The organism is Nocardia sp. 852002-20019_SCH5090214 (assembly GCF_001665865.1).
Classification (GTDB): domain Bacteria; phylum Actinomycetota; class Actinomycetes; order Mycobacteriales; family Mycobacteriaceae; genus Nocardia; species Nocardia nova.
On sequence record NZ_LZMK01000154.1, the window covers coordinates 1 to 57671 of the forward strand.

Consider the following 57671-nt stretch of genomic DNA (forward strand, 5'->3'; position numbering starts at 1 on the left):
ACCGCCCAGCGCGATGCGCTTGCCGCCGTCGATGTAGTCCCCGGCCTCGCCGGTGCCGCAGACGCCCATCGCCTCGAGCCCCACCGACACCCGCCCGCCGGAACGGGCATCCAAATCGGCGAGTTGTTTGGCCACGATCACCGGCGGATAGAGCGGCAGCAGCAGCGTCGCCGTTCCGACCCGGACGCGTTCGGTCCATGCGACCATCAGCGACAGACGGGTGACGGCCTCACCGGTAGGACTCGGCGGCAGGATGTGGCCGCCCTGCCAGACGGATTCGATGGGCAGGCGTTCGGCAGCGGCCAGCCAGTCCCGATCCGGTTCCGGCATCGCGGCTGCCCCGAAGACGATGCGGTCGGCGGACATCCGACTCCTTCGGCGAGCAGTGCGCCGATGCCCGATCGGCACCGACCACACGAAGATAGCAAATGCTCACTTATCATGATAGTGGTTATAGGCAGCAACGACTCGCTCCTGGAGGCCGGATGAACGCGATACCGGGTATCCCGCCGATGGTCACCGAGGAGACCGAGCCCTTCTGGGTAGGGGCCGCCGCCGGCCGTTTGCTGGTCGAACATTGCCCCGCCTGCGGAGCCGATTCCTTCCCGCCCCGGGGCATCTGCCGACGATGCCGGCGCCGCGCACCCGAATTCGTCGAAATCACCGGTCCCGGAACGGTTTACAGCTTCACCGTGAACTATCAGCGCTGGCTGCCCGAGCTCGAGGTCCCCTATGCGATCGTGCTGGTGGAATTCCCCGGCCGCCCCGGCGTGCGGATCCCCGGACGGGTGCGCGGCTGCGCGCCGGACGAGGTGACGATCGGCATGCGGGTCGACGTCGGATTCGAGCCCGGCCCGGGCGGATACGCCGTCCCCAGCTTCCTCGCCCGCGACGACGGGACCGGGGTCACGCGATGAGTACGGACCTGTTCGAGCATCGCGCCGTGATCTCCGGCATCGGTCAATCCGCGATCGCCCGCCGGCTCGACCGCTCCGGCCTGCAGCTGACCCTCGACGCCATCCTCGCCGCCGTCGCCGACGCCGGGCTGACCGTCGACGATATCGACGGCCTCGCCATGTTCCCCGGCGGAGGTGTCGCCAATGTGCCCGGCTACGCCAACGGCAATCTCTACGAGGTCCAGGACGCGCTGCGCATCACGACCCGCTGGCGCCAGGGTCTCGTCGAAGGCATGGCACTGCCGTTCTACGGTCCGGCGCAGGCGATCGCCACAGGCCAGGCCCGCCACGTGGTGATCTGGCGGACCGTGAAGGAGGGCAGCGCCGCCCGCGCCGCCGGTGGGCGCCCGGCCTACGGATCCACCAAACCCGCAGCCGAAGGCCCGCAGGCATGGCTGCTGCCGATCGGGATGCTGTCCCCGGTGTGCCAGATCGCCCCGTTCGCTACCCGCTACATGTACGAATTCGGGCTCACCCGAGCGCAATTGGCGTGGATACCGGTCACCCAGCGCACAAGCGCCGCCCACAATCCCGACGCCGTCTACCGTTCGCCGCTCACCGTCGACGACTATCTGGCCGCGCGGATGATCTCCTCCCCGCTCTGTTTGTTCGACTGCGATGTGCCGGCCGACGGCGCGACCGCGATCGTGGTGTCGGCGGTCGAGACGGCCCGCGATCTACGCGCACCGGTCCGCATCGAGGCGATGGCCGGCGTGGTGGACGGGCGCCCGGCCTGGGACCAGTGGGAGGACATGGGCCGGGTGGGCTACGCGACCGCCGCGGACCTGTGGGCGCGTACCGCGCTGACTCCCGCCGATGTGGACACCGCCCAGCTCTACGACGGTTTCAGCATCGAGGCGGTGTGGTGGCTCGAGGCGATGGGCTTCTGCGGCACCGGCGAGGCCGGGGACTACATCGACGGCGGCAAGCGCATCGCGCTGGGCGGTGAGCTGCCGCTCAACACCTGGGGCGGTCAGCTCTCGGGCGGGCGATTGCACGCCGGATTCGGCCACACCGCCGAGGCGGTGCGGCAGCTGCGCGGCGAGGCGGGCGCGCGGCAGGTCGCCGGCGCCGAGGTCGCGGCGGTGACGAATGTCGGCGGAATCGAGTCCGGCGCAGCGCTTTTGACGCGCTGGTGAGGTAGCAGTACCGGTGACGGCGAAGGAGAGATGATCATGGTGGAGCGTCCGGGCCGCGTGGACGGCAAGGTGGCAATCGTGACGGGTGCGGGATCCACGCCCGGGCCCGGCATCGGCACCGGAAAGGCGACCGCGGTGGCACTGGCACGGGAGGGCGCCGCCGTGCTGCTGGTGGACCGGTATGCCGAGCGCGCCGAACAAACCCTGCGGATGATCGAGGAGGAGGGTGGCAAGGCCGCGGTCTTCGCGGCCGATCTGACCGAGGCCGCGGCGTGCGAGGCCATGGTGCGTACTGCCGTGGACTCCTTCGGCGGCCTGGACATCCTCGTCAACAATATCGGCCTGGCCGCGGTCGGCACGGTCGTCGACGTCTCCGAAGCGGACTGGGACCGATCCTTCGACATCAATCTGCGCACCGCGTTCCTCTCCTCGAAGTACGCGGTGCCGGCACTGGCCGAACGCGGCGGCGGATCGATCGTGAACATCTCCTCGATCTCGGCACTGCGCGGCGACGGCACGGTCGCCTACTCCGCGGCCAAGGGCGGCCTGCTCGCGATGACCGTCGATATGGCGTATTCGCACGGCCGCCAAGGTATTCGGGTGAACGCGATCGCGCCCGGGCACATCACGACGCCCATGGTGCTCTCGGTGTCGGCGCCGGGGCCGCGGGCCGAATTCATGAACACCATGCGGTCGGAGGCGGGTCTGCTGGGCACCCCCGGCGACGGCTGGGACGTGGCCTGGGCGGCGACCTTCCTGGCCAGCGACGAGGCCCGCTGGATCACCGGCATCACCCTGCCGGTGGAATCGGGCGTGCTGAGCGTGACGCCGCTGATGATGGCGCCGCACCTGCGCGGGGTCGCGGACCCGGACCGGCCCGAGCCGGGCGAATCGACGCCGCCCGCCCCCGAATCCGGCCACTGAGCCGCCGACGCCACCGGGGGCCGATCCCGATCGGGCGCGACAGACGGTTGTACATCACCCTCGCGATCTCTAGAGTAAGTAAGTGAACACTCTCATAGTTGAATAATCTTCCTGGTACAGAAGGAGTTCGGGATGGCTGACCCCGATGGCGCCGGAACCGCCCTGTGTGAGCGATATGCGGTCGCCGATGTCGACTCCCACATCATCGAACCGGCCGACCTGTGGACCTCGCGGATCTCGAAGAAGTGGGGCGATCTGGTTCCGCACGTCCGCTTCCACGAACGGCGGCAAGAGGATTACTGGTACATCGGCGACAAGAAACTCTACGGCGTAGGCGCTTTCGCACAAGCCAAATGGCCCGAGTTCCCGCCCTCACATCCGAAGAAGCTCTCCGAGGCCTTCCCCGCCGCACTCGACGCCAAGGCGCGGCTCGCCTATATGGACGAGGTCGGCATCTACTACCAGGTGATGTATCCGAATATTCTCGGCTTCCACAGCCACGTCTTCCTGAACCGGATGCCGCACGAGCTGGCCACCGAATGCGTTCGCGCGTACAACGACTGGCTGGTCGAGTGGTGTTCGGCGGATTCGCGCCGGCTGGTTCCGATGATGATGCTGCCGTTCTGGGATATCGACGAATCGGTCACCGAGATGAAGCGGGCCTACGAGATGGGCCACAAGGGTGTGCTTTTCGCCGCTCGCTACGACAAGGTCGGCCTGCCCCGCCTGGTGGACGACTACTGGGAGCCGCTGCTCGGCCAGGCCCAGGACATGGGACTGTCGATGAATTTCCACGTCGGCTTCCTCAACTCCCCCGACGATCTCAAGGGCGCGGTCGACCAATCGCAGAAGCTCGACTTCACCAAGGAGAGCGCGCTGGTGCTGCTCGGCAATGCGCAGAACATCGCCGAGGTGGTGGTCAGCGGCGTCTGCCATCGCTATCCGAAGCTGAATTTCGTCTCGGTGGAGAACGGCGCCGGCTGGCTGCCCTTCCTGGGCGAGAGTATGGACTGGCAGTGGCTCAACGTCGGTGCGCACCACGAATATCCGGATCGGCTGCTGCCGAGTGAATACATGCGCCGCCAGATCTACGGCATGTACTGGTTCGAAAACCGTTCGCTGCGACCGGTGATCGGCGAACTGGCCGACAATCTGATGTTCGAAACCGATTTCCCGCACGCCACCAGCCTCTCGCCGGGGCCGGCCTCGGAATCACCGAGCCCGCGCGACATCATCGATCGTTCACTGACCGGAATTCCGGAGCAGACGGTGGCGAAAGTCCTGCAGCACACCGCGACCCGGCTCTATCACCTCGATCCGCCGCAGCGGAACCGACCCTGACGACACGACATCGGAGGGCGGCGTGAGCGACCATCGCGGCTCGCGCCGCCGACCGGACGCGGGTGTCCCGCACACGACAGGAGGCGGCGTGACCGATCGGCTGATGTACCGGCGTGAGTTCTACATCGGAGGTAGGTGGGTACCACCTGCCGGCGACGAACGCTTCGCCGTGATCTCACCGTCCACCGAGGAAACCGTCGGCGAGGTGCCGGTGGCCCGCACGGCCGATATCGATCGGGCCGTCGCGGCCGCGCGCACCGCCTTCGACGAGGGCCCGTGGCGCCGGCTGTCGCCCGGCGAGCGCGCCGGCACGCTCGCTCGCGCCGCCGAACTGCTGCGCACACGCGAGGCCGATATCGCGGCCGTGACGGTCGACGAGATCGGCTGTCCGGTCAGCCAATCCAGACAGGCGCAGACCGGTATGGTCGCGGCGCTGTTCGACTATTACGCGGAGCTGATCCGCGACTTCGACTTCGAGCGCATCGTCACCGCCGGTGACCGGTCCGGCCTGGTCACCAGGGAACCGGTCGGCGTCGTCGCGGCCGTGGTGCCGTGGAATGCCCCGGTGACCCTGGCGGCGTGGAAGACCGCGCCGGCACTGGCCGCGGGGTGCACGGTGGTGATCAAACCGCCGCCGGAGTCGCCGCTGAGCAACTTCGTGCTGGCCGAGGCACTGGACGAGGCCGGAATACCCTCCGGCGCAGTCAATATCGTGCCCGGCGATCGAGAGGTCGGCGAGTATCTGGTCACCCATCCGGACACGGACAAGGTGGCCTTCACCGGGTCGACCGCCGCGGGTAAACGCATCATGAGCGTGTGCGGTGAACGGGTGAAGCGGGTGTCGCTCGAGCTGGGCGGCAAGTCCGCGGCGGTCGTCACCGACGACGCCGATCTCGCGAACGTCCTGCCCGCGATCGTCAAGGGCGCGATGCATATGTCCGGTCAGGTCTGCGGTGCGCACACCCGGGTCCTGGTGCCGCGCAGCCGTTACGCCGAGGCGGTCGACGCCGCGGCGGCGGCAGCGGCAGCCGTCCGGGTCGGCGATCCCCACGATCCGGCGACCCTGGTCGGTCCGCTGGTGGCGCAGCGGCAGCGCACCCGCGTCGAGCACTACATCGCTCTCGCCCGCGACGCCGGTGCGCGGATGGTCACCGGCGGCGGCCGCCCGGCCGGGCTGCCGCGCGGCTGGTACGTGGAACCGACGATTCTGGCCGGCGTCGACAATGCGATGCGGGTGGCGCGAGAGGAGATCTTCGGTCCTGTGCTGTGCCTGATCCCGCACGACGGCGACGACGACGCCGTGCGTATCGCCAACGATTCGCCCTACGGCCTCTCCGGCGGGGTGTGGTCGGCGGACGCCGAGCGCGGACTGGCGATCGCCAAGCGGCTGCGCACCGGCAGCATCGCGATCAACGGCACCTATCCGCCGTTTCCCCGGGTGCCGTTCGGCGGCTTCAAGGAATCCGGACTCGGTCGCGAACTGGGGCCGGACGGACTGCACAGTTTTCTCGAACCCAGAAGTATCGGACTGCCGGCCGCACTGCGCTCGGATGCCGGAAACTGAACGGCCGCAGCGTCGTTCGGCAGTTGTTGCGCGAAGGAAGTGGTATCCGATGCGAACCGGATCACGGATGTGCGGTGCGGCGTTCGACGGCGAGTCGTTCGTCCGCGCCACGGTCGAATCGGCCGGACCCTGCCCCGCACGCGCGGACTACATCGAAATCTGTTTCTCCACCACCGAGGGTCGCTGGAAGTGGTGCTTCCCGGAACCGGATCCGGCGGACTGCCCGGCGGAGCCGACCACCGACCTCGCCTTCACCCTGGACAACTACGGCGCCCAGGCACATCCGATCGTCGGCGGGCGCATTCAACCGGCGATCCTCAGCGCGGCGGCGCTACCCATGGTGCTCGCCGGGACCCCGGTGCACATCTCCCGGCGCCTCGTGGTCATGTGCCGCTGACCGGCGCGGCGGCACACCGTCGCTCAGCCGGACAGCACTACCTCCCGGGCGGCGAGAAACCACGATCGCTCGAACAGTTCATCGGGCCCGGTCGGGCCGTGCGCGCGGAACCAGTCGATGCGCGTGCGCAGGCCGGTGAGGTCGTCGAAGTAGACCTCGTTCACCGCGTCGTAGGCGGTGCGGGTCGCGGCCACCGGATGGTTCTGCACATAGGCGCGGCCGCGGGCCGAGTCGGGTATCGCCACTGTCGCGGCGCCCGGTCGCCGCACGGTGCCCGCATGTGCGGTCCAGCGTGCCGCGAATTCTTCCGGCGTCAGGTTCGCCGCCCGCACCGCGACCGCCATATGTTTCATTCGAGCGCCGCCGTCGTCCCATCGGTGTCGCAGCCAGTCGCCGCCGCGCAGAACCTGTTCGCGGGCAATCACTTCCGTCGCACGGGCCGGGAGCGTCACCGTCTCGGCCGCATCGTCGCGTCGGGATCGCCACCGGTCGTGGCGCCGCAGATGCCGGATATCGCGAAACCATTCGGCGACCACACCGTCGTGCCGGGCATCCGGCCCGGTCAGATCGGGAAGGACGGTGCAGACCGCCACCCGGACCGGTCGCAGTCCGCTGGGCGCGTCGGCCGCCGCGGCACACAGCAGCGGCCACTGCCGGGCGAAACCGTCGAAGGACAGCTGCGGGGAGCGGGTGGCGAAACGCAGACGTTTGATCACGGCAGCGCCCCGCTCGCCTCGGAAACCGCTCCCTCCGAATGGTGTTCGGCCCGCCATGCCGCAATCCCGGCGCGCCAGCGCTCGATACCGCGTTCCTTGATCGGGCCGTAGCCCTTGATCGTCGCGGCCGAGGCCGCCAACTTCACCTGCCGGTCGTAGGGCACGTCCGCGCCGGCATCGGTGATCTCGGTGACGAGCCGCGCGTACTCCACGATGACGGCGCGTTCGGCGCGCCGGTCGCGGTCCCATCCGAACGGGTCGAACGGTGTGCCACGCAGGCGTTTCATCCGTCGCAGTGCCCGGAAGGCGAGCGAATAGGTCCGGCCCGCCGGCAGCTTCCGCGCCATTCCCAGACGCCGCAGTATCGGCGGGTGCAGGTGGTAGGTCAGCGCGTAGCCGCCGTCGAGCCCGAGTTCGGCGGCCACCGCGTCGTAGTCCGCGGCCAGATGCAAACGCGCGACCTCGTATTCGTCCTTGTAGGTCAGCAGGGCGAACCACGACTCGGCGACCGCGCGGGTCAGTTTCCACTCCCGTGCGGCATCGTCGCGCGCGGCCGCGTAACCGACGAGTTCGAGGTACCGACGCGCACGGCCCACGCTCTGGTAATCGATCACCTGAGCGGTCCGGCGACGCAGCACCTCGCGGAGCTCGGACGGCAGATTACGCTGCGCCACAAGTCTTTCCGCCGATGCAGTGGCCGCCGCCGTCGGCTCGTACCCGCGCGCGGTGGATGCCACGCGCTCGCCCCTCAACGCCGCCGCGACGGCCGCGGGATCGTGCACCAGCCAGCGACCCCAGTCGAACGCGAGCCGGTTGTCCGCCGCCGCCCGGCTGCGCCCCGCCAGCGCCTGCGCCATATGGGCCGCCGTCACCGGCACGCCACCCAGCTGAAAGGCCGCCCCCAGCAACACGACGTTCGCGGGAAGGTGATCGGCGAAGACGCGCTCGGCGACGCGTCGCGCATCGATCACCGAGGTTCGCGGCGCGCCGATCCGATCGGCGATCGCGGCTTCCAATGCCGCCACATCGGGGGCCGCGGTATGGCTCTGCAACATCGCCGCGGTCGGGGTGACGGTCCGGTCGACCACCGCAACGGCCTGCCCCGCACGGGCTTTCGCGAGGTGTTCGGCCGTGGCGGCCTGCAGGATGTCGCCCGACAGGTACAGATCCGCGCCGCCGCCGCTCACCGCCGCCGCACTCAGTCCCGCGCGATCGGCCGCCAGATGCAGATGCGACACCACGGCCCCCGCCTTCTGCGAGAGCCCGGTCTGATCCATCCCGCCGACCACCCAGCCCGCCGCCTCGGCGGCCCGCACCAGGATCCGGTTGGCGGTGACGATTCCGGTGCCGCCGATCCCGGTGAAGTAGATGCTGTAGCGCTCGCCGACCGCCGGCGGCACCGGCTCCGGCAACGATCCCGCCGGAAGTCGCGGCCGCTCACGCGGTGCTCGTTTCCGCCGGCGCCCAGCGGCTTTCGGCTCGATGGTGACGAAGGACGGACAGTCGCCGTCCAGGCAGGTGTAGTCACGATTGCACGAGGAATCGTGGATACGCCGCTTGGTGCCGAATTCGGTGTCCACCGGCAGCACCGACAGGCAGTTGCTCTTCGTGCCGCAGTCGCCACAGCCCTCACAGACCGCCTCGTTGATGACGACCCGGCGGGGCGGCTCCGGCAGCAGACCGCGTTTCCGCAGCCGCCGCGCCTCGGCCGCACACCGCTGGTCGTAGATGATCACCGTCACGCCGGGCACCGTTCGCAGCCGCTGCTGCACCTCGGCCAGCCGATCGCGGCCCAGCACCTTCACGCCCGGCGCCCATCGCGCGCGGCGACCGTAGCGGCCGGGATCCTCGGCGCACACCACGATCTCGCGCACCCCCTCGGCCTGCAGTGCCTGGGTGAGGGCGGGCACGTCCCGCAGTCCGGTCACCTCCTGACCGCCGGTCATCGCGACCGCCGCGTTGTAGAGGATCTTGAAGGTGATGTCGGTTCCAGCGGCCACACTCGCGCGAACCGCGAGGATGCCGGAATGGGTCAGGGTGCCGTCACCGAGATTCTGGATCAGATGGGGCGCCGCGACGAACGGTGACAATCCGATCCACGGCACCCCCTCGGCGCCCATCGGCGTCGGCGGCAGCGTCGTCAGGTCGCGGTTACGGGCCTCGAAATACATGATGCCGTGACAGCCGACCCCGCCCCCGACCAGCGCGTCCTCCGGTACGACGGTGGACCGATTGTGCGGGCAGCCGCTGCAGTACGCGGGCGCGCGGGCCGGCGTCACCAGCAGCGGCAGATCGAGCCGAGGCGGCGTCGCCGGGCGCAGCGCCGGAAGAACACGGTCGAGAATGTCGCCCACGGCCTTCGGATCGAGCACACCGGATCCGGGCACCAGGGGCGCACCGTCGCGATCCCGCTTGCCCAGCACCGGAATTCGATGCCGGGCCTCGTGCAGCACCGCGCGCAGTTGGGTCTCGACGAACGGCCGCTTCTCCTCCACCACCAGCAACCGCCGCACCGAATCCGCGAACTCGACGACGGTCTCCTCGACCAGGGGGTAGGTCATGCCCAGCCGCAGGATGCGCACACCCGCCGCGGCGAGATCGGCAATGCGCACTCCGCGCTCCGACAACGCCTGCACCACATCGAAATACGTGGCGCCCGCGCACACGATCCCGAGTTCGGCAGTGTCCGGGCCGACCGTCCGGTCGAGGCCGTTGTGCCGGGCATAGGCGCGGGCCGCGCGCAGCCGATGCTCGTTGATCAGCTCTTCCTGGCCGGGCACCGCATGCGGGCCGATGGTCGCCTGCGGTCGATGCGACCAGGTCCGTCCCGCGATGGTGATGTGCGGTTCGGCCGGATGATGGCGCGCGAGATCCGTGTCGACCGTGCCGATTCCGTCGGCGACGGCGGTGACGATCTTCAGTCCGACCCAGCATCCGGCATAGCGCGACATCCGGAAGGCGTGGATACCAAGGTCGAGGATGTCCTGCTGATCACCCGGAAACAGCACCGGCATGCCGGCGTCGGCGAAGGTGTACTGGCTGTCGCAGGCCAGGGTGGACGATTTCGCGGCCGGATCGTCACCACAGAACACCACCGCCCCGCCGCCCGGACCGGCCCCCATCGCATTGGCGTGTTTGAGTACGTCACCCGAGCGATCCAGGCCCGGCCCCTTGCCGTACCAGGCGCCCACCACGCCGTCGACACCGTCGTAGGCGAGGGCGGCGCCCATCTGGCTGCCCCAGACCGTGGCCGCCGCCAGCTCCTCGTTCAGCCCGGACCGGTGCACGATGCGATATCGCTGCGGTTCGTGCTGTTCCAGTTCCAGATCGAAACCGCCCAGCGGCGACCCCGGGTATCCGGAAACCATGGTGGCGGTGGTCGTCCCGTCGCGAAGGTCCAGCTCGTGGCGCACGGCGAGCAGCCGCACCAGCGTCTGTACTCCCGAGAGCACCGGCGTCTGCGCCGTCACGGATAGACCCGGGGGTCGATGTAGGCGACGGCGCCGCCTTTGATCACCGTTCGCAGCTTCGAATGATCCTGCAACACAGTGATATCCACGGTCGGATCGCCGTCGACGACGATCAGATCGGCCAGCAGTCCGGACCGGATCTCACCGGTGTCCAGACGCGCCGCCGGACCCATGTTGCGGGTGGCGGTGTGGATCGCCTCGATCGGGGACATGTCGATCAACTCGACATAGCGCTGCAGTTCCGCCGCGTAGGTGCCGTGCCGGGTCCACTGATGCCCGAAGTCGCCCCCCGAGAGAATCGGAATACCGGCGGCCTTCAGCTTGTGCAATCCGTCTATCTGAGCGCGTAATTCGTCGCGATAGCCGGACGCGTCGACCCGGTCCCGAGTGATGCCCCATCGCTCTGCCCGGCCCGCGACCACGGCGTACAGATAGTGCAGGCCCGGACATACCCAGACGTCGTCGCGGCGCGCCTCCAGCGCGGTCAGCGCCTCGTCGTCGAGGAAACAGGCGTGATGGATGATGCGGACGCCGGTGCGCGCGGCCATCGCCACACTGGCCGCACCGCGGGCGTGCACCGTGACGAAGGCGCCGTAGCGGTCCGCGACTTCCACTGCGGCCGAGAGCATCTCGTCGTTCATATAGACGTCCTCGGACGGATGCTCGGGCACCACGCCGTCGCCGGAGATGAACAGTTTGAGCGACCGCACGCCACTGTCGCACTGCCGGGCGACGACCTCGCGGATATCGCGGACCCCGTCCACGACCTCCATCAGGCCGCCCTCTTCGCCGCCGAGGCCCCCGCGCTCGGCGATCATCGCCCCGCAGGGAATCAGGCGCGGCCCCGCGATCAGACCCCGCTCCACCGCATCGTGGATGAGCAGATCGTCCTGCGGCTGGGTGGCTCCGGCACCGATCAGCAGCGTGTAACCGCTGTGCAGATAGGTTTTCGCCACGGCGGCGACGTCGAGGATGTGCCGCGCCGGCGGTGCCGCCGCGACGGCCGCGTGGTCGAAGACGAAATCCAGCGGCCAGCTGATATGTGTGTGCGCGTCACCCAGACCTGGCAACACCGTGGCGTCGCGCAGATCCACCACCCGCACGGCTCCCGGATCGACCGCGATGTCCGCACCGATCGAGACCTCGGCGATCCGATCCCCCTCGATCAGCACCGATCCCGGGCGCGGGCGTTCGGCGAGATCACCACCGCAGGTCAGGATCCGCCCATTGGTCAGCAGCATTCGCTCCGTCATCAGCGACCTCCAGTACTGAGCGAGTACTTACTTTATCACCGTAGGACCGTCACGAGAGTCGAATTCTTACTTTCGAGAATCATCCATCCACCCGTCAGCGCGCGCAACGGAATCCCGCGATGGGTACTTGTCGATCCCCCACCGGCGGCGTCGCAGCTGTCACCATGGTCTGCGGGACCCCCGCCGTCCCCACCGAGTCGAATCAGAGGAGCGTGATCGCATGCCCGCCGAAACCCCGGCGACCGAATCCGTGGATGCCGTCGTCATCGGCATGGGGCCCGGCGGCGAGGCCGTGGCGACCGAATTGGCGCGCGCCGGACTCGCGGTGGTGGGCGTCGAAGGCCGGTTGCTGGGCGGCGAATGCCCCTACTACGCCTGTGTGCCGACCAAGATGATGGTGCGCGCCGCCGAGACCCTGGCCGAGGCGCGCCGGGTCGGCACCCTCGCGGGAAGTGCCCAGGTGCATACGGATTGGGCGCCGGTGGCGAAGCGGATCCGCGACGAGGCGACCGACAACTGGGACGACAGGGTCGCGGTCGAACGATTCGAATCCGCCGGCGGCACCTTCGTGCGGGGCTGGGGGCGCATCACCGGTCCAGGCCAGGTCCGCGTCGATACCGCCGACGGACCGCGCGACTTCCGCGCCCTGCGGGCAATCGTGCTGAATCCCGGCACCGCCCCGTCCGTACCGCCGATCGAGGGTCTGGCCGACACCCCGTACTGGACCAATCGCGAGGCGGTGACCACCACCGAGGCGCCGGAATCGCTGATCGTGCTCGGCGGCGGACCGGTCGGCGCGGAATTCGCCCAGATCTTCTCGCGGTTCGGCGCCGAGGTGACGATGGTCGTGCGCAGCCGGCTGCTCCCGCGCGCCGAGCCCGAGGCTGCCGACCTGCTCGCGAAAGTCTTTGCCGAAGAGAGTATTTCGGTCCGAACCGGCGTCGAGGCCACCCGCATCGACCACGACGGCAGCTATTTCACCGTGCGGCTGAGCAACGGTGATCCGATCCGCGCCCAGCGCCTGCTGGTCGCCGCCGGCCGCTACACCGATCTGTCCGCACTGGGCGTCGGCGCCATCGGCCTGGACGAACAGGCGCACGGCATCCGGGTCGACGACCGGCTGCGCGCCGCCGAGGGGGTCTGGGCGATCGGGGACGTCACCGGACACGGCGCCTTTACCCACATGTCCATGTACCAGGCGCGCATCGCCGCCGCGGACATCCTCGGCTCCCTTACCGAACCCGCGCAGTATCACGCGGTTCCCAATGTCACCTTCACCGAACCGGAGGTGGGCGCGGTCGGGATGACGGAGTCGCAGGCCCGCGACGCCGGACTGAGCGTCTGGACCGGACGGGCCGAGGTCCCGGATTCGACCCGCGGCTGGATTCACGGGCCCGGCAACGCCGGATTCGTGAAGCTGGTCGCCGACGCCGATCGCGGCATTCTGGTCGGCGCCACCTCGGTCGGCCCGGTCGGTGGCGAGGTGCTGAGCGCCCTGGCCGTCGCGGTGCACGCCCGGGTGCCGGTCACCACGCTGCGGGAAATGATCTACGCCTACCCCACCTTCCACCGCGCGATCGAGGCCGCCCTCGCCGACCTCGGCTAGTACGGCCCATCTCGCGGAACCGGACGCGACGACGCGGATTCGGCCGCATAATCGGCCCATGGCCGATGCCGACGACGTCCGGCGAATTGCGCTGGGACTACCCGAGTCCACCGAAGCGCCGCATTTCGACATGCCGTCGTTCCGCGTCCGCAAGGCGATCTTCGCGACCCTGCCCGACCCCACGCACGCCCACGTGATGGCGAGTGAAGCCGATATCCGGGAGGCCGTCGCGGAATATCCGGACTGGTGCACGGAGAAGTGGTGGGGCAAGCGCCTGTCGGCGGTCCGCGTCGACCTCGGCGCCGCCGACACCGGCCTACTGAGCGAATTGCTCACCGACGCCTGGCGACACAAGGCGCCGCGCACCCTGGTGCGCGCCTTCGACGCGGCTTCCGGATAGCCCGCATCGTCTGGTCCGCATCGTCGCCGAGCCGCTACCACTGGAGGAAAAATGCTGTCGCTGCAAGAGATTTCGGATCGGATCGAGATCGAGGATCTGATGGTCCGATACTCCCATGCCGTGGACACCCAGCAGTGGGATCTGCTCGACGACGTCTTCACCGCCGACGCGCAGATCGACTACTCGGCCATGGGCGGCGCCAGCGGGGGCCTGCCCGAGATCAAGAAGTTCCTCGCCACGGTGATGCCGAACTTTCCCGCCTTCCAGCATCTGATCAGCAATTCCTCCATCACCGTCGACGGCGATACCGCCACCGGCCGCACCATGTGCCACAACCCGATGCTCGTCGGCGAAGCGGAGGGCAAGCAGAACCTCATGCTGTGCGGCCTGTGGTACCTGGATACCTTCACCCGCGTGGACGGCGCCTGGCGGATCGCGCGGCGGGTCGAGGAGAAGAGCTACATGTTCCTGGCCGCCAGCCCCGGCTCCCAGTAAACGCCTCTATATAACCTGTTACTGTTCGCGCGTGCGGCTCGACATTTCCCCACCGTTGCAGCGCTGTTCGCCGAACCACCGCTGGGCGCGGGCTCCCCACAGGGCGGACGCGTGATCGCCGATTTCACCGAGCACTGGCTGCTCTACTGCTCGATTCCGGTGATCGCCGCCTTCATCGGCTGGACCACCAAACTCGTCGCCGTCGAAATGCTGTGCCGTCCGTTGGAATTCCGCGGCATCCCACCCTGGTTCGGATGGCAGGGCGTGATTCCGAAGGCGGCGCCGAGGATGGCGACGATCGCGGTGGACCTGATGTTCTCGCGGCTGATCGATCCGCAGGAGATCCTCGGCCGCATCGACGTCGCCGAGCTCACCACCACCCTGCGCGAACCGCTCGACGACGCCGTCGCGCACACCGTCGACGAGCTGATGATGCGCTACGAACCGCGGCTGTGGGTGACCATGCCGCAGTTCGCCCGCGAGGCGATGATCCGCCGGGTCCAGCGCGATGTCCCCGACCTCATCGACGAGATCGTCACCGACCTGCGGACCAATCTCGACCAGATCATGGATCTGCGGTCCATCGCCATCGACACCCTGGTCAACGACAAGGCGCTGCTGGTGGAGATGGTGCGCCGGGTGGGCCATCACGAACTGCGCTTCATCGTGCGCTCCGGCCTGTTGTTCGGCACCCTGCTGGGCTTCGTCCAGATGATCACCTGGGCCTTCACCCACTCCTCGTGGCTGATGCCGCTGTTCGGCGGATTCACCGGCCTGGTCACCGACTGGCTGGCGTTGCAGATGATCTTCCGACCTGTGCGGCCGTGGCGGATCTTCGGCCGCATCGGCTGGCAGGGGCTGTTCCACAAGCGCCGCGAACAGGTCTGCGTCGACTACGGCGACCTGATCGCCACCGAAATCCTCACCCCGGCCAAGATGCTCGAGGCGGTCCTCAACGGCGAGCGCTCGGACCGGCTGGCCTCGATTCTGGCGCGACGGATGGACGAATTCATCGATACGCAGTCCGCACCCGCGCGACCGCTGGTGATGCTGGTCGCCGGCGATTCCATCACCCGGGTCAAACGCGAGATCGTGCCCGAGATGCTGGCCTACATCCGCAGTGCCGCAGCCGGATTCGAAGATCACGCGATGCGCACGCTGGATCTGCGCAGTCTGGTGATCGAGAAGACCCGCCAGCTCACCGACGACGAATACGAAGGGTTGCTGCGCCCGGCGTTCAAACAGGACGAGTGGAAACTGGTCGCCATCGGGGGTGTGCTCGGCTTTCTGGTGGGTGAACTGCAGGTGCACCTGCTGCTCAGCTGAGGTCATCTACGCAGCGCGCTGACCTGCGGATTCGCGGTTGCGCGCCGCCATCGGCTATTGTTTTTCTCGCACCGCCGCGAGGCGGGATGCGGATGTAGCGCAGTTGGTAGCGCATCACCTTGCCAAGGTGAGGGTCGCGGGTTCGAATCCCGTCATCCGCTCCACGAAAGTACCGGACCGGTAGCGTCGAGCCATCCTGCTCGCAGCCGAAGTCCACTTCCTTCTCTCGTTCGTCACGGGGTTATCGAAAGTCCCGATCCCGACAAGCTCCCAGCAGCGGGCAGTCGACCACAGCCTGTCGGCGACATCGATTCGTAAAATCCTGTGCGCGTTCCGCATTCGACTCCGCCGGGGCACCACTCACTGCCCGGCCCTCGTCTCGGCGAGACCGCGATGTTGCTCGTAGCACCCACCTCAGGAAGGACGCATGTCCACCACTACCGAATCCGCGCTGGACGATCTGTATGCGGCCATCGAGAAATCCGCGCGGCTGGCGAACGTCGCCTGCACTCCGGACGCTGTGTGGCCGCTCCTGAACGCATACGGCCCGATGCTCACGCAATCGGTGATCTCTTTCCGGGTGGTCACCCAAGCCCGTCGCTCGGGCGACCTCGACTATCGCTTTCTCACGCTGCCGAAAGACATCGACCCGTACGACATCGCGCGTTCGAACGGGCTGATCCCGGAGACCGATCATCCGATCGGCTCACTGCTGGACCAGGTCCGCACGCGCTTCCCCGTGGACAGCTACGGCATCGACATCGGTGTGGCCGGCGGCTTCAAGAAGATCTGGCCGTTCTTTCCCGCGGACGGCGTGCAGAACGTGCCGGAACTCGCCGCACTCCCCTCCATGCCGGCCGGTCTCGCCGACCACGCCGATATGTTCGCCCGGCACGGCCTGGCGGACAAGGTCGGCCTCCTCGGCATCGACTACCACGACAAGACGATGAACGTGTACTTCCCCGGGCTCACCGCCGACCACTTCGCACCCGACGCCATCGCGTCTCTGCATCGGGATGCCGGATTCCCGGAACCCAGCGCGCAATTCCTCTCGCTCACCGCGAAGGCATTCGACATATACGCCACGTTCAGCTGGGAATCGTCGCGGATCGAGCGCCTGTGCTTCCCGGTCATCACACCCGACCCGGCCGCCCTCCCCGTCCCGATCGACCCGCACTTCCTGGAACTCGCCGACCAGGTCCCCTACGCCACGAACGACCGGCGATACACCTATGCCGCCACCTCGTCGCCCGAGGGCGAGTCCTACAAATTCAGCTGGTTCTACCAGTGGCAGCCCAGGATTTTGGACAAGATGAAGACATCCGATTCGTAACCGCTCGCGGCACACGAATGTGCGGGACCGGGCCCCGCAGCGGAAACCCGGCCCCGCGGTCGGCTACCGGGTGTGGGTCGGCAGCCGACGGTCCGATCCCCCTATGTGCGCCCGCCGCAGACGATGTCGACAGCGCGCGCGAGGATGTCTAGGCCGTGATCCAACTCGGAATCCGTAATGGTCAGCGGTGGAAGCAGTTTCACCACCTCGTCGTTGGCGCCCGAGGTTTCCACGAGCAATCCCTCCTCGAAGGCGACCCGGCTCACCTTGCCCGCCTCGGAGGCGTCGTCGAAGACCAGGCCGTGCACCAGACCGCGGCCCCGCGTGGACAATCCGCCCACCGCATCCGCCACCCGCGCCAAGGCGGCGCGCACCCGCTCACCGCGGGCCAGCGTGGAGAGCTCGAGCCGGTCGTCACGCCAGTACTCCTCCAGCGCCACTCGCGCCGTGACGAACGCGGGATTGTTGCCGCGGAAGGTGCCGTTGTGCTCACCGGGCGCCCACTGGTCGAGCTCGCGTTTCATCAGCACCAGCGCCATCGGCAGGCCGTAGCCGCCGATCGACTTCGAGAGCGTGACGATATCCGGGGTGATGCCCGCGGTCTCGAAGGAGAAGAACGGTCCGGTCCGCCCGCAGCCCATCTGCACATCGTCGACGATCAGCAGAATTCCGCGCGTCGCGACCAGCTCCGCGAGCCGGCGCAACCACTCCGCGCCGGCGATGTTCACCCCGCCCTCGCCCTGCACCGTCTCCACGATCACGGCCGCCGGTTTGTCCACCCCCGAGGACGTGTCGTCGAGCATCCGCTCGATCCACGCCAATTCGTCCGCACCACCCAGGTAGCCGTCGTAGGGCATCGGATGGACGTGCGGCAGCGGCACGCCGGCCCCCGCCCGCTTGGCGGCGTTACCGGTCACGGCCAGCGCACCCAGCGTCATGCCGTGAAAGGCGTTGGTGAAATTCACCACGTTGCTGCGCCCGGTGATCTTGCGGGCCAGCTTCAGCGCCGCCTCCACCGCGTTCGCCCCGGTCGGGCCGGGGAATTGCACCTTGTAGTCGAGCCCGCGCGGGACGAGGATCAGATCGCGCACCGCCTCGAGCAGATCACGCTTGGCGACCGTCGACATATCCAGGCCGTGAATGAGCCCGTCGCGGGACAGATAGTCCAGCAGGGCCGCCTTCAGGATCGGATTGTTGTGCCCGTAGTTGAGCGCGCCGGCTCCGGCGAAGAAGTCGAGGTATTCACGACCCTGCTCGTCACGGAGCCAGGCGCCGCGGGCGGTGTCGAAGACCGTCGGCCAGACCCGGCAGTATCCACGCACATCCGATTCCAGCGTTTCGAAAACGGTGGTCATAGGCGGTCCTCAGGGGCGGGAGCCACCGCGGCGACCCCAGTGTGAAACATGACTGTTTCTAACACTGCGATGGAGGTCGCGGCAAGGTTTTGCGCGAATCCACATCGACCCCGGCAACGGCCGGGACATCGCCCGGCGTGCCGCGACAGACGGGGCCGGCAACCGTCGAGCATCCGAGCACGCCCGGCCGTCGGGTGCGACGACCATACCGACCGCCCGGACTTCCCCACTCCGGTTCTTCGAAATTCGCTCGCCGGGTGAGCGACCACGTCGTATTCTGGACGACTTGTGCGCGCACTCTCGGGGGTTTATTCACGTCTGTTCGGCGCCGGCTTCAGGCGCCAATGGAATTACCGGTCGGCCGTCTTCGCGGGCCTGGCCGCCAATGTCGTATTCGGCCTGATCCGCGCCGCGGTGATGATCGCGGCGGCGCGCTCCACACCGGGCTTCGGCGGCTACACCGGTGCGTCGATCGGCGCCTACGTGTGGTTGTCGCAGGCCATGCTGGGCGCCCTGCGGGTGATGGGGCCGCCGCACGATATCGCGGAGCGGGTACGCACCGGCGATGTCGCGGTCGATCTGCAACGCCCCATCGATATCCAATTCTTCTATCTGGCAACCGATCTCGGCGGTTCGGCGTGCACACTGGCACTGCGCGGCCTGCCCTCCATCGCCACCGGTCTGATCACGGCGCAACTGGTGTTGCCCGGCACCTTCGCGCCGTATCTGCTCGGCGCCGTCAGTGTCGTTGCGGCCGTGACGCTTTCACTGCTGCTGTTGTTCTCGGTGAGCCTGCTGGGATTCTGGCTGATCGAGACGCGCGGGGTCAGAATGCTCTACCAGATCCTGTCCACGTTCCTCGCCGGTCTCTACGTACCCATCCACCTGTTTCCGGCGCCGTTGGCCGCTGCCGCACAATTGACCCCGTTTCCCTGGCTGCTCCAGGGGCCGGTCGACGTGATGTCCGGTCGCGCAACGGGTTCGGCGGCCTGGGCGGTGATCGGCATGCAGGTGCTGTGGATCGTGATCGCGATCGGCATCGGCCGGGCTCTGATCGCGGCGGGCCGCCGCAAACTGGAGGTGCAGGGTGGCTGAGCTCGCACCGTACGGCAGCCGGCTCACACCCTATGTGGCCGTGCTGCGCTCGCGGATGCGCTCACAGCGCGCCTATCCGCTGTCGTTCGCCACCGACCTGTTCTCCTCTCTGCTGATCGGCGTGGTCGAATTCGCCGAAATGTGGTTGATCTACCACAACGTCACGGCCCTGGGCGGGCTGAACTCGACTCAGATGCTGCTGCTGTTCGGCCTGTCCAACCTGAGCTTCGCGCTCGCGCAGATCGCCGTCGGCCACACCGACACCCTGGCGACCTACATTCGGCTGGGCACCCTCGACGCCTTCCATCTGCGACCCCAGCCCCTGCTGCTCCAGCTGATCACCAGCGATGTGTCGCTGCGGCGGCTGTCGCGGGCCACCGTCGCGGCGGTGGTCCTGACCGCCGGCCTGATCGGCAACGATATCGAGTGGAGCCCAGCGCATATCGCGCTCGCGGTGAGCAGCGTAGTGAGCGGGATCGCCATCTTCGCCGGACTGTTCGTCTGCGCCGCGGGCCTGCAATTCCACCTGGTGGACGGCTCGGAGCTCACCAACAGCTTCACCTACGGCGGATCCTTCGCCGCCCAGCAGCCGAGTTCGGTGTTCTCCGGACCGCTGCGGGCGCTGTTCGGATTCGCGATCCCGGTGTCGTTCGTCGCCTATCTGCCCACGATCGCCCTGCTCGGCCTGCCCGGACCGCGGTGGCTGCCCGCCGAGCTCGCCTGGTTCGGACCTTTTGCGGCACTGTGGGTTTGGATAATGGCTTCGACGCTGTGGCGCATCGGGGTACGCCACTATCAGGGAGGGGGCGGATGAACACCGTCGAAGTATCGGAACTGACCAGACAATTCGTGCTCCGGCGCAGTGCGCGGGGCCGCCGCAGACGCGTGCGCGAGGTGCTGACCGCCGTGGATTCGATGAGCTTTCGCATCGAATCCGGTTCGGCGGTCGGCTATATCGGCGCCAACGGAGCCGGCAAATCCACCACGATCAAGATGCTCACCGGCATCCTGGTGCCGACCTCGGGCACGGTACGCACCTGCGGACTGGATCCGGTGCGCCGGCGGCGCGAACTGGCCGGCCGAATCGGCGTGGTGTTCGGACAGCGGTCACAGCTGTGGTGGGATCTGCCGCTGCGCGAATCGTTCACCATCCTGGCCGCGATCCATCGCCTGGAACCGGCCGCGGCCCGCCGCCGCACGGACGAACTCGTCGAACAGCTCGAGATGGCGCACACCCTCGACACCCCGGTCCGTCAGCTCTCCCTCGGTCAGCGCATGCGCGCCGAAATCGCCGCGGCGCTGCTGCATCGCCCGGAGCTGCTGATTCTCGACGAGCCGACCATCGGACTGGACGTACTGTCCAAACAGCGGCTGCGGGAGTTCCTGCGCCGGGAACGGGCGGACAGCGGCACCACCCTGCTGCTCACCACCCACGATATGGGCGATATCGAGCGCCTCTGTGAACGGGTGCTGGTGGTCGACCACGGCCGTCTCGCCTACGACGGCACGCTGCCGGGACTGGCGCGCACCGTCGGCGCGCGGCGCGTCCTGGTCGTCGATCTGGCCCGGCCCAGCGCCGATCTCACCGACCTCGCGGGGGCGACACTGCTGGCGGCCGAGGCCGACGGCATGCGGCAGCGGCTGGCATTCGATCCCGAAATCACCACCGCCGCCCAGCTTCTCGCCGCCATCTCGAACCGGGTCGAGGTGCGCGACCTGTCCATCGAGGAACCCGATATCGAGGATGTGGTGCGCCGCATCTACTCCGCCGGAGACGGCACCGCCCCGGCGCCGTCGGACGCCGGGGCGGTTGCCCGGGGCGCGATCCCCGGGGACGAGGCGGAATCAGCCGCCGAACGACCCGGTGAACAGGGTGTTCAGAACGCCGCTGAGGGCGGCGCTGCCGGTGTCGAGAATGCCGTTCAGCGCGGCGCTACCGGTGTCGATGATGACCGGAATCATGCTTCTACCTCTCTCTAGGGGGGCATAGGCCGTCGATGCCCTTGCCGGGCGATCGACCAGACCCACCCTGCTGGCCGGAACTTAATCGCCGCTGGCCGGTAGCTGAGAGGGACGTAAGAGCCGCTGTGTGGAGTGTCTCCGTAACGAAAACGATTGCGGTGCCGATGGCAAATCGACTCTAGCGCTTGTCGTCTGGGCGATTGCTGTCCGACGAGTACAAGCTGACCTCACCGCCCTCGCCGAGAAATGCGTTGACCAGCATGATCCGCTCGGCCTGCATGGCGTCGGCGTCCGGTGCGGCGGTGGTGATCGAAATCTGCGGAATGGCAGCCCAGTTCACGACATAGCGCTCGGGCGGACCTTCCGCGCCGGAGACGTGCGCGAGGCGAAAGACCGAGACTGTCCGACGTTCCATCAGATCTCGCACCACCTCGGCGATTCGCTCGGGATCTTCGAGAGCGAACAGGAAGCCGAAGGTCAGCTCCGGCGAAGAGACATAGGCGGGCACAAATCTTCAGGCTAGCCACCCGTGACCGGTCGCGCAGGCGCCGCGCCGCCGATGGTGGATCTTCGCGATCATGTGATCCCGGCGTGATGCGTATAACGATTGTCCGGCACCTTGGGTGTTCCGCGCGTCAACCGTTGCATGCCAAGTCAGGACACGCTTTCCTGAATATGTCCCCGCATTCGGACACGTCTTTCGCATCGTCGCGGATATCCCGGTTCGTACACCCGTGAGCAGTGCGACCGAACAGCCGGAGTCCGATTCCGCGGGACTACGCCGGAGCCGAGGGGAGCCCCTCCCCGAAACCTCCTCGGCCCTGGCGTAACCAGATTCCGACCGCTGAGACGAGGGTGGGAGACGATGGCGACCGCATACGCCGGTGACAACGACGCGACCGGCGCACTTCCGTCGGTATCCGCACTACTGCGCGCATTCCGGTCCACGACGCCACCGCCCGGCGACCATCCGGTGCTGGAGGCGGCCCGGCAGCTGGTCCACTGCCACGAACTACGCCGGCACGCCTACCGGGAGGCGCAGGCGCCGAAGGCGTCGAGCGCACGCGTGGCCGGCGCCAGCCGCCTGGTCGACCACATCGATCGCGAACGCACCCGGCTGGTCGAATGCATCGACGTCTGGGTGGCCGACAACATCGCGCACCGCGAGGGCGCCTCGCTGCATACCGAAACCCTCGGTGCGGTCATCGACCGGATGGCCGGAAAATGGGTCGCCGCCCATCATGCGCTCGGACTGCCCGCCTCGAACCATCCGACGGACGAACTTCCCGCCTCCACACCGGACGGCGAGGCACACCTGCACTGGGTGCGCCTCGCCGAACTGGCCGACGGCTACAAGGATCTGATCACCGATATCGCCGAACACCGGCGTCGGCTGCCGGTGTTCTGACTCCGCTCAGCGCTTCGGATCGACGATTTCCACATCGGCATCGATGATGGGCTGGGCCGCATTCACATTCGGCGCCGAGTCGGGCTCGTCGATCAACACATCCGGTTCGTCGCGACCGGTGTTCACCCCGGCCGCCGCCTCCCGATCACGGTGCGCCGCGGCCGCGGCCTCCCGCATTTCGATGGCGTCGGTGATCCAATCACCGATTTCGCGCGTCACTTCCGAGACCGTGCCGGTAATGATCGTTGCGATATTGCCGACGTGTCGTGCCCCGGAGGATGTCAGCTCCTGGATCAGATCCTTGTTGCTCTCGAATTTTCCGATCATCTACCCGCCCACCTCGCTCGGCTCGACCTGCCGCTCTCGCATCACGATAACACCAGGCTGCGAGCCTTTCCCGACGATGGCCGGGGGAAGGGCGAGCGTGCAGATCTTGAGCCAGACCGAGCCGACCTGTTTGCTGAGCCGGCCGGTGTTGTAGGGCAGGCCGTACTTCTCGCACAGTGCGCGCACCTCGGGTGCGATCTCCGGATAGCGGTTGGCCGGCAGGTCCGGGAACAGGTGGTGTTCGATCTGGTGGGACAGGTTGCCCGACAGGATGTGGAACAGTTTGCTGCCGCTGATGTTGGCCGAGCCGAGCATCTGCCGCACGTACCACTCGCCGCGCGTCTCGTTCTCGGTCTCCTCTTCGGTGAACGTCTGTACGCCCGACGGGAAGTGTCCGCAGAAGATGATCGAGTACGCCCAGACGTTGCGCACCAGGTTGGCGGTCACGTTGCCGGCCAAAGTGGAGACGAACAGCGGGCCGCTCAGCAGCGGGAAGACGATGTAGTCCTTGAGCACCTGCCGGCCCGCCTTGCGGATCTGCCCCTTGGCCAGGCGCTTGATATCCGACCACTTCCGCTTGCCCTTGACGATGTTGTCGGCCTCGAGGTCGTGCAGCATCACGCCCCACTCGAACAACAGCATCAGCGCCAGCGCGTACACCGGGTTGCCCAGGTAGTACGGGTTCCACTGCTGGCCCTCATCGATGCGCAGCACGCCGTAGCCGATGTCGCGGTCACGACCGTGGATGTTGGTGTAGGTGTGGTGCATGTAGTTGTGCGAATGCTTCCACTGATCGGCCGGGCACACCGTATCCCATTCGAACACACGGGAATTGAGGCCGGGTTCGCGCATCCAGTCCCACTGGCCGTGCATGACGTTGTGGCCGATCTCCATATTGTCCAGAATCTTGGACAGGCTCAGCGCCGCCACCCCGGCCAGCCAGAACGGCGGCAGGAAGCCCAGGTACATCAGGCCGCGCCCGGCGATCTCGAACCCGCGCTGCGCCTTGATGATCGAGTAGATGTATTCGCGATCGCGCTCCCCCAGATCAGCGGTGATGCGGTCGCGCAGCGCGTCCAGCTCGCGGCCGATCTCGGCGACCTGTTCCGGCGACAGGACCAGCGGTCCGTTCTCGGTTTCGGTGAGTATGGTCATGACGGTTCTCCCCTTTCAGATTTCGATGTCGACGTCGCCGACCGCGGCGCTGATGCACAGCTGGATCGGCTGGTCGGGATCGCTGTCCACTTCGCCACTGCGCAGATTGCGGGTGCAGCCGGACCGCTTGACCGCCGTGCAGGAGAAGCAGATACCCATCCGGCACCCGAACTCCGGCGTCAATCCGGCCGATTCGGCCTGTTCGAGCAGGCTCGCACCGGTGTTCTCCGACTGCTTGCCGCTCACCGAGAAGGTGGTGACGCCCTCGACGTCGGTGGTGTCGGCCGGCGCGGCGGTGAGGACGAATTCCTCACTGTGCAGCCGGTCGTCGAGGCCCTCGGCCTGATAGATGCGGCGCACGGACTCCATCAGCGGCGGCGGGCCGCAGACGTAGGTCTGAGCGGTCGCGAAGAACGGCGCGATGCGCGACAGTTCGTCGTAGTCGAGGAACTTCGCGCCGGGCACGGTCGCGCAGCTCCACGGTGCGCCGTCCAGCCGCTCGGACCGGGCCAGTTCCGGATAACCCAGCACGATGTCGACGTTGTCGTGGCGGCGGGCGATATCGGCGAGCAGGTCCCGGTGCGGCACCTCCTGGGGGGAGCGGGCGTAGTGCAGGAACACCACGTCACCGCGGTACCCCTCGGTCACCAGGGTGGACAGCATCGACAGCACCGGCGTGATGCCGCTGCCTCCGCTGATCAGCACCACCTTGTCCGGTCGCCGCTCCGGCAGCCGGAACACACCGGACGCGGGCGCCAGGTCCACGACCATGCCCCGCTTCGCGTGCCGGTGCAGATACTGCGACACCAGCCCCTCCGGATGCGCCTTCACGGTCAGCGTGAGGGTGCGGCGCGGGCCGGCCTCGGCATCGATCGGCGAATAGCAGCGGGTGTGTTTCACTCCGTCGATCAGCACGCCCACCTGCACGAACTGACCGGCCTCGTGCCCGGCCCACTGCCGCGTCGGACGGAGTGTGAGGGTCACCGAACCGGGCACCGACCGATCCACGCCGATGATCTCGGCCCGCATATCGCGCAGCGTCAGTGTCGGTCGCACCAACTCCAGATACCGGTCGAGCGGGTGCGGCGAGGTCAGTGTCTGGACCAGATCGAGCAGTCCCACCATGCGGTTCTCCCCAGCCTTCGTCTGTTGATCATGTGCACCTTTTTCGGTGCACATCTGTACACTGAACTAGTGTGCCTGGCGGTACCGCAATAGTTCAACCTGCATCTGATGTGACCGATGCAACATCTCCATGAATGGACCAATCGTGAACGGATGTATGCTCAGCGAGATGAGCGAGCAGGCCGAAACCCGAGTCGAGCGCAAGGAGCGCACGCGGCGAGCACTGCTGGACGGCACGCTGGCCCTGGCTGCCGAGCGCGGATTCGCGGCGCTGAGCCTGCGTGAGATCGCCCGCTCGGCCGGGATCGTGCCCACCGCCTTCTATCGCCACTTCGATTCCCTCGACGAGTTGGGAACCGCCCTGGTCGACGAGGGCGTGCGACAGCTGCGCCTGGCGCTGCGGCACTTGCGCCGCACCCCGGACGCGCGCCTGGCCGAAACGGTGCGATTCGTCTTCGCTCAGATCGCCGGCCGCGAGGACCTCTACGGCTTCCTCATCCGCGAACGCCACGGAGGCGCACCAGCGCTACGCTCCGCGATAGCCTCCGAAATGCAGTTGATCACAAGGGAATTGGTGGTCGACATGTCGCGGATTCCGGCGCTGGACGCATGGCCGACCGATGATCTGGAACTGGCTGCCGACCTGATCGTCTCCACCGTCGCCGACCACATCGCCGACTTCGTCGCCGTCCCCTTGCGCGACCGCCCGCAACTCGTCGATCGCACCGTCGGCCAAGTGCGGATGATTGCCCTGGGCATGGCCGCCTGGAAACCGCATACCGCCTGAGCGCCCCTCGGACAGAAGGACGCCCCGCGGACCTCGCGGTCGTGCGAGGCGCCCTTCCCGTATCCGAGATAGTGCAGAGCACCGCGGGTGATAATACAGAAAACTGCACGTCCTCACAGGATTCTCGCAGTTCCGGCTCCCCTGGCCGGGAATATGCACCACGTTGCATAGTACAGCGGGTATCGGTTAACCTCACCGCATGGCCCTCGAACACGCACTGCTGGTATCGCTGAGCGAGCGGGCCGGTTCGGGGTACGAACTGGCGCGCCGATTCGACAAATCGATCGGATTCTTCTGGAGCGCAACGCATCAGCAGATCTACCGGGTACTCAAGCGCATGGAGGAACGCGGCTGGGTCACCGGCGAGGCGATCGCTCAGGACGGGCGGCCCGACAAGAAGGTCTACACCGTCAGCGCCGCCGGAGATGCCGAACTGGCGCGCTGGATTGCGGAGCCGACCGACGATATCGGCCCGCTGCGCAGCGAATTGGGCGTGAAGATCCGCGCCGCCGCCCACGGCGATCCGGACGCGTTGCGCGCCGAGGTCGAACGTCATCGCGATCACCACGCCCAGCGGCTGGAGCTGTACCGCCTCATCGAGAAGAAGGATTTCCCCGCCCCGGACCGGCTCACCGGCACCGCCCTGTACCAGTACCTGGTGCTGCGCGGCGGTATCCGGGTCGAGGTCGGCTTCGTCGAATGGTGCGACGAGGTACTGGCCGGTCTGCGGGGTGTGTCGCGCTCGTCGTCGCCTGATCCGGAAGCCTCAGCCCCGCAACCGGATTCCGTTTCCGAAAGGTAATCCCATGACCGCGAATTCCGATTCGCCGCATTCGTATCCGCATCTGTTCGAGCCGCTCGACCTGGGCCACACCACCCTGCGCAACCGGGTGGTCATGGGTTCGATGCACACCGGCCTGGAAGATCGCGCCTGGGATACCCACCGGCTGGCCGCCTATTTCGCCGAGCGCGCCCGCGGCGGCGTGGGCCTGATCATCACCGGCGGCTACGCCCCCAACCGCGAGGGCTGGCTGCTGCCATTGGGCGCCAAACTCACCAACAAGACCGAGGCCTACCGGCATCGCGCGATCACCAGGGCCGTGCACGCCGAGGGCGGCAAGATCGCCCTGCAGATTCTGCACGCCGGGCGCTATGCCTATGTGCCGTTCAGTGTTTCGGCTTCCTCGATCAAGGCGCCGATCAACCCGTTCCGCCCTCGCAAACTCTCCGACAAGGGTGTCGAGCGCACCATCGAGGACTACGTGCGGTGTGCGCGGCTGGCGAAGTTCGCCGGATACGACGGTGTCGAGATCATGGGTGGCGAGGGATATCTGATCAACCAGTTCCTCGCGCCGCGCACCAACAAGCGCACCGATCGCTGGGGCGGGTCGGCGGAGAACCGGCGGCGGTTTCCGTTGGAGATCGTGCGCCGGATCCGGGCCGCCGTCGGCGCGGACTTCGTCATCGTGTTCCGGTTGTCGATGGCGGAATTCGTCGAACACGGCCAGACCGAACCCGAGATCCTGGCGCTGGCAACCGAATTGGAGACCGCGGGCGTCAGCATCATCAACACCGACATCGGCTGGCACGAGGCACGGGTGCCCACGATCGTCACCTCGGTGCCGCGCGCGGCCTTCGTCGAATTCACCGCGAAAATCACCGCGCGCGTGAACATTCCGGTCTGCGCCTCGAACCGGATCAACATGCCCGAGACCGCGGAGGAGATCCTCACCCGTGGCGACGCCGATCTGGTGTCGTTGGCCCGGCCGCTGCTGGCCGACCCGGAGTGGGCCGCCAAGGCCCGCGCCGCCCGCGACGACGAGATCAACACCTGTATCGCCTGCAACCAGGCCTGCCTGGACCACGCCTTCGTCCACAAGACCGTGTCCTGCCTGCTGAATCCGCGGGCCGGCCACGAAACCGAACTGCGCCTGCTGCCCACCCGGCGGATGCAGCGCATCGCGGTCGTGGGCGCGGGACCGGCGGGATTGTCGGCGGCGGTGAACCTCGCCGAACGCGGCCACAAGGTGGATCTGTTCGAAGCCGACGACAAGATCGGCGGACAGTTCGATATCGCGCGGCGGATTCCGGGCAAGGAGGAATTCAACGAGACGATCCGGTACTTCACCCGCAAGCTGGAACTCGCCGGGGTGCGGGTATTCCTGAACCGCCGGGTGAGCGCCGGTGAGTTGATCGAAGGCCGCTACGACCACGTGGTGCTCGCCACCGGCGTGCGCCCGCGTATCCCGAATATTCCGGGTATCGACCATCCGAAGGTGCTCACCTACGCCGAACTCGTGCGCGAGGAGAAGCCGGTCGGTAAGAAGGTCGCGGTGATCGGGGCGGGCGGAATCGGTTACGACGTCAGCGAATTCCTCACCGTCGAGGGGCATCCGGCGCTGAAGCTCGACGAATGGAAGCAGGAGTGGGGTGTCACCGCCGACGATCCGGAGGCTCCGGGACAGCTGACCGTCGCGCGTCCCTCGCCCGCGCCCCGCGATGTCGTACTGCTGCAACGGAAGTCGACTCCGTTCGGCAAGAGCCTGGGCAAGACCACCGGCTGGGTGCATCGTGCGGCGGTGAAGGCGAAGGGTGTCGAGCAGATCGGCGGCGTCAACTACGAACGCATCGACGACCGCGGGTTGCACATCAGTTTCGGTGACAAGCGGAATCGGCCCACCGTCATCGAATGTGACAACGTGATCCTGTGTGCCGGACAGGAATCGGTGCGCGATCTGGTCGATCCGCTGCGGCAGGCGGGGGTGCGCATCCATCTGATCGGCGGCGCCGATGTGGCAGCCGAACTCGATGCCAAGCGGGCCATCGATCAGGGCACCCGCCTGGCGGCGGCGCTGTAATGGCGATTCTCACCCGGCTGGGACTGCCCGGCGACGAGAAGTCGTGGGCCGCATTGGGTTTCGCGGTCGAGGGCGGGATGATGCGGATCGGGCGGATCTCCTGCACGCTCGGCGTCGGCACCGGCTGGGGATTCGAGGGGATCGAGTCCGACGCGGCGACACTGGGTGTGCCGGAGCTGCTGCACGACGTCGAGACCGAGACGGCCCATCCCAACGGGGTGACCTTCGTCGACCACGTCGTCTACTGGGTGCCGGATCTGGACGAATCCGTGACCGCGCTGAACGCCGTGCTGGGGATCGGCCCGCGACGGCGCTTCCACCCGCGTGGTCCGGACGGCCCCGAAATGGCGTTCTATCGCGTCGGCGAGGCGTTCCTGGAGGTCGTCGCCGCCCCGACGAAGCGGCCCGCGCTGGTCGGCGTCGCCTTCGGCACTCCGGATCTCGATGCCACGGTGGCGGCGGTGCGTGCGGCCGGTGGCCCGGTCGGGGATCCGAAGCCGGCGGTGCAGGGTGGACGGATCGCCGGGGTCTGGCACGGGCATATCGACTGGGGGATCGCCTTCCTCGAGCCCAAGCCCCGCGGCGAGGGGAAGTCCGGCGCCGCGGATGAGGGCACCCGGTAGGCTCGGCGACCGTGAGCTTGCCTGCACCCACCGCCGACAATCGTGCCGTCGTCACCGGAGCGTCCTCCGGGATCGGAACCGCTCTGGCCGAGGAGCTCGCCAAACGCGGCTATTCGGTCATCCTGGTCGCCCGGCGCGGCGACCTGCTCGCCGAGCTGGCACAGCGGCTGACCGACACCTACGGGGTGACCGCCGAGGTTCGCGCGGTGGACCTGTCCGATCGCGAACAGCGCGCACCGCTGGTGGCCGAGCTGGCCGGCCGGGAGATCGCCATCCTGTGCAACAACGCCGGTGTCGCCACCTTCGGCGCCGTCGCCGACCTGGACGCCGACGTCGAGCGCTCGGTGATGGAACTGAACGCGGTCGCGGTCCACGATCTGACCCTGGCGGTGCTGCCCGGCATGCTCGCCCGCGGCGGCGGCATCCTCCTCACCGGTTCGGCGGCCGGGAACATGGCCATCCCCAACAACGCCACCTATGCCGCGACCAAGGCCTTCACCAACACCTTCTCCGAATCGCTGCGCGGCGAGCTGACCGGCAGTGGCGTGCATGTCACGCTGCTGGCGCCGGGCCCGGTGCGCACCGACAATCCCGACCAGGAAGAGGTCGGCAGCAAGATCCCGGACTTCATCTGGGTATCGGCCGCCTACACCGCGAAAATCTCCATCGACGCCCTGGCGCGCAACAAGATGCGCGTCGTTCCCGGCCTGATCAGCAAGGGTATGAGCGTCGCCGGCCAGTACGCGCCGCGGGCGCTCACCGCGCCCATCGTCGGCTCGTTCTACAAGAAGCTGGCCGGCTGATCCGCAGGGTGTCAGGGCGGCGTCAAGATCGCGGCGCCGCTGGTCAAGACGGCGTATCGAGACGGTTCCGGCACCATTGCGCGGCGTAGTCCTGAGAGTGACCCCCGCAGTCGAGGAGGAAAGCGGGGAACCACAGGAGACACGCCGTGACGTTGCTCGAGATGTTCCCGTCCTTACGTTCGGGGATGGCATCCCCGCGATTGGACACCACCGTGTGGCCGTACCGGACGCACTACGACGAACTGGGCCGCATCACCGTCGACGGGGTCGCCCTCGACGATGTCGCCGACCGCTACGGCACACCGACCTATGTGATCGGTGACAGCGAGATCCGCACCCGCTGCCGGTCGTACCGCAAACACTTCCCCGATGCCGAAATCGTCTACGCCGCAAAGGCTCTGCTGACTCGGACGATCGCGGCGCTGGTGGCCGAGGAAGGTCTCGGCATCGATGTGTGCTCGGCCGGCGAGCTGGCGATCGCCCTGTCGGCCGGGGTGGACCCGCGTCGGATCATCCTGCACGGCAGCGGGAAACCGTTCGCCGAACTGGAATACGCGGTCGGCGCCGGCGTGGGGCGGATCGTGATCGACTCGCTCACCGAGGTGAGTCTGCTGGGCACGGTGGTCACACGGCCGCAGCAGGTTCTGCTGCGCCTGACACCCGATATCGACGTGCACGGACATCCGGCCGTCCGCACGGGGGTCAGCGATCAGAAATTCGGCTTCGGCCTACACGACGAGACCACCGAGGAGGCGATCCGGACGATCGTCGACCATCCCCTGCTCGATCTGCGCGGTTTCCACTGCCACCTCGGCTCGCAGATCCACACCCCCGACCATTACGGGGAAGCGGTGCGACGGCTCGTCGCGCGGATGGCCGAGGTCCGGCACGACTACGGCGTCGTGCTGACCCAGCTCGATCTGGGCGGCGGGCATGCGGTGGCCTATCGCACGGGCGACGCGGAACTGAATCTCTCGGAGCTGGCCGACATCATCGACGACGCCCTGGACGCGGCGTGCGCGCGAAACCGCTTCCCCCGCCCGGTGATCGCGATGGAACCGGGCCGCGGCATCGTCGCTCGCGCCGGCGTGACGATCTATCGCGTCACCGCGATCAAGCATGTGCCCGGCGGACGAACGTTCGTGATCGTGGACGGCGGAATGAACGACAATCCGCGGGTCGCCCTCTACGGGGCGCGCTACGACGCGGTGGTGGCGAACCGGCATCCCACCGGACCGACCATCACCGCCACCGTGGCCGGACGCTACTGCGAAGCCGGTGACGTCCTCGCCGCCGATATCCGGTTACCCGCGGATCTGCACGTCGGTGAGTTGCTGGCGATTCCGTGCACCGGCGCCTACCACCACAGCCTGGCCTCGGCCTACAACGGCGTGGGGCGGCCGCCGATCGTCGCGCTCCGTCACGGCCGGATGCGAGAGCTGGTGCGCCGCGAGACCGTGGCGGATCTGCTGCTGCGCGATCTCGGTTGAGTGGCACCTCCGCGCGCGGGCCGGTGACGCCTGCCCGGCGTCAGGGAGCGCTCAGCGCTTGCGGGTGCCGAAAAGGCTGCGGCTGATCTCGCGGCCCGCGGCCGAGGCCGCCGAACGCAGGAAACTCTTCACCGCCGGATTGCTCATGATCCGTTCCGCCGCCGAGACGTCCGGCTCCGGTGCACGCCCGCCGGAGCCCTGCGGCATCGCCTGCGGTTCCGGTTCGGCCGCAACCACTTTCGCGGCCAGCATTTCGTAGGCCGATTCCCGGTCCACGGTCCGGCCGTACTTCTCGAACAGCGGGCTCGACTGTGCGCGCGAGCGGATCCCGTCCTCGCCGATGGTGTTCATCAGCGACCGCGGCGGGCGCAGCCGGGTCCAGGCCACGGGCGTCGGCGCGCCCTGTTCGGACAGCACCGTCACGATCGCCTCACCGATCCCCAGCGTGGTGAGGGCGTTCTCGAGGTCGTAGGCCGCGGTCTTCGGATAGGTGCGCACCGTCTTCGACAACGCCTTCTGGTCGTCGGGGGTGAACGCGCGCAGCGCGTGCTGGATCCGCGCACCCAGTTGCGACAGCACCGCATTGGGCACATCGGTGGGCAATTGCGTGCAGAAGAACACGCCGACCCCCTTGGAGCGGATCAGTTTCACCGTCTGCTCGACCTGTTCCAGGAACGCCTTGGACGCGTCGGCGAACAGCAGATGCGCTTCGTCGAAGATGAAGACCAGCTCGGGTTTGTCGACATCGCCGACCTCGGGCAGGGTCTGGAACAGATCGGCCAGCACCCACATCAGGAAGGTGGAGAACAGCACCGGCCGCGCCGCCTGCGATCCGAGTTCGAACAGCGTGATCACGCCCTGGCCGCCGGCGGTCCGCAACAGATCGGCGGGGTCGAGTTCGGGCTCACCGAAGAAGGTGTCGCCGCCGTCGGCCTCCAAATTCACCAGCGCACGCAGGATCACCCCGGCCGTCGCGCCCGACACCCCGCCGATCCCCTTCAGATCCTCCTTCCCCTCCGGACTGGTCAGGTGCTGGATCACCGAACGCAGATCCTTCAGATCCAGCAGCGCCAGCCCCCGGGTGTCGGCCCAGTGGAAGATCAGGCCGAGGGTGGATTCCTGAGTGTCGTTGAGCCCCAGCACTTTACTGAGTAGCACCGGGCCGAACGAGGTGATGGTCGCGCGGATCGGGACGCCGATTCCCTCGGTGCCGAGGGAGACGAATTCGATCGGGAATCCGTGCGGCGCCCAGTCGGTATCGCCGGTCTGGGCGGCACGGGCGGCGAGCTTGTCGTTCGATTCGCCCTGCTGCGCCAGCCCCGACAGATCGCCCTTCACATCGGCGAGCACCACCGGCACACCCGCCGCGGACAGCTGTTCGGCGATGCCCTGCAGGGTCTTGGTCTTCCCGGTTCCGGTGGCGCCGGCGACGAGACCGTGACGGTTCAGCGTTCGCATCGGAATCCGGACCCGCGCGGCCGGATCGACCTCCCCGCCGACGACTACCGCACCCAGTTCCAGCGCGGCACCCTCGAAGTCGTAACCCGCCGCGATCTGCTGGGCGGCCGAATCCGTCTCGGCGGCAGCCATTTTCGGCTCCGGCACCTGCTCCGCGGCGGCTGCGGCCTCGGCCGCCTCCGCCGCGGCCGCCGCCTCGGCCGCGACCCGGGCCGCTTCCTGGGCCGCCTTGCGCGCCGCCGCCGCCTTCGCCGCCTTGTCCTCGGAACTGGTCATCGCCGATCCTCCGTCGCCCTGCCCACCGCTGCCGACACCACTGGAATCACGCATATACCTGGGCAAACTGTAGCGGGATGTTTGCCGGAAGGCGGCCGCAACGGGCCGGACGGCACGCATCCGGTGCGGTCGGTCCGATTCGCACCGTCCGCGCACTAAGGTTGCCGGAGTGTCCGACAAACTGATGGTGTGGATGGATTGCGAGATGACCGGCCTGCGCCTGGACAGCGACAAGCTGATCGAGGTGGCCGCGCTCGTAACCGATAGCGATCTCAATATCCTCGGCGACGGCGTCGATATCGTCATCCACGCCGACGACGACGCGTTGGCGGCGATGCCGCCGGTGGTGCAGGAGATGCACGCCAAATCCGGCCTGACCGACGAGGTGCGACGCTCCACGGTCACCATGGAGGAGGCGCAACAGCGGGTTCTCGACTACGTGCGCGAGTGGGTTCCCACCCCCGGCACCGTGCCGCTCGCCGGCAATTCCATCGCCACCGACCGCGGCTTCATCGCCCGGGACATGCCCGAACTCGACGCCCACCTGCACTACCGGATGATCGACGTGAGCTCGATCAAGGAGCTGTGCCGGCGCTGGTATCCGCGCATCTACTTCGGTCAGCCGGAGAAGGGCCTGGCCCACCGCGCCCTCGCCGATATCGAGGAGTCCATCCGGGAGCTCCGGTATTACCGCCGGACCGCGTTCGTTGCCGCTCCCGGCCCCTCGACCGCCGAGATCGCCGAGATCGCCGCGCAGGTCAGCGCCGGTTTCACCGGTTCCGAGCCCCCCACCGAACCCGCCGATTAGGTTTCCCGACGGTCTTCGCGCTACCATCTACCGCGCCGGTTGTTACCGGCGATGGTGACCGTAGTTCAGTTGGTAGAGCACCAGGTTGTGATCCTGGCTGTCGCGGGTTCGAGTCCCGTCGGTCACCCTGCAAGGGGCAGGTCCGGAAGAGATTCCGGACCTGCCCCTTCGTCATGAGTCGAGTCGTCGACTTTCCGTCCGGTCCGCCCGACCCGATCGCGATGCGCGGACGTGGTGCGCGTCACGGTTACCGTTCAGTCCATCCGGTTGCCGGCCGACCCTGGTCGAGCGCGCACCGGTCGGACGGCTCATTCGATCAGTGTGGTGGGCCGGCAGGTGCGATCGTCTTCCGGGAAGTCCCCGTCCCGGAAGTAGCCGTTGGTCGTGTCGAGAATGCAGGTGCTCAAACCCGGACGCAGCACCATGTGGATCCTGGTGTCGGCCAACGTGATCAAGCGAGATCCCGCCATCTGCCGATGCAGTGCCAGTGAGTGCGCATGGGGCGTCCGGTTGTCGCCCGTGGCGGACAGGATCAGGGCGGGCACATCGTTGTCGACCACGGTGGGCGGTTCCACCGGCGGTGGCCAGAAGGCACAGGGCTGGATGTTGTCAGCCAGTGCGGCGAAGATCGGCTGGGTCGGGCGAGCCGCCTCGATCGCATTCCAGTACCACGCGGGATCGGCGGGCATCGGTGCGTCCGCACACCAGATCTGCACCATCACCGAATCTTCGTCGTGCTCGTAGTACTCGATCTGCTGGTGCAACTGCGCGGGCACCGCGGGCGCGCGGCCCTCCGCCGCGTCGGCAACGGCTCGCACCGATGCCGCCAGCGCCTCGTTCAATCGCGCATCCCGCAACATCGTCCACAGCAGATTCGGCAGGACATGATCGTCGAAGCCGAAGCCCTCGACCACGATCGGCGACCGCGCCGCACGAGCGATGAGAGCCTCGACTCGCCGGCGTATCTCGGGAGCGGAAGCGCCGAGGTGGTACTGCCGATCGCGAGCCGCCACCCAGCCGGCCCAGTCGTCGAAGGCCGCTTCCACCGCCGGCCCCCAATCCTGTTGTAAGCCGAGCCAGTAGCGCTGCGGATCGATGGCACTGTCGAGCACCATGCGGTCGGATCGGCCGGGGAACAACTGCGAGTAGACCGCGCCCAGATACGTGCCATAAAAGACGCCGTAATAGCTGATGCGGTCCTCGCCCAGTGCCGCACGGATCACGTCCATGTCGCGCGCGGTGTTGCGCGTGCTGAGCTGCCGCATCCAGGCCAGGTCACCGCCCACCAGACAGTCGGCGGCGAGCCGTGCCTGCAGGGCCGTTTCGGTGACGAAGCCCGGTAATCCGATACCTGCCGAGCGGATCGGGGTGGCGACCGGCCAGCCGCATCGCTGGTGCCGCCCGGAGTGGGCGACGCCACGCGGATCGAATCCGATCAGGTCGTAGCGACTCAGCACATCCGGTTCGAGAACATCACCGACGAGTTCGAACGCATCGAGCCCCGGCGTACCGGGTCCGCCCGAATTGGTCAGCAGCACACCGCGACGGTGTGCTGTATCGCTCGCCGGGATCCGCGAGACCGCGATACTGATGATCGGCCCGTCCGGACTGCCGTAATCGAGTGGCACCGCGACATCCGCGCAGACCGCACCCTCTGCTACCAGGGCCGCATCGTCGCATACACCCCAGTCGAGACGTTGCCGATGAAAGCGCGCCAGCGGGTCTGCGGGTTCGGCGACCGCGATACCGGAAGCGGAGGCCATCGTCACCGCGAGTACGGCAACGATCACCGACGCGACAGCCCCGCCGACCTCTCGCAGCCGACCACGAGAACGACGACCCCCAGGGGTCGTGACCGCGTACCGCTCTCCACCACCCATGAGGACCTGACCCTTCAGCAAGCCGAGACCGAATCACACGGGAGCCACCGCCAACCACGCAGCGGAGCGGCGATCGCCCCGGAAGAGCCACGAACACAGGCGATTTCGGGGAGCCGCAGTGTTGTGCGCCTCGGCCCCGGATTTCGCGGGAGTGGATTGGCGGAAGCCAGTGTAGCGTCCGATCACCGCGTGGAGCCCGAACGACGAGCGGGCCTTCCGGATATCCGGAAGGCCCGCTCGTCTCGCCGTCGTCAGCGGTTGGTGTCGGCGTTGCCCGCCTTCCATTCCGCCCACGGGATATTCCAGTCGCCGAGTCCGTCGACGCCGGACAGGGTGTCACCGACGGTGTTCTTGACGATCGCGATATCGCCGCGTTTGGCGTTCTCGTACACCCAGCGGGCATCGGCCGGGCTCAGGTTGAGGCAGCCGTGGCTGGTGTTCGAATAGCCCTGCTGACCGACCGACCACGGCGCCGAATGCATGAAGATGCCGCTGTAGGACATGCGCGTCGCCCAGTCGACCGGGGTCCGATATCCGTTGGGGCCGGTGGCGGCGACACCGTAGGTGGACGAATCCATGATCATGTGGTCGAACTGGTCGCCGATGATGTAGATGCCGTTCTGGGTGGGCGTGGAATCCTTACCCATCGAGGTCGGCATGGTTCGTATCACCTGGCCGTTGCGTTCGACGGTGACCATCTTGGTGTTGTCGTCGGCGGTGAAGACCATCGGATCGCCGATGGTGAAGCTGGAATGGATATCGGAGTCACCGACCAGCCCGCCACCCAGATCGCGGCCGTAGGTGTTCACGTCAACCGCGACACTGGTTCCCGGGGCCCAGAAATGCTCGGGGCGCCAACGCACTTCGCGATTGTTCACCCAATAGAACGCGCCTTCCACCGCCGGTGTCGTGGTGATCTTGATCGCATCCTGCGCGGCGCGTCGATCCGGGATGTTCTCGTCGAACTGGATCGCGACCGGCTGACCGATTCCGACCACCGCGTTCTCACCGGGCAGCAACCACGGATGCGTCTTGTTGCGCGGTGCGAGAGTGGTGAAACTGATTGTCGTCGAGGTGGTGCCGCCGATTCCGACCGCATCGGCCTGCAGGCGATACGTGCGGTCGAAGCCGAGCTGTTCGGTCAGTTGCCACGAGGTCCCGTCGGGGGCGATCTGCCCCGCCACCGGATTGCCCTCGGGTGTGAGCAACGTGACAGCGGTCAATTTCCCGTTGTCCACCTTCACCGGAATCGGATCGCCCGGCGGCACCCCGACCGCCCCGTCGGCGACCGGCGTCAGCACCTTCGGTTTGACCAGGTCGATGGCCGAAGCCGCCTCGATCGCCGGTCCGTTGTTCGCGGCCCCGGAATCACTGCATCCGGTCACCGCGAGCGCGAGCATCGACATCACGCCCAACCACGCCGCCGGCGCTCTCATTCGCCGCGAGCCTCGACGTCCGCCCATGTGCAACCCCGTTTCATGCCTCGTACGCAACCGGGAAAACCGGCCACGCTGCTCAACCCACCACGCATGCGGGGATCGGTCGAGACCACGCCCACCTATTCTGCCAGGTGGAAGGGTCGCAACCGGTTGAACACGACGCGCCGGCCCCGCACACTCTCGTCCGATTCATCCCTTCCGGCCCGCCAACCGTTACCGCATTCACCCAAGATCACGATGCCTTCTCGAATAGCCTTTGAACAGGCGATTTCACTTTCCGCGCACCCAACTGTTATGGTTTCTCCCGCACCGGAACGGAGCCCACAGCCCGATCCGGAGGTCCAAGCGCCATTAGCTCAATTGGCAGAGCAGCTGACTCTTAATCAGCGGGTTCGGGGTTCGAGTCCCTGATGGCGCACTCCACGAAGACCCCTGACCAGGATTGCCGGTCAGGGGTCTTCTGCGTTCCGGTCCGGACGATCCGCGAATTCCAGTCGGTCACAACGGGATTCCACACGCTGTTGCACCCGCGCTGCGGCCCCGAGACGCCGGGCTCGATCAGCCGATCGGTGGTGCCAGATATTCCAGCGCGTAACCGGAGCCGGCGGGGGTTACGCGGGCGATGCCGGGTGAGTCGAGGTGGGCGCCGGCGACGAAATGACGTGGCCGGGTCAGTTGTTCGAGGAGGGCCGCCCGCGCAGCGCGGGCCTGGGACTGGTTGCCGTCGAGCTCCCAGGAGACCTTCGGCCGATCGAACTGGAGGGCCGGGACGTGGACCGTGTCACCCCAGACGAGAAGGTGGGCGGTGCCACTGCTGACGTCGTAGACGGTGTGACCGGGGGTGTGACCCGGTGTCGGGATCGCGGTGACCCAATCGTTGATCGCGATTTTCTCCGACACGGGGACGACCCGGTCCCGGATCGGCGCCAGCCGACCCGTGAACACCGACGTGTCGCCCGCGCCGATCCACACACGTTCGAGTTCGGCGAACGCCTCCGTGCCGTCCGGCGCGATCAGACCGCTCACGTGGTCTTCGTGGTTGTGGGTGATGGCCACATCGGTGACCTGCGCCCGGTCGATTCCCGCCTCGTCGAGCGCGTCGTAGATCAACCCCATGGTGGGGTCGTGCCACGCATCGGACGCGCCGGTGTCGATGAGAACCGACCGCGTGCCGTCGGTGACGAAGAAGGCGTTGACCGCCAGCCTCACATTGTCGCCGACCAGCGGCACGGCGGCCGGCAGCTCCTCGAGCGGGCACCCGTTCTCGTCGCGGAGCCGGCTCGTCGGCATGTCGATGTATCCGTCTCGCAGCGAAATCACTTGCAGATCACCGAATTCGAACGTGGCATGGAGCCTGCCACTCGAAACCACACGCATAAGACCTCCGTCGTGTCACGCGGATCGCGTAAATCTTCGATAGAAGACGTATTCTTCTATCGAAGAAACATACACTGTGCACGGCGAGATACCCATCGATCGAGGAGCACGGTGGTCGAGCAAGAGGCAAACGTGACCGGACCACACCGCGATGACGACCCTGCCGGCGTGTTCGGCGGCAATGTGCGGCGACGCCGCGAGGAGGCGGGGCTGACGCTGGAGCAGTTGTCGACACAGTCGTCGGTCAGCCGGGCGATGCTGTCCAAGGTCGAACGCGGTGAGAAGAGCCCGACGATCGGCGTCGCCTCCAGAATCGCCCACGCGCTCGACGCGTCGCTCTCGGACCTGGTCGGCGGGTCGGCCGCTGCCGCATCCGGCGGGGCCGTCGTCCTGCGCAAGAGCGATCGCCCGGTTTTCCGCGACCCGGAAACCGGCTTCGAACGACACATGGTGTCCGCGGCTCCGGGCGCGGGAACAGGCGAGATGATCGTCCACTACCTCCCCGCACAGGTCTCCACCGGGCTGCTGCCCGCGTATCCGCCGGGTACCGAGAAGCAACTCGTGGTGCTCGACGGCGCCCTCACCGTGTTGATCGGCGGGATCAGCGAAACCCTGAACACGGGCGACTCCCTGTTCTTCCAGGCAGACGCGGACCACGGCTTCGCCAACCGGACGAACGCTCCCTGCGAATACATCATGGTCATCTCGCGCAGAACCTGATCGGCCGCCGATCCTCCCACCACCGAGAAGGCAGCGTCCGGCCTGTCGCGCAGGGTGGAGGACAATCGTCTCTCCCGGTTCGGCCGACGAGAGGACACCGATATGGACCGGTGGCGGCGGGAGGCCCTGCGGTCGGCCAACAGCGGACTGCGTAACCAGGTCGAGCGGTTGCTCGATTCCTACGAGCAACAGCACTCCCAGCTCGCGGAGATCAATCAGCGGCTGGAAAACGTTCGGGTGCAAGCCGATTCCGCCGACAGCTCGGTCACAGCGACCGTCGACGCCGGCGGCGTTCTCACCGATCTGTCGCTGTCGGCCGCCGCGCTGCGCAAGCCGGCGGCGGAACTCGTCCGCACCATCGTGGAGGCGACACAGGAGGCCGCCCGCCGGGCTCGCAGGCAGAGCGAGGCCGCCGCGGCGTCGGTCGCGGCCGACCTGGACGACCAACCCGACCTCCCCGACATCCTGGATGAATCGCCGATGCTCCGGGACATCCGCGAATTCTTCCGGGGAACCGACACGTCGGCGGGCGGGACTTCGCCGTAGCCGAGTCCGGCAGACCACGGAACCGGTGACCGGCTCACAAGTGCGCTGGGCCGATCATGCCGACTGTCGACCGGAGTGGATCCTCTGAATCGGCTCGGCGGGGACGTGGCTAGGCTCGTGGGCAATTCGCTCGCGATCGGGAACCGATATGGCCGACTACGCACATACCGACCACGCCAGTAAGGGCCGCGCCGAGAAGGCGCGACGGCTCGCGGCCTATCTGTGGCAGCGCGGAATCTCCGGCGCCGAACTCGCGACGATCCCGGCAGCCACGCGCCGCAAACTCGCGCGGGCCGCCGATACCAATCCGCCCAGCACCGACGAAACGTGGGCGCTGGTCGCGCGGCTGCTCGACGAGAAGGACGGGTGGGCCGCCCGCAACCCGAATCATCCTGCCGCACAACGTGATCACACGGACGAGAAGATCCTGTGGATCAAGCCGCCGGTGACGCCCTGGCTCGCCGACGACGGAAACCCGGCCCCCTGAACCACCGGTCCGACGCGCCTCGCACGCCGCTATCCATGCTTGCTCCCCCGATCGGCAGCCGGGCACCCTTGACAGCAAGAAGTGAACTGGAGTTCACTTCTTGGGTGACCGACGACGCGCACCACTCCGGCACCCGGCCCGCGGCCTGGCGCGAGGACCTGACCAGCGGCGAGGACTCGCTGTTCGCCGACCGACCCGAACCGGAGCAGGGCCCGGCCTACCGCACCCTCACCTACGAGGTGACCGGCCGGATCGCACGCATCACCTTCGACCGGCCCGAGCACGGCAATGCCATCACCGCCGATACTCCGATCGAACTCGCGCACGCGGTCGAGCGCGCGGATCTGGATCCGCGCGTGCACGTGATGGTGGTTTCCGGGCGCGGCAAGGGGTTCTGCGGCGGCTACGACCTCTCGATCTTCGCGGAGAACGGCCTGTCCCCCACCGTGTCGGCCCAGCCCACGACCGGGACCGTTCTCGACCCGGTGGTGCAGGCGCGCAACCACAACCCTTGGGGCACTTGGGATCCCATGGTCGACTATCAGATGATGAGCCGGTTCAACCGCGGCTTCTCCAGCCTGCTGCACGCGAACAAGCCGACGGTCGCCAAACTGCACGGATTCGCCGTCGCCGGCGGGACGGATATCGCCCTGTTCTGCGATCAGATCATCTGCGCCGACGACACCAAGATCGGCTACCCACCCACACGCGTGTGGGGCATTCCGGCGGCCGGTATGTGGGCGCACCGGCTCGGCGACCAGCGCGCCAAGCGGTTGCTGTTCACCGGCGACTGCCTCAGCGGCAAGCAGGCCGAGGAGTGGGGCCTGGCCGTGGAGTCCTGTCCGGCGGACGAGCTCGACGAACGCACCGAGCAACTGCTGGAACGGATTTCGCGCATGCCGATCAATCAGCTGATCATGGCGAAATTGGCACTCAACAGCTCACTGCTGGCCCAGGGCGTCGCGAATTCGGGAATGGTGAGCACCGTCTTCGACGGCGTCTCCCGGCACACGCGCGAAGGCTATGCGTTCCAATTGCGCTCGGCCACAGTCGGCTTCCGGGAAGCGGTGCGTGAACGCGACGAACCGTTCGGCGACTGGAAGCGGGCGCAATTCGACCGGTCGGATGGCGTCGAAGACAGGTGAATCCGCGCCCTAGACGAAACAACCCGAGCATCGAACCGGCCGCGACGACTTCGGAGCCTCGGTATCGGAAATTCGCCCGACCGTCCGCTGTGCGTCTCAATCCGCTTGCGCAATGTCACCGATCGCCGGCGGCATATCCGATTCGCTCTCGGTACGCGCGCTCACCTTGTCCGCCAGCGATCGCAACGCCCGCGCCTCCGCGTCGGTCAGCTGGTCGACGAACAGCCGCCGCACCAATTCGACATGCCGGGGCGCGGCCTTTTCGAGCGCCCGGCGACCGGAGTCGGTGAGACAGATCAGCCGGCCGCGCGCATCGTCGGCGGCCGGACTCCGCACCACCAGCCCGCGCTTGTCCATCCGCGCCAGATGCTTCGACAGCCGGCTCTTGTCCCAGCAGATCTGCGCGGCGAGGTCGCGGGCACGCACACTCCCCTCGCACGCGTCTGACAGTGCCACCAGAATTTCGTAGTCGGAGACCGACAGGCCGTCGCTCGCGAGTCCGGCGGCCATCGCGGCGTCGAGGCGCTGACGCAGCCGGATGTACGCGGACCAGGTCCGTTGCTCCTGTTCGTCCAGCCACCGCACCATGGGAATGATCCTACCGAGTAATTGGTTGACATGGACACCAACCGGCCTAGGAGGACACCATGCCCGCGATCACCGTCGACGACATCCTGGTGCTGCCGCGACTGCCCCGACCGGAGCAGACCATGCGGCAGCGGCCGGTCCGGACCGTGACCACCGCCCACAAACAACTCGAGGGCGCCGGATTCGAGGTGCGCCGGCCCTTCCCGAGCCTCGATGTGCGCACTGCGGATCCATTCATCCTGCTCGACCACATGGGCCCGGTCGCCTACGAGCCCTACCAGGCCAAGGGCGCCCCGTGGCATCCGCACCGCGGTTTCGAAACCGTCACGTACATGATCGACGGCACCATGGTCCACCACGATTCCAACGGCGGCGGCGGAACGATCGCCGAGGGCGACACCCAATGGATGACCGCCGGCTCGGGCATCCTGCACGACGAACTTCCCGCCGAGGACCTGGTGATCTCCGGCGGCGTCTTCCACGGCGTGCAGCTGTGGGTCAACCTGCCGCGGTCGCTGAAAATGGCGGACCCGCGCTACCAGGATCTGCGCGCGAGCGAATTGACACTGGTCACCTCCCACGACGGCGGCGCACTCGTGCGCATCATCGCCGGAAATGTCGGCGGATACGAGGGTCCCGGCTCGACCTATACGCCCATCGCCTACGCGCACGCCTCGATCAGCCCCGGCGCGCGGCTGGAAACGCCGTGGCCGCAGGAGTTCACCGCGATGGCGTACGTGCTGGCCTGCAGCGGCACCGTCGGCGACGAAGGCCGCACCCTCACCGAGGGGCAACTGGCGGTACTCGGCCACGGCGAGGCCGTCGCGCTGACCGCCGACGACCACCAGGACGGACCCACCGGTCAATTCGAGGTACTACTGCTGGGCGGCGCGCCCATTCGTGAACCGGTCGTGCAATACGGGCCGTTCGTGATGAATTCCAAACAGGAAATCATCGACGCCATAACGGATTTCGAGGCCGGGCGAATGGGACATATTCCGGCGGAACATATGACGGGCCGCCGCCTGGGTGAATAAGCGGCTCTCGGCCGTGCGGTTGACAACGGCGGTCGCCATCAGAACAGTAGACTCGGCGGTTCCGGCCCTGCCACCGCGGGGAGTGCGGCCGGTCCGCCGTATCAACCGCAGCTGACATCGAGGAATACATGAACGTTCGCAGGCTAATCGTGACCGGCGCGGGCTTGATCACCCTCGCCGCCCCGATCGTCCTCACCGCCCCGTCCGCCATGGCCGACGGTTTCGTTCCCACCGGTTCCGCCGGTACCGGATCGTCGGGTATCGACGATGCCATCGGTGCCACCGGCTCGGCGGGGCTGACCCAGACGGGTTCGGCGGGAGGCACGTTCAAGAATTGTGACGAGGCCCGGGCGGCGGGTCGTGCCCCGCTGTTCCGTGGTGAGCCCGGCTATTCGCCGCACCTGGATCCCGACGGCACCGGTATGGCCTGCCCGACCGTCTGATCTCCGCGGCACTGGCCGTAGACGAAAAGAACCCGGTGTGACACTGTGTCACACCGGGTTCCGTCGTTTCTGCGGCGTCAGCGGCGGAAGATCTTGATCAGCACCAGCACGCCGACCAGGGCGCCCGCGCCGATCAGGCTGTACTTCACCTTCGGCTCGTTCACCTTCGCCACCACGGCCCTCTTCGTGTTGTCGGCGATCCGCTGCGGGTCCGCCCGCACCGCGAGCTCGTCGAGTGTGCCCGCGAGCCGATTGCGCGCGGCTTCGATCTCCCGCTCGATGTGCTCGGTATCCCTCGCCACATTGTCTCCTGTTGTCGTTCCGGTAGGTCGCTGGGCGTCGAGTCTATCCGCCGCCCCCGATGTCGCGTCCGTTGTCACATCGGTGGGCTACCGTGCTGGCATGACCGATACCAAAAAACTCGGCCCCGGCGATCCCGCGCCGGATTTCACGCTTCCCGACGCCGACGGTAAGCCGGTGTCGCTGGCGGACTACCGAGGCCGCAAGGTGATCGTCTACTTCTACCCGGCCGCCAGCACGCCCGGCTGCACCAAGCAGGCGTGCGACTTCCGCGACAACCTGACCGAGCTGAACGAGGCCGGCCTCGACGTCATCGGTATTTCGCCCGACAAACCGGCCAAGCTGGCGAAATTCCGGGACAACGAGAAACTGACCTTCCCGCTGCTCTCCGATCCGGACCGCGAAGTGCTCCAGGCATGGGGCGCCTACGGTGAGAAGACGATGTACGGAAAGCGCATCACCGGCGTCATCCGCTCCACCTTCCTGGTGGACGAGCAGGGCGTCATCCAGGTGGCGCAGTACAACGTGCGCGCGACGGGACATGTGGCGAAGCTGCGCCGCGACCTGTCGGTGTAGCGCGGACCGGCCGTAGACGAGGCGAGGGGGCCCGCGACGATCGTCCCGGGCCCCCTCGCGGGTGTTTTCGCGGCTGTTCAGTCGCGCTGGGGCATCATCGCGACCATCCAGCGCAGCGTCAGCCGCCAGTGGTTGTCCCACCACTCGGTGAATTCGGCGGTACCGAGCTGTGGCGGCGCCGGCTCGCCCGGAAACAGCAGCGAGCCGTTGGGCGCTCCGACCGGTTCGGTCGGAGCGGGGATCACCGACTTCGTCTGCGGTTGCGCCGAATCCGGCTGCGGCGCCTCCTTGGTCAGGCGCTTCGGCTCACTCGCCGGATCCGAACCGCGCACGCCCAGCCAGGACGAACCGTCCGGACCCCAGCCCGCCGCGGCCGGATCGGCGTCGGACGGATCCGGTGCGGCATGCCGCGGACCCGATGACGGCCGATCGGCGGGACCGTCGACCGGCAATTCCGGAATCGAATCCACCGCCGGCAGACCCGGTTCCGGTCGTGCGTGGCGCGGCCCCCGGCTCGGCTGCGCGTTGCGGGCGTCGGCGAGGCGGGTGGTGGCATCCGAGCGCGGATGATCGGTGAGCTCGTGCACGCCGCCGATGGTCAGACCGCCGGCCAGCACGCTCGCCGCGGCGACGACCGCGACCGAATTGCGTGATACCCGTGCGCGTTCCCCCGTTCCCGCGACGAACGCCTCCGGCTGCACCACGAGTGCCGCACCGATCGCCGACCCGGCCTCCGCCACCGCGCACGGAATCACCGGCGCGTTGAACCCCGCCGACAACACCGCGGCGAGCCCCGGCTGCTCTGCCTCCGAACCGATCGCGACGACCGCGCTGGGCCGCACACCGGCCGCATCCAGCTGATCCCAGGCGGCGGCGATGCCCGGCCGCAGCGAATCCTCGGAGACGAAACCGGCGGCGGTCGCGGTGGCCGCGACCACGCGGTCGCGATGCGGCGAAATCAGCGAGAAGCCCTGGTATCCCGGGGTCAGCTCGCAGATCAGCAGGTGGTCGAATTCGCTCGCCCAGGTCATCGCGCGGGCCAGTGCCAGATGCGCCGACTTGGCCGAGACCAGCGAGGCCTCGTACCACGGCCCGGAAGCCAGGCCGGTGACGACCGCCCGCCGGCCCGCGGCATCGCGATAGGTCACGGCCGCCCCGGCGATCTCGTACTCCGCGCCGACCCGCGCGGCGAGCCCGTCGAGCAGCGCTTCGATCAGTCCGGGCAATCCGGCCGGCGACGCGGCGCCCAGTTCGGCCACGTGGTGCGCGAGCACCCGGTCGGTCAGTTTCGCACTTCCCTCGCGCAGGGCCACCGCGTCCACGCAGTCGCGAGCGATCGAAGCACCGAGAGTCACCACAGGTCGAACCACCACAGATCAGGCCTTCCGTGTGCAGGAACCGCGCCGGAGAAGCTGCGCCGAGCAGCGGTTCAACGCCGCAGCGGGAATGATCGAAAATCGACACACCCCCGCCGATGTAGATCTACTCGGTATGTGTTCGTCACCACATTCGGCTTGGATGGGTTATGAATCGGACCGAATCGCGGGTACAGAAGTCGGCACCGTGTGTCATCCGCGTGTCGCTACCGCTAGCCTGGTGGATGTGGTGGAAGCGCGCACGGCACCGAGGTCGAACCGGCGTCCTGATCCGGCGTTGGAGCTGCAGGACGACCCGCAGGAGTTGATGCCGCGCCGGCGGCCCACCCAGGAACGTAGCAAGCGCAAATTCGATGCGCTGCTGCAATCGTCGCGCGAACTATTGGTCGAGGTCGGATTCGAATCGTTCACGTGCGAGGAAGTCGCCGCCCGCGCCGAGGTGCCGATCGGCACGCTGTATCAGTTCTTCGCCAACAAATACGTCATCGTCTGCGAATTGAATCGGCAGGATCTGGTGGCCGTTTCCCAGGAGCTGGCCGACTTCCACGGCGAAATTCCGTCGATGGACTGGTTGCGGCATATGAACAAACTCGTCGACCACCTCGCGGAACTGTGGATGACCGATCCGTCGCGGCGCGAGGTGTGGCTGGCCATGCAGTCGACCCCGTCGACCCGCGCCACCGGTGCCATCCACGAGAAGGAATTCGCCGAGGCGGTGCAGCAGATGCTGCGGCCGCTGATGCCGCGCACCCCGCGCGGGCGCCGCTCGATGATGGCGCAGGTGCTGGTGCACGTGGTGTATTCGATGCTGAATTTCTCGGTACAGGACGGGCTCAGCCACGAGGCGGCCGTGGCCGAACTCAAGCGGCTCATGGTCGCGTACCTGTTGATCGCGGAGAAGGAATCGCGCACCGGACAACGCGATACGACGACCTGATCGCGCGCGATCCGCACCTGTCGCCGACAGGGCTTTCCGTCGCTCCGACGAAGGGCGGAACCGGCGACGTGTGAGCGAGACGTCGCCGGTTCCGGCCTTCGCAGGAGCGACGGGCCGACTGGGGGTGCCGGAGCCCTACCGCCTCAGGGGTTTTCGATCAGATCGGCCAATTCGCCCGGATCCTCGAGGACGACCATCGCGGCGGCCGTATCGCCGTCGTGCGTGATCGACAGGTGAACCCGCACCCGCGGCAGGAATTCCGCTGCCAGCCCGTGCAATTTGATGCTGGGCCGGCCCCAGGCGTCGTTCACCACTTCGATGAGCGGATACGGGTTGTCACCGATCTGCGGGCGGCGCGCGAACCGCGAGGTGGCCCATGCTTTGAGCACGGCCTCCTTGGCCGCCCACCGCGCCGCGAAACTGCGGGCCGGATCGGTGCCCTTGCTCTGACAGTAACGCCGCTCACCCGCGGTGAAACTCTCCCGGAGCATAGTGGTTCCGGCCCGTTCGAGCTGTTCGGCGAAATCGGAGATGGTCACCAGATCCAAGCCGATACCGAGGATGGTCATGAATCCGCAGCCTACGGATTCGGCGGGCCATCATCGGTATCGGCGGATCGTTACCCGGGAGTTGTTACTTCCCGGGGCCGATCTCCCTACTTCTCGGCCTCCCGGTTACCGGCCAGTTCGCCTGTGCCGCAGGAGCCGTGGGCCAGATACAGCCCCTCGGCGCCCAGGCGGGCCTCCGCCGAGAGCAGCACGTCGGCCTCGAGCTGACGGATCTGCTTGGCCGGAGTGCCGTCGCCGCCGAGACGGCGGTCGGCGGGCCGCTCGTACAGCGGTTCCCCACCGCACATCGCCTCGACCAGCCGCTGACGCCCGGCGAGCCGGCGTTCCTCGGCGCGGCGCAGGTAGTCGTCGCGACGCTGCGGATCGAGCGCCTCGACGAAGGCCTGCGGATGCACGACCGCCAGCAGACCGGAGACGTGCCCGAATCCGAGCGAGGTCACCAGACCGGCCTTGAGCGCGAACCGATCCCCGAACCGCAGCGGCTGCCGCGGCCACACCAGGTGCGGGTACTCGGCCATCTTCTCGTCGACGCAGTCGAGGCTGCGGTTCGGCGGAATCACACCCTGCTCCAGCACCTGGCACAGCCCGATCAGCTGGAAGGCGGCCGCACCGCCCTTGGCGTGACCGGTCAGCGACTTCTGCGAAATCACGAACATCGGAGCGCCTTCGGACCGTCCCAGCGCGCCGGCCAGCCGCTCGTGCAGCTCCGATTCGTTGGGATCGTTGGCGGCGGTGGAGGTGTCGTGCTTGGAGATCACCGCGATCTCGTCCGGGGTCACGCCCAGCTTGCGCAGTTCGGCGGCCAGCCGTGATTCCGCACCACCGCGACCCGCGCCGAGCGCGCCCAGTCCGGGAGCCGGGATCGAGGTGTGCACGCCGTCGGCGAAGGACTGCGCGAACGCGACCACACCGAGAACCGGCAGGCCGAACTCCGCGGCGATGTCACCGCGGGCCAGCAGAACCGTTCCGCCACCCTGGGATTCGATGAATCCGCCGCGACGCCGGTCGTTGGCCCGGGAGAAGTAGCGGTCGCTGATGCCCTTGGCGCTCATGGCCGCAGAATCCGCGGTCGCCGACATGTCACCGAAGCCGACGATGCCCTCGATACCGAGATCGTCGTAACCGCCGGCGACCACGACCTCGGCCTTGCCGAGACGGATCTTGTCGACACCCTCCTCGACCGACACCGCCGCGGTCGCACACGCCGCGACCGGATGGATCATGCCGCCGTAGCTGCCGACGTAGGACTGAACCACGTGCGCCAGTGCGACGTTCGGCAACGCCTCCTGCAGGATGTCGTTGGCCCGCGGCTCACCGAGCAGGTTGTCGATGTAGAGCGAGCGCATCGAGGACATGCCGCCCATACCGGTGCCCTGGGTGTTGGTCACCATCGCCGGGTGCACCCAGCTCATCAGCTCGGCGGGGCTGAAGCCGCTGGACAGGAACGCGTCCACGGTGCAGACGATGTTCCACAGCGCCACCCGGTCCACCGAACTCGCCATATCCGGCGAGATGCCCCAGCGGGTCGGATCCCAGCCCTCGGGGATCTGACCGCCGACGGTGCGCGACAGCTTCGCCTTGCGCGGCACCCGAATCTCGGTGCCCGCCTGGCGAATCACCTGCCAGTCGCTCGACTCGGCGACGGGGCTGATCACGGTGTGCTCCGGATCGGCGGCGTAGAACGCGCGCGCCTCGGCCTCGCTGTTGACCACAAAGCTCAGATCCCGGTCGAGGAAGACCGAGGTGAGCAGCGGCGCCGCGTTGTCGATCATGGAACCGTCGTCGCCGTAGCGGCGGATGCCACAGCGCTGCACCACCGCGTCGTGGTAGCGCTCGGCCAGCTCCGATTCCTCGACGTATTCGCCGCTCTCGGCGTCGTACCAGCCCGGCTTCGGGTCGTTCTCCCAGGTGACCAGACCGGTGGTCCACGCCAGCTCCAGGACGCCGGCTGCGGACAGTTCGTCGGCGACCTCCATCTCGAAGCGCGTACGCGCGGAACCGTAGGGACCGAGCTCACCGGCGCCGACAATCACGACCATATCGGCGAGATCGGCGGTGACAGCGCCCCATTCGGGAGTCGGCAGCGCCGAGGTGAGCGTTGGCGGCACCGGCAGCGCCGGGACCGTCGCCCGCTCGTCGGCGATCGTCTCCGGCTCGCGCTCGACGTCCTCGGCCAGGGCCGACAGGTCCAGCTTCGCACCGGCCAGGCCGCCGGTGAGGTCGATCTGTTGCGGTCCGGTGGCGGTGACGGCGCGGGCCCGCGACGTGCACCACTTGAGCAGCTCGTCGGCCATCTCCTGGGTGGACCAGGTGTGCACGCCGGCCTTCTCGACGGCCGCGACCAGCGGATCGTTATGACCCATCAGGCCGGTGCCGCGCACCCAGCCGATCATCGCGTGGACCAGGGTGACCCGCTGCGCCCACGACTTCTCGACCCGCCACTTGGCGATCACCGCGTCCAGCGCGGCCTTCGACTCGCCGTAGGCGCCGTCGCCGCCGAACATGCCGCGGTTGGGCGAACCCGGAAGCACCACATGCAGTTTCGCGTCCACGTCGTGGTCGGCGCCGAGGGCGGACAGACCGCCGATCAGACGTTCCACCGACCACAGCAGGACCCGCATCTCCATTTCGGCGCGCGCCCCGGCATCGGCCAGATCGCCGGCCACCCGCGGGGCGGCGAACGGCAGCAGCAGCGTCGGGGTCATCGCGGGCTTCACGAGAACCTTCGCGCCGCCGGCGTTGTCGGTCTGCTCGTTGCCGACCCAGTCGATCAGCGCGTCGATATCGGAGTAGGAGGCCATATTCGCCGGCACCACCCACAGCGCGGCCCCCGCACGAGCGTGCTCGCGGTAGAGCTGCTTGTAGAAGGCGAGGCGGTCGTCGTCGAGCTTGGATGTGGTGAGGATGACGGTCGCGCCGCCGGCGAGCAGCCGGCCCGCGATCGAGGCCGCGATGGACCCCTTGCTCGCGCCCGTGATCACCGCGGTATCGGCGGACCAAACACCCTCATCGGTGCTCACGGCCGCCTCGGCGATCCGTTCATAGGTCCGGGCCAGCACCGAACGCGCTTCGCCCATGGCGAGTTTGCGCCACCACTGCGCCTGTGCCGCAACGGCCTTACCGGCTCCGACGAAACTGTCGACCGTGTCCTCGCCCGAGCCACCCACCCACAGCGTGGCCAGATCCTCGCGGGCGGTGGCCCAGCGGTCGTCGATCAGCACGGCCTTGCGGGCGTCGAAGGCCGGAGCCACCAAACGCGGCCAGTCCGAACCCAATTCGGCCGAGACCAGGTCGACCAGCGATTCGTCGCTCGCCTCCGGCGCCGACACCTGGTCGGTGAGCCCCAGCTGCTCGAGCACCACCCGGGCGGCGGTCGCCAGCACACCGTCGCGACCGGTGATCTGCTCGGTGAATTCACCGAGGGCGGCCGCGTCGACCGTGGCGCCACCGCCACCACCGGCGGCCGGCAGCGCGACGCTGATTCCGCGGCGGGCGGCCACGGCCTGCACCGCGGCGTCGATCGCGGCATCCACCGCGGCGCCGTCGCTCAGCGCGCCGGAGACCAGGCCACCGAGATCCCCGCCGCGCACGCTGGTGCCCTCACGGGTGCCGAGCGACACCTCGGCGGTGACGTGGTGGGCCCAGCCGTCGCCGAGCTGCCACACCTTCTTCACGCGATCGGTGATCGCCGCGGGGCGCTTGCCCGAGGGACCGAACACCTTGCGCAGGTGATCACCGATGGCGTCGGACAGCACCGAGCCGAACGGCTTGTAGGTGCGGGCCAGGCGGTCGACGGTGACCGAGAGGGCGCCCATATCGGCATCCGCGGCGCCGTCGATCGCACCCAGCGACAGTTCGGAGCCGAGGTCGACCAGCAGCTGGTTGCGCCGCGAGGAGACACCGTCGCACAGCGCCTCGATGGTGTCCACGGGACCGATCTGGTCCAGCCGCAGCTTGGTCCACAGCGCGATCAGCACGCGGGTGGCGTCGGCGGCGGTGAAGGTGAGGTCGTCGGGGCGAGGACCACCGGCAGCGGCGACCGGAGCCGGTGCCGGGGCGGCCGCAGCGGCCGTCTCGGCCGGAACCGCTTCGGCCGCAGCCTCTTCCGGCTCGTCGACCGGCGCCGGATCGGTGTCGGTGGAGTACACCACGCCGGCCTCGCGCTCGATGTTGAGCACCTCGACCTTGGTGGCGGAGTACTGCGGCAACTTCAGGGTATTGCTCGCCAGGTTCGCCACGGTCGGCGTCGCCGCCAGGCCGATCTCGACGAACCGCTCCACGCCGAGGCCACCGCGTCCGGTGTCGCCGAACAGCAGATCCTGGGTCTCGATCCAGCGCACCGGGCTGGCGAACTGCCAGGCCAGCAGCTCGATCAGCACCACCCGGCACAGTTCTTCCGGACGCGCGGACCACGACTCGAAGTCGTCGAGTACCGCGCGCAGCGGCTCCGACGGCACGTAGCCGGCGATCTCGGCGATGAAGTCGCGCTCCAGCGAGAACGGCCGCGGCACCAGGTTCGGAATGTAGCGCCCGGCAAGGATTTCCGGATGCAGGTTCTCCGGCAGCAGCTCCTCGAGCTTGTTCCGGAACTCGGGCACGCCCTTGCGCAGCACCGTCGAGTGGAACGGTACGTCGATGCCCGGCACCAGCACGAAGGCACGCTTACCGCCGAATTCCGCACGGCGACGCTCGATTTCGGCTTCCAGTTCCTCGAGCCCGGCGACCGTACCGGCGATCGCGTACTGCGAACCGCGCAGGTTCAGGTTCACCACCTCGAGGAACTCGCCGACGCGCTCGCCGACGCCGGCGACGAAGTCGATCACCTCGGCGTCGGGCAGCCCGATCTGCGACGGGCGAATGGCGGCCATCCGATAGTCGCTGCGGCCCTGCGCATCCCGGGGCACCAGCTCGTGCATGGCCGAGCCACGCTGGAACACGACCTCGAGCACGGCTTCCAGCGGCAGCACACCGGCCACCGCGGCCAGCGCGTTGTACTCACCGACGGAGTGGCCGGCCAGCATCGCGCCCTCGACGAACGCACCGGCCTCGCGCAGTTCGGCGACCTGAGCCACGCCCAGGGTGGCCATCGCGACCTGAGTGAACTGGGTCAGATGCAGAACACCCTGCGGGTGACGGTATTCCACGCCCCGCGCCTTGAGGTAGGTCGGGTTGTCGCGCACCACGGCGAGGATCGAGAAGCCCAGAGCTTCCCGGGTGTGCTTGTCGGCGCGATCCCACACCTGCTTGGCCGCCTTCGACCGCGACCGGGCGTCCAGGCCCATCCCCTTGGTCTGGATGCCCTGACCGGGGAAGGCGTAGACGGTCTTGGGAGCCGCCAACCGGGCGGTTGCGGTCATCACCAGATCACCGCCGGTCCGGCAGGACACCTCGACGATCTCGCAGCCGCGGTCGACGGCGATCCGCTCGACGCGCACATCGATCTGCGCGCCCGGCCGGACCATGCCGAGGAATCGGGTGGTCCAGGCGGTGACAGTGCGTGCGGGCAGCGGAGATTCGGGATCCACGGCCGACACCGCGTGCTGGGCAGCGGCCGACAGCCACATGCCGTGCACGATCGGGCTGCCCAGGCCCGCGAGTTTCGCGGCGGCGTTGCTGGTGTGGATGGGGTTGTGGTCGCCGGAGACCTCGGCGAAGGCGGCCATGGCCCGCGGCGCGGTGAGCGTGACGTCGCGACGACGGCGGCGCGGGGTTTCGGTGGCCTCCTCGGACACGGTCCCGGCCGCGCGCGGCGGATCGGTGAGCTCGTTGCCGCCGTTGCGGCCGCGAATCGCGAAGCGTTCCACCAGCGTTGCGACGGTCGGCGTCTCCAGACCGTGATCGCGCATGACCCCGACGGTGACCCGCACCTCGACGACGCGCCCCAGATCGGTGTCGACCACCGACGCGGATTCCGCGCGAACGCTGAGCACCGCCGGATCACCGGGCAGCTCACGCACCAGGTCGACCTGGTGGTCCAGGTGCACCAGATCCAGCATGCCCTCGATAACACTGCTGACGCTTCCGTTCTCGCCCTCTGCGCGGCTCGCGCCCAGCACGGCGAATACGGCCGGCCAGCACGCGCCGACCAGCACGTCGGGAACCCGGCGGCCGATGGTGCTGAGGCCCTCCGGCAGACCCGAGCCGGTCACACCGGCGTGGTCGGCGACCATATCGGGCGTCCAGGCGAGGTTGACGTGTGCGACGTGAGAGCCGTTGGCGGACTTGACTTCCGGCAGCGCCTGCCCGGCAGCCACGGCCAGCAGGGCCGACATCGCGGCCTCGGCATCGTCTTCGGTCACCACCGGCGCGCCACCGTTGTAGACCGAAGCGGGAACCGTGATCCGGATCCGGACCTCGTTCGCCGGCGACAGCGGGACGGCCAGTTCCACGTAGGCGTTGTCGGCGTCGGGGCCGGTAGCCGGAACCAGGGTGGCGCCGGTCGGCCGGTGCACCGCGCCCTGAGGGTCGACGATCCACTCGTGCAGATCGCCGAGCCGGTGCACCGGGTTGGCGGTGGTACGCCCGGCCCACTGCACGTCGGGCGCGGCAAGCACGACGTCGATGGCGCCGGAACCGATGTCGGCGCGGCGGCGCCCGTCGACGGCGGCGGGGGTGACGCCGCCGCGGATCAGCGTGTAGGCGGTGTCCTGTTCGAAGCGGTCGAGCAGTTCACCGACCGGCTCGTCGACGCGGGTGATGCCGGCGACCGCGACGGTGCCGGGGATCACGCATACCTGGTCGGCGGCGTAGCGCGGGTCGTGGGCCTGCCACAGCGAGTCCGAGCGCCACCACCGGCGCACGTCGGCGTCGACGACCGGCACGAAGTTGACCGGCTTGCCCGGGGTCTTGCACAGCGAGACGAAGAACGGCACATCGGCCGGGTGCAGGACGGTCTCGGCGGCGGCCGGGTAGTGCTCCTTCAGCGTGCAGATCACGTGCACCGGCCGTTCGAAGACGCTGTCGTCGTCGAACAGGGTCGGGATGCGGCCGCGGTCGGCGGGGTTGAGGCGGCCCTCGGCGCGCCGCACCATCTCGGCGAACCGATCCCGCCACGTGATGTCGGCCCAGACCGAGCGGGTGGCGTCGGCGATCGCGTCGCCGAGGTCGGTGCCACAGTCGAAGCCGTCGCGACCGGCGCGCTGGTGCTCGGGCAGCAGTGCGGCCAGCTCGACGTAGCGCTCCAGCCAGCGCAGGTAGGTCATACCGGCGACATCGCCGAAGTACGGCTTGGCGGTGCGGTCGAGCGCCTCGATGATCTCGTCGCGGCGCGCGGCCACGGCCTCGGCGTCACCGGCGACCTCGTCGAGCAGGCGCCCGGTCCGCGAGGCGGAGTTGTCGATCTCGTGGATGTCGGCGCCCAATTGGCTACGGCCGGAAGCCATTCCGCCGGTGGCGGTCCCGGCGGCGACCCAGTCGGGGGTACCGGGGGTGTCGACCAGCAGCTGCTTGACCTCGGGTGCGGTGGTGGCCTCCAGGGTGGCCATGGCCGCGGTGCCGACCAGCACGCCGTCCAGCGGCATCGTCGGGTAGCCGTGGGAAACCGACCATTCGCCGGTGAGGTATTCGGTGGCCCGCTCCGGGGTGCCGATGCCGCCACCGACGCAGACCACGACGTTCGCGCGGTTGCGCAGTTCGGCGTAGGTCTCGAGCAGCAGGTCGTCGAGGTCCTCCCAGGAGTGGTGGCCGCCCGCGCGACCGCCCTCGATGTGCATGATCACCGGGTAGTCCGGCACCTCGTCGGCGATGCGCAGCACCGCGCGGATCTGCGCGACGGTACCGGGCTTGAACGCGACGTGGGTGATGCCGGCCTCGGTCAGCTCGGCGATCAGCGCCACGGCCTCGTCGAGTTCGGGGATGCCCGCGGTCACGACCACGCCGTCGAACGGGGCGCCGGCCGTGCGGGAGCGCTGCACCAGCCGCTTACCGCCCAGCTGCAATTTCCACAGGTAGGGGTCGAGGAACAGCGAGTTGAACTGCACGGCCCGGCCCGGCTGCAGCAGGGTCTTCAGCTCGGCGACCCGATCGGCGAAGATCTGCTCGGTCACCTGGCCGCCACCGGCCAGCTCGGCCCAGTGACCCGCATTCGCCGCGGCGGCAACGATTTTCGCGTCGACGGTGGTCGGGGTCATACCGGCCAGCAGAATCGGCGACCGGCCGGTCAGGCGAGTGAAGGCGGTTTCGACCACGATCCGGCCGTTGGGGAGACGAATCGGCTTGGGGGCGAACGCATCCCAGGACGGGGCGACCTGCGGAGCCGCGCCCGGGGTGAAGAGGCTGCGCTGACCGGGCCGGGTCGCGGCCGCGACGATGCCCACGCCGGTGCCCTTGAGCGACCCCTGGGTCAAGCGGCTCAGCAGATCACCTGGGCCGATATCCAGAATCCATTGCGCGCCACCGGAAACGGTGTCGTCGACGATCTGCACCCAGTCCACCGGGTCGACCAGAATGCTGCGGGCCAGCTGCGCGGCGAGTTCGGTGTCGATCTCACACTGCGCGGCCCAGGCCGACACCAGCTCGACGGTCTCGGCCAGCGCGGGATGATGGAAAGCGACCTCGACCTGGACGTCCTCGAAGACCGGGGCGAACACCGAGCCGCCGCGCTTCTTGGCATCGCGATCGCGGCTCTGCTCGGCGTTGATCTCGGTGCAGCGCTGCCGCACCCGCTCCAACTGGGCCACGGTGCCCGACAGCACCGCGCGCCGGCGGCCGTTGCGAATCGACACCACCGCGGCGATGTTCGGGTCCACACCTTCCGAGACCTCGGCCACGACCGCGCGCAGCTCGTCGGGGTCGACATTGGACACCGCGACCATCGGCGATTTGTCGCCGACCGGAATGAGACCGCGCCGGCGCGCGACCAGTGTGGCCGCCGCGCCGATCAATTGGGCCAGTGCGAGCAGTTCCGCGTCACGCGCACCCTGTGCGGTCGCGGCCTCGGCGGCGAGCAGGCCCTGGGAGTGACCGATGATGCCGGTCGGCGCCTGCTCGGCCGGATCCAGTCCCTGCATCCGCAGCGCCCGCAGTGCGGCGACCTGCGCGAGGAAGACGCCCGGCATCGAGACCGCTGCGGAACGCAGCGCCTGCGCGGACGGCGCCGCCGACTCCTCGCCTTCCTCGCCGTCGGCCAGCTCGTCCTCGAGCATCCACGCGATCGGATCGAAGCCGACGGGCCGGACCACCAGCAGCTGCGCCGCCACCGGTTCCAGCCGCGCATCCGCTTCGTGCACGAGCGCGGTCAACTCGGGCTCGAGCGCACTGTCGCGTCCGATCTCCTCCAGCTCCCGCAGCCACTGCGCACCCTGGCCACCGAAGGCCAGCGCGTACTTCTCACCACCGAGCAGGCGATCCAGCAGCGACGACTTGATACCCGTATCCGAAACTCCCCCAGCGACCTTCGCGTTCGTTCCGGTCCCGGTGCGTTCGTTGATCGTCAAGACGTATCGACTTCCTTCTCGTGGCGGCTCACCCCGCGGGGCCCGCTCTTGCGTGCACAGGCGTCCCTCACCCCTGAGGACCTGACGAAGCCTCAGGTTCGCACAAAATCATGAGGAAAGCCTCACGTTTCCCCGGCCCCCGCGCCCCTACCGTCGAGTATTTCGGTACAGCCGTACAAGAACAACGCCAAACATGACCCTCCCTCATGTTTGAAGCCCCAGGTGGCAGCGTTACTCGGAAGTCAGAAAGTTGAGGGTTCCTCATATTGGGAGTTGCCAAATCGTTATAATCCCAGTTCGTGTTACCCGTGGGTACACGACACCCCCGCGTGGCTTCGCGATCCGCGCCCGGGCCGGTAGAGTTTGG

Annotated in this window: 48 protein-coding genes and 3 tRNA genes; 33 read left to right on the forward strand and 18 right to left on the reverse strand. The window is 68.0% G+C overall.

The features are described from left to right. On the reverse strand, positions 1–366 hold a 366-nt coding region (locus tag A5780_RS13010; protein WP_156769483.1), incomplete at its 3' end, for an LLM class flavin-dependent oxidoreductase. Between the two features lie 119 nt (positions 367–485). Between A5780_RS13010 and A5780_RS41830 the strand changes: the two genes are divergently transcribed. From A5780_RS41830 to A5780_RS13040, 6 genes are all read left to right on the forward strand, one after another. Further along, positions 486–917, forward strand: a complete 432-nt coding sequence (locus A5780_RS41830; RefSeq protein WP_063018665.1) for a Zn-ribbon domain-containing OB-fold protein — start codon at positions 486–488, stop codon at positions 915–917. Further along, complete coding sequence (locus tag A5780_RS13020) at positions 914–2095, forward strand: hypothetical protein (protein WP_063018663.1); 1182 nt, start codon at positions 914–916, stop codon at positions 2093–2095. Before A5780_RS41830 ends, A5780_RS13020 begins: the two co-directional genes overlap by 4 nt. Positions 2096–2131: 36 nt before the next feature. Then, a complete protein-coding gene (locus A5780_RS13025) occupies positions 2132–3019 on the forward strand; it encodes an SDR family NAD(P)-dependent oxidoreductase (protein WP_064906479.1) in 888 nt (295 codons plus the stop codon). A gap of 132 nt (positions 3020–3151) precedes the next feature. Then, positions 3152–4360, forward strand: a complete 1209-nt coding sequence (locus tag A5780_RS13030; protein ID WP_063018661.1) for an amidohydrolase family protein — start codon at positions 3152–3154, stop codon at positions 4358–4360. 103 nt (positions 4361–4463) lie between these two features. Then, a complete protein-coding gene (locus tag A5780_RS13035) occupies positions 4464–5924 on the forward strand; it encodes an aldehyde dehydrogenase (protein ID WP_197521741.1) in 1461 nt (486 codons plus the stop codon). A 49-nt stretch (positions 5925–5973) separates the two neighbouring features. Continuing rightward, positions 5974–6321, forward strand: a complete 348-nt coding sequence (locus A5780_RS13040) for a hypothetical protein (RefSeq protein WP_146098773.1) — start codon at positions 5974–5976, stop codon at positions 6319–6321. 23 nt (positions 6322–6344) lie between these two features. Here A5780_RS13040 and A5780_RS13045 read toward each other — a convergent pair whose 3' ends face one another. Genes A5780_RS13045 through A5780_RS13055 form a run of 3 tightly spaced genes read right to left on the reverse strand, consistent with a single transcriptional unit; the run spans position 6345 to position 11760 of the window. Continuing rightward, positions 6345–7037, reverse strand: a complete 693-nt coding sequence (locus A5780_RS13045) for a hypothetical protein (RefSeq protein ID WP_063015368.1) — start codon at positions 7035–7037, stop codon at positions 6345–6347. After that, positions 7034–10507, reverse strand: a complete 3474-nt coding sequence (locus A5780_RS13050; protein WP_064908561.1) for an indolepyruvate ferredoxin oxidoreductase family protein — start codon at positions 10505–10507, stop codon at positions 7034–7036. Before A5780_RS13050 ends, A5780_RS13045 begins: the two co-directional genes overlap by 4 nt. Further along, entirely contained in the window at positions 10504–11760 is a 1257-nt protein-coding gene (locus A5780_RS13055; RefSeq protein ID WP_064908562.1) for an amidohydrolase family protein, read from the reverse strand. Before A5780_RS13055 ends, A5780_RS13050 begins: the two co-directional genes overlap by 4 nt. Positions 11761–11980: 220 nt before the next feature. Here A5780_RS13055 and A5780_RS13060 point away from each other — a divergent pair, with 220 nt between their 5' ends. The 6 genes from A5780_RS13060 (at position 11981) to A5780_RS13085 (ending at position 16920) form a co-directional block, all read left to right on the forward strand. Beyond that, positions 11981–13366, forward strand: a complete 1386-nt coding sequence (locus A5780_RS13060) for an NAD(P)/FAD-dependent oxidoreductase (RefSeq protein ID WP_064908563.1) — start codon at positions 11981–11983, stop codon at positions 13364–13366. Positions 13367–13424: 58 nt separating this feature from the next. Continuing rightward, positions 13425–13766: an MmcQ/YjbR family DNA-binding protein gene (locus tag A5780_RS13065; RefSeq protein WP_064908564.1), complete on the forward strand. Its 342-nt coding sequence runs from the start codon at positions 13425–13427 to the stop codon at positions 13764–13766. Between the two features lie 51 nt (positions 13767–13817). Beyond that, positions 13818–14261 (forward strand): nuclear transport factor 2 family protein, encoded by a 444-nt coding sequence (locus A5780_RS13070; protein ID WP_063015363.1) that lies wholly within the window; start codon positions 13818–13820, stop codon positions 14259–14261. A 111-nt stretch (positions 14262–14372) separates the two neighbouring features. Continuing rightward, positions 14373–15587: a DUF445 domain-containing protein gene (locus A5780_RS13075; RefSeq protein ID WP_064906436.1), complete on the forward strand. Its 1215-nt coding sequence runs from the start codon at positions 14373–14375 to the stop codon at positions 15585–15587. 88 nt (positions 15588–15675) lie between these two features. Then, a tRNA-Gly gene (locus A5780_RS13080) sits at positions 15676–15751 on the forward strand. Positions 15752–16014: 263 nt separating this feature from the next. Next, entirely contained in the window at positions 16015–16920 is a 906-nt protein-coding gene (locus A5780_RS13085; protein WP_063015362.1) for an aromatic prenyltransferase, read from the forward strand. Positions 16921–17021: 101 nt separating this feature from the next. On the opposite strand, the gene ectB is transcribed toward A5780_RS13085, so the two are convergent. Then, on the reverse strand, positions 17022–18275 hold the full coding sequence (gene ectB, locus A5780_RS13090; RefSeq protein WP_064908565.1) for a diaminobutyrate--2-oxoglutarate transaminase: 1254 nt from the start codon (positions 18273–18275) through the stop codon (positions 17022–17024). Positions 18276–18563: 288 nt separating this feature from the next. Here ectB and A5780_RS13095 point away from each other — a divergent pair, with 288 nt between their 5' ends. From A5780_RS13095 to A5780_RS13105, 3 genes are read left to right on the forward strand one after another with little or no spacing between them, the layout of a single operon-like run. Next, complete coding sequence (locus A5780_RS13095; protein ID WP_063015360.1) at positions 18564–19370, forward strand: ABC-2 family transporter protein; 807 nt, start codon at positions 18564–18566, stop codon at positions 19368–19370. Next, entirely contained in the window at positions 19363–20184 is an 822-nt protein-coding gene (locus tag A5780_RS13100) for an ABC transporter permease (protein WP_063015359.1), read from the forward strand. The genes A5780_RS13095 and A5780_RS13100 overlap by 8 nt, the downstream gene beginning before the upstream one ends. Further along, on the forward strand, positions 20181–21350 hold the full coding sequence (locus A5780_RS13105; RefSeq protein ID WP_231982933.1) for an ATP-binding cassette domain-containing protein: 1170 nt from the start codon (positions 20181–20183) through the stop codon (positions 21348–21350). Before A5780_RS13100 ends, A5780_RS13105 begins: the two co-directional genes overlap by 4 nt. 160 nt (positions 21351–21510) lie before the next feature. Here the strand turns inward: A5780_RS13105 and A5780_RS13110 are convergent, their stop codons facing one another. Next, positions 21511–21840, reverse strand: coding sequence for a hypothetical protein (locus A5780_RS13110; RefSeq protein WP_063015358.1), 330 nt, complete (start codon positions 21838–21840; stop codon positions 21511–21513). 357 nt (positions 21841–22197) lie between these two features. Between A5780_RS13110 and A5780_RS13115 the strand changes: the two genes are divergently transcribed. Then, a complete protein-coding gene (locus A5780_RS13115; RefSeq protein WP_063015357.1) occupies positions 22198–22740 on the forward strand; it encodes a DUF4254 domain-containing protein in 543 nt (180 codons plus the stop codon). A 6-nt stretch (positions 22741–22746) separates the two neighbouring features. On the opposite strand, the gene A5780_RS13120 is transcribed toward A5780_RS13115, so the two are convergent. From A5780_RS13120 to A5780_RS13130, 3 genes are read right to left on the reverse strand one after another with little or no spacing between them, the layout of a single operon-like run. Beyond that, positions 22747–23067 (reverse strand): hypothetical protein, encoded by a 321-nt coding sequence (locus tag A5780_RS13120; RefSeq protein ID WP_064908566.1) that lies wholly within the window; start codon positions 23065–23067, stop codon positions 22747–22749. Then, positions 23068–24222 carry an acyl-CoA desaturase gene (locus A5780_RS13125; protein ID WP_063015355.1) on the reverse strand — a complete coding sequence of 385 codons (1155 nt, stop codon included), beginning with the start codon at positions 24220–24222 and terminating at the stop codon, positions 23068–23070. It lies immediately after the preceding gene. A gap of 15 nt (positions 24223–24237) precedes the next feature. Continuing rightward, positions 24238–25347, reverse strand: coding sequence for a ferredoxin reductase (locus tag A5780_RS13130; protein WP_082976451.1), 1110 nt, complete (start codon positions 25345–25347; stop codon positions 24238–24240). A 169-nt stretch (positions 25348–25516) separates the two neighbouring features. On the opposite strand from A5780_RS13130, the gene A5780_RS13135 reads away from it, so the two are divergent. The 6 genes from A5780_RS13135 (at position 25517) to lysA (ending at position 31908) form a co-directional block, all read left to right on the forward strand. After that, positions 25517–26134 carry a TetR family transcriptional regulator gene (locus A5780_RS13135; RefSeq protein WP_036525890.1) on the forward strand — a complete coding sequence of 206 codons (618 nt, stop codon included), beginning with the start codon at positions 25517–25519 and terminating at the stop codon, positions 26132–26134. Between the two features lie 199 nt (positions 26135–26333). After that, positions 26334–26936 (forward strand): PadR family transcriptional regulator, encoded by a 603-nt coding sequence (locus A5780_RS13140; protein ID WP_030517834.1) that lies wholly within the window; start codon positions 26334–26336, stop codon positions 26934–26936. Positions 26937–26940: 4 nt separating this feature from the next. Further along, positions 26941–28992: an NADPH-dependent 2,4-dienoyl-CoA reductase gene (locus A5780_RS13145; RefSeq protein ID WP_064908568.1), complete on the forward strand. Its 2052-nt coding sequence runs from the start codon at positions 26941–26943 to the stop codon at positions 28990–28992. Beyond that, positions 28992–29615, forward strand: coding sequence for a VOC family protein (locus tag A5780_RS13150; protein WP_063015351.1), 624 nt, complete (start codon positions 28992–28994; stop codon positions 29613–29615). The genes A5780_RS13145 and A5780_RS13150 overlap by 1 nt, the downstream gene beginning before the upstream one ends. A gap of 11 nt (positions 29616–29626) precedes the next feature. Continuing rightward, on the forward strand, positions 29627–30418 hold the full coding sequence (gene cmrA / locus A5780_RS13155; RefSeq protein WP_064908569.1) for a mycolate reductase: 792 nt from the start codon (positions 29627–29629) through the stop codon (positions 30416–30418). 146 nt (positions 30419–30564) lie between these two features. Beyond that, the gene (gene lysA / locus A5780_RS13160) at positions 30565–31908 is read left to right on the forward strand and encodes a diaminopimelate decarboxylase (RefSeq protein WP_064908570.1); all 1344 of its coding nucleotides are present in this window, start codon (positions 30565–30567) and stop codon (positions 31906–31908) included. A gap of 51 nt (positions 31909–31959) precedes the next feature. Here lysA and A5780_RS13165 read toward each other — a convergent pair whose 3' ends face one another. Then, positions 31960–33642: a helicase HerA-like domain-containing protein gene (locus tag A5780_RS13165; protein ID WP_082976452.1), complete on the reverse strand. Its 1683-nt coding sequence runs from the start codon at positions 33640–33642 to the stop codon at positions 31960–31962. 169 nt (positions 33643–33811) lie between these two features. Here A5780_RS13165 and orn point away from each other — a divergent pair, with 169 nt between their 5' ends. Further along, positions 33812–34450 (forward strand): oligoribonuclease, encoded by a 639-nt coding sequence (gene orn / locus A5780_RS13170; RefSeq protein WP_064908572.1) that lies wholly within the window; start codon positions 33812–33814, stop codon positions 34448–34450. Between the two features lie 54 nt (positions 34451–34504). Next, a tRNA-His gene (locus A5780_RS13175) sits at positions 34505–34577 on the forward strand. 181 nt (positions 34578–34758) lie between these two features. On the opposite strand, the gene A5780_RS13180 is transcribed toward A5780_RS13175, so the two are convergent. Both A5780_RS13180 and A5780_RS13185 read right to left on the reverse strand, forming a co-directional pair. After that, positions 34759–36213 carry an alpha/beta fold hydrolase gene (locus A5780_RS13180; protein ID WP_231982936.1) on the reverse strand — a complete coding sequence of 485 codons (1455 nt, stop codon included), beginning with the start codon at positions 36211–36213 and terminating at the stop codon, positions 34759–34761. Positions 36214–36581: 368 nt separating this feature from the next. Continuing rightward, the gene (locus A5780_RS13185; RefSeq protein ID WP_063015346.1) at positions 36582–37766 is read right to left on the reverse strand and encodes an Ig-like domain-containing protein; all 1185 of its coding nucleotides are present in this window, start codon (positions 37764–37766) and stop codon (positions 36582–36584) included. Between the two features lie 348 nt (positions 37767–38114). Here A5780_RS13185 and A5780_RS13190 point away from each other — a divergent pair. Further along, positions 38115–38187 (forward strand) — tRNA-Lys (locus A5780_RS13190). Between the two features lie 140 nt (positions 38188–38327). On the opposite strand, the gene A5780_RS13195 is transcribed toward A5780_RS13190, so the two are convergent. Continuing rightward, positions 38328–39059, reverse strand: coding sequence for an MBL fold metallo-hydrolase (locus A5780_RS13195; protein WP_231982934.1), 732 nt, complete (start codon positions 39057–39059; stop codon positions 38328–38330). 30 nt (positions 39060–39089) lie between these two features. Here A5780_RS13195 and A5780_RS13200 point away from each other — a divergent pair, with 30 nt between their 5' ends. The 4 genes from A5780_RS13200 (at position 39090) to A5780_RS13215 (ending at position 42044) form a co-directional block, all read left to right on the forward strand. Further along, complete coding sequence (locus A5780_RS13200) at positions 39090–39866, forward strand: XRE family transcriptional regulator (protein WP_231982935.1); 777 nt, start codon at positions 39090–39092, stop codon at positions 39864–39866. 102 nt (positions 39867–39968) lie between these two features. After that, positions 39969–40412: a YbaB/EbfC family nucleoid-associated protein gene (locus tag A5780_RS13205; RefSeq protein WP_064908574.1), complete on the forward strand. Its 444-nt coding sequence runs from the start codon at positions 39969–39971 to the stop codon at positions 40410–40412. A 148-nt stretch (positions 40413–40560) separates the two neighbouring features. Then, positions 40561–40899 carry a hypothetical protein gene (locus tag A5780_RS13210; RefSeq protein ID WP_064908575.1) on the forward strand — a complete coding sequence of 113 codons (339 nt, stop codon included), beginning with the start codon at positions 40561–40563 and terminating at the stop codon, positions 40897–40899. Positions 40900–41003: 104 nt separating this feature from the next. Then, positions 41004–42044: a crotonase/enoyl-CoA hydratase family protein gene (locus A5780_RS13215; RefSeq protein WP_063015342.1), complete on the forward strand. Its 1041-nt coding sequence runs from the start codon at positions 41004–41006 to the stop codon at positions 42042–42044. Positions 42045–42140: 96 nt separating this feature from the next. On the opposite strand, the gene A5780_RS13220 is transcribed toward A5780_RS13215, so the two are convergent. Further along, positions 42141–42632: a MarR family winged helix-turn-helix transcriptional regulator gene (locus A5780_RS13220; RefSeq protein WP_064908576.1), complete on the reverse strand. Its 492-nt coding sequence runs from the start codon at positions 42630–42632 to the stop codon at positions 42141–42143. Positions 42633–42691: 59 nt separating this feature from the next. Here A5780_RS13220 and A5780_RS13225 point away from each other — a divergent pair, with 59 nt between their 5' ends. Continuing rightward, positions 42692–43669: a pirin family protein gene (locus A5780_RS13225; protein ID WP_064908577.1), complete on the forward strand. Its 978-nt coding sequence runs from the start codon at positions 42692–42694 to the stop codon at positions 43667–43669. Between the two features lie 128 nt (positions 43670–43797). Then, positions 43798–44112, forward strand: a complete 315-nt coding sequence (locus tag A5780_RS13230) for an excalibur calcium-binding domain-containing protein (RefSeq protein ID WP_063015339.1) — start codon at positions 43798–43800, stop codon at positions 44110–44112. A 77-nt stretch (positions 44113–44189) separates the two neighbouring features. On the opposite strand, the gene A5780_RS13235 is transcribed toward A5780_RS13230, so the two are convergent. Further along, positions 44190–44414 (reverse strand): DUF3618 domain-containing protein, encoded by a 225-nt coding sequence (locus tag A5780_RS13235; RefSeq protein WP_030517930.1) that lies wholly within the window; start codon positions 44412–44414, stop codon positions 44190–44192. Positions 44415–44514: 100 nt separating this feature from the next. Between A5780_RS13235 and bcp the strand changes: the two genes are divergently transcribed. Next, on the forward strand, positions 44515–44988 hold the full coding sequence (gene bcp, locus A5780_RS13240; protein ID WP_064906415.1) for a thioredoxin-dependent thiol peroxidase: 474 nt from the start codon (positions 44515–44517) through the stop codon (positions 44986–44988). A gap of 77 nt (positions 44989–45065) precedes the next feature. Here the strand turns inward: bcp and A5780_RS13245 are convergent, their stop codons facing one another. Then, entirely contained in the window at positions 45066–46343 is a 1278-nt protein-coding gene (locus A5780_RS13245) for a hypothetical protein (protein WP_156747649.1), read from the reverse strand. Between the two features lie 328 nt (positions 46344–46671). On the opposite strand from A5780_RS13245, the gene A5780_RS13250 reads away from it, so the two are divergent. Beyond that, positions 46672–47301 (forward strand): TetR/AcrR family transcriptional regulator, encoded by a 630-nt coding sequence (locus tag A5780_RS13250; RefSeq protein WP_228793832.1) that lies wholly within the window; start codon positions 46672–46674, stop codon positions 47299–47301. A 143-nt stretch (positions 47302–47444) separates the two neighbouring features. Here A5780_RS13250 and A5780_RS13255 read toward each other — a convergent pair whose 3' ends face one another. Beyond that, positions 47445–47870 (reverse strand): holo-ACP synthase, encoded by a 426-nt coding sequence (locus tag A5780_RS13255; protein WP_030517926.1) that lies wholly within the window; start codon positions 47868–47870, stop codon positions 47445–47447. 86 nt (positions 47871–47956) lie between these two features. Next, the gene (locus A5780_RS13260; RefSeq protein ID WP_064908578.1) at positions 47957–57304 is read right to left on the reverse strand and encodes a type I polyketide synthase; all 9348 of its coding nucleotides are present in this window, start codon (positions 57302–57304) and stop codon (positions 47957–47959) included. Positions 57305–57671: the final 367 nt, after the last annotated feature.

Coding starts and splice junctions, on each gene's coding strand:
- A5780_RS13130 (WP_082976451.1), bottom strand. CDS start 25,347: ATGGTGGGACTGCTCGATCTGGTCCAGACACTGACCTCGCCGCACCCG.
- A5780_RS13255 (WP_030517926.1), bottom strand. CDS start 47,870: ATGACCATCCTCGGTATCGGCTTGGATCTGGTGACCATCTCCGATTTC.
- A5780_RS13220 (WP_064908576.1), bottom strand. CDS start 42,632: ATGGTGCGGTGGCTGGACGAACAGGAGCAACGGACCTGGTCCGCGTAC.
- A5780_RS13225 (WP_064908577.1), top strand. CDS start 42,692: ATGCCCGCGATCACCGTCGACGACATCCTGGTGCTGCCGCGACTGCCC.
- A5780_RS13185 (WP_063015346.1), bottom strand. CDS start 37,766: ATGAGAGCGCCGGCGGCGTGGTTGGGCGTGATGTCGATGCTCGCGCTC.
- A5780_RS13020 (WP_063018663.1), top strand. CDS start 914: ATGAGTACGGACCTGTTCGAGCATCGCGCCGTGATCTCCGGCATCGGT.
- A5780_RS13070 (WP_063015363.1), top strand. CDS start 13,818: ATGCTGTCGCTGCAAGAGATTTCGGATCGGATCGAGATCGAGGATCTG.
- A5780_RS13060 (WP_064908563.1), top strand. CDS start 11,981: ATGCCCGCCGAAACCCCGGCGACCGAATCCGTGGATGCCGTCGTCATC.
- A5780_RS13125 (WP_063015355.1), bottom strand. CDS start 24,222: ATGACCATACTCACCGAAACCGAGAACGGACCGCTGGTCCTGTCGCCG.
- A5780_RS13145 (WP_064908568.1), top strand. CDS start 26,941: ATGACCGCGAATTCCGATTCGCCGCATTCGTATCCGCATCTGTTCGAG.
- A5780_RS13065 (WP_064908564.1), top strand. CDS start 13,425: ATGGCCGATGCCGACGACGTCCGGCGAATTGCGCTGGGACTACCCGAG.
- A5780_RS13165 (WP_082976452.1), bottom strand. CDS start 33,642: ATGACCAGTTCCGAGGACAAGGCGGCGAAGGCGGCGGCGGCGCGCAAG.
- A5780_RS13025 (WP_064906479.1), top strand. CDS start 2,132: ATGGTGGAGCGTCCGGGCCGCGTGGACGGCAAGGTGGCAATCGTGACG.
- A5780_RS13085 (WP_063015362.1), top strand. CDS start 16,015: ATGTCCACCACTACCGAATCCGCGCTGGACGATCTGTATGCGGCCATC.
- A5780_RS13210 (WP_064908575.1), top strand. CDS start 40,561: ATGGCCGACTACGCACATACCGACCACGCCAGTAAGGGCCGCGCCGAG.
- A5780_RS13030 (WP_063018661.1), top strand. CDS start 3,152: ATGGCTGACCCCGATGGCGCCGGAACCGCCCTGTGTGAGCGATATGCG.
- A5780_RS41830 (WP_063018665.1), top strand. CDS start 486: ATGAACGCGATACCGGGTATCCCGCCGATGGTCACCGAGGAGACCGAG.
- A5780_RS13115 (WP_063015357.1), top strand. CDS start 22,198: ATGGCGACCGCATACGCCGGTGACAACGACGCGACCGGCGCACTTCCG.
- A5780_RS13040 (WP_146098773.1), top strand. CDS start 5,974: ATGCGAACCGGATCACGGATGTGCGGTGCGGCGTTCGACGGCGAGTCG.
- A5780_RS13195 (WP_231982934.1), bottom strand. CDS start 39,059: ATGCCGACGAGCCGGCTCCGCGACGAGAACGGGTGCCCGCTCGAGGAG.
- A5780_RS13035 (WP_197521741.1), top strand. CDS start 4,464: ATGTACCGGCGTGAGTTCTACATCGGAGGTAGGTGGGTACCACCTGCC.
- A5780_RS13055 (WP_064908562.1), bottom strand. CDS start 11,760: ATGACGGAGCGAATGCTGCTGACCAATGGGCGGATCCTGACCTGCGGT.
- A5780_RS13105 (WP_231982933.1), top strand. CDS start 20,181: ATGAACACCGTCGAAGTATCGGAACTGACCAGACAATTCGTGCTCCGG.
- A5780_RS13140 (WP_030517834.1), top strand. CDS start 26,334: ATGGCCCTCGAACACGCACTGCTGGTATCGCTGAGCGAGCGGGCCGGT.
- A5780_RS13250 (WP_228793832.1), top strand. CDS start 46,672: ATGCCGCGCCGGCGGCCCACCCAGGAACGTAGCAAGCGCAAATTCGAT.
- A5780_RS13135 (WP_036525890.1), top strand. CDS start 25,517: ATGAGCGAGCAGGCCGAAACCCGAGTCGAGCGCAAGGAGCGCACGCGG.
- A5780_RS13230 (WP_063015339.1), top strand. CDS start 43,798: ATGAACGTTCGCAGGCTAATCGTGACCGGCGCGGGCTTGATCACCCTC.
- A5780_RS13150 (WP_063015351.1), top strand. CDS start 28,992: ATGGCGATTCTCACCCGGCTGGGACTGCCCGGCGACGAGAAGTCGTGG.
- A5780_RS13180 (WP_231982936.1), bottom strand. CDS start 36,213: ATGGCCTCCGCTTCCGGTATCGCGGTCGCCGAACCCGCAGACCCGCTG.
- A5780_RS13120 (WP_064908566.1), bottom strand. CDS start 23,067: ATGATCGGAAAATTCGAGAGCAACAAGGATCTGATCCAGGAGCTGACA.
- A5780_RS13205 (WP_064908574.1), top strand. CDS start 39,969: ATGGACCGGTGGCGGCGGGAGGCCCTGCGGTCGGCCAACAGCGGACTG.
- bcp (WP_064906415.1), top strand. CDS start 44,515: ATGACCGATACCAAAAAACTCGGCCCCGGCGATCCCGCGCCGGATTTC.
- ectB (WP_064908565.1), bottom strand. CDS start 18,275: ATGACCACCGTTTTCGAAACGCTGGAATCGGATGTGCGTGGATACTGC.